At 38.9% G+C, this 57,671-nt stretch carries 47 protein-coding genes (1 of these 47 running past the window's edge); 19 read left to right on the top strand and 28 right to left on the bottom strand.

The window, feature by feature from the left end:
• Nucleotides 1-160: 160 nt before the first annotated feature.
• The 5 genes from EZ444_RS05250 (at nucleotide 161) to EZ444_RS05230 (ending at nucleotide 5,890) form a co-directional block, all read left to right on the top strand.
• Entirely contained in the window at nucleotides 161-2,089 is a 1,929-nt protein-coding gene (locus tag EZ444_RS05250; protein ID WP_131607669.1) for an LTA synthase family protein, read from the top strand.
• A 4-nt stretch (nucleotides 2,090-2,093) separates the two neighbouring features.
• A complete protein-coding gene (locus EZ444_RS05245; protein WP_131607668.1) occupies nucleotides 2,094-2,585 on the top strand; it encodes a GtrA family protein in 492 nt (163 codons plus the stop codon).
• A 90-nt stretch (nucleotides 2,586-2,675) separates the two neighbouring features.
• Complete coding sequence (locus tag EZ444_RS05240) at nucleotides 2,676-4,460, top strand: aromatic amino acid hydroxylase (RefSeq protein WP_131607667.1); 1,785 nt, start codon at nucleotides 2,676-2,678, stop codon at nucleotides 4,458-4,460.
• A gap of 129 nt (nucleotides 4,461-4,589) precedes the next feature.
• Complete coding sequence (locus EZ444_RS05235; protein ID WP_131607666.1) at nucleotides 4,590-5,291, top strand: SDR family NAD(P)-dependent oxidoreductase; 702 nt, start codon at nucleotides 4,590-4,592, stop codon at nucleotides 5,289-5,291.
• Between the two features lie 62 nt (nucleotides 5,292-5,353).
• Nucleotides 5,354-5,890 (top strand): C40 family peptidase, encoded by a 537-nt coding sequence (locus tag EZ444_RS05230; protein WP_131607665.1) that lies wholly within the window; start codon nucleotides 5,354-5,356, stop codon nucleotides 5,888-5,890.
• Here the strand turns inward: EZ444_RS05230 and EZ444_RS05225 are convergent.
• The 4 genes from EZ444_RS05225 to EZ444_RS27130 all read right to left on the bottom strand — a co-directional run bounded on the left by EZ444_RS05225 (nucleotide 5,885) and on the right by EZ444_RS27130 (nucleotide 9,516).
• Complete coding sequence (locus EZ444_RS05225; protein ID WP_131607664.1) at nucleotides 5,885-6,772, bottom strand: flavin reductase family protein; 888 nt, start codon at nucleotides 6,770-6,772, stop codon at nucleotides 5,885-5,887. The genes EZ444_RS05230 and EZ444_RS05225 overlap by 6 nt on opposite strands.
• A 3-nt stretch (nucleotides 6,773-6,775) precedes the next feature.
• Nucleotides 6,776-7,771, bottom strand: coding sequence for a fumarylacetoacetate hydrolase family protein (locus EZ444_RS05220; RefSeq protein WP_131607663.1), 996 nt, complete (start codon nucleotides 7,769-7,771; stop codon nucleotides 6,776-6,778).
• Between the two features lie 77 nt (nucleotides 7,772-7,848).
• Complete coding sequence (locus tag EZ444_RS05215; RefSeq protein WP_131607662.1) at nucleotides 7,849-9,180, bottom strand: anaerobic C4-dicarboxylate transporter family protein; 1,332 nt, start codon at nucleotides 9,178-9,180, stop codon at nucleotides 7,849-7,851.
• Nucleotides 9,181-9,363: 183 nt separating this feature from the next.
• Nucleotides 9,364-9,516 carry a hypothetical protein gene (locus EZ444_RS27130; RefSeq protein WP_165503531.1) on the bottom strand — a complete coding sequence of 51 codons (153 nt, stop codon included), beginning with the start codon at nucleotides 9,514-9,516 and terminating at the stop codon, nucleotides 9,364-9,366.
• A gap of 68 nt (nucleotides 9,517-9,584) precedes the next feature.
• Between EZ444_RS27130 and EZ444_RS05210 the strand changes: the two genes are divergently transcribed.
• The 3 genes from EZ444_RS05210 (at nucleotide 9,585) to EZ444_RS05200 (ending at nucleotide 12,990) form a co-directional block, all read left to right on the top strand.
• The gene (locus tag EZ444_RS05210; RefSeq protein WP_131607661.1) at nucleotides 9,585-10,751 is read left to right on the top strand and encodes a homogentisate 1,2-dioxygenase; all 1,167 of its coding nucleotides are present in this window, start codon (nucleotides 9,585-9,587) and stop codon (nucleotides 10,749-10,751) included.
• Nucleotides 10,752-10,812: 61 nt separating this feature from the next.
• Nucleotides 10,813-11,943 carry a 4-hydroxyphenylpyruvate dioxygenase gene (gene hppD, locus EZ444_RS05205; protein WP_131607660.1) on the top strand — a complete coding sequence of 377 codons (1,131 nt, stop codon included), beginning with the start codon at nucleotides 10,813-10,815 and terminating at the stop codon, nucleotides 11,941-11,943.
• A gap of 126 nt (nucleotides 11,944-12,069) precedes the next feature.
• On the top strand, nucleotides 12,070-12,990 hold the full coding sequence (locus EZ444_RS05200; RefSeq protein ID WP_131607659.1) for a YihY/virulence factor BrkB family protein: 921 nt from the start codon (nucleotides 12,070-12,072) through the stop codon (nucleotides 12,988-12,990).
• Between the two features lie 9 nt (nucleotides 12,991-12,999).
• Here EZ444_RS05200 and EZ444_RS05195 read toward each other — a convergent pair whose 3' ends face one another.
• Nucleotides 13,000-13,272 (bottom strand): hypothetical protein, encoded by a 273-nt coding sequence (locus EZ444_RS05195; protein WP_131607658.1) that lies wholly within the window; start codon nucleotides 13,270-13,272, stop codon nucleotides 13,000-13,002.
• Nucleotides 13,273-13,384: 112 nt separating this feature from the next.
• Entirely contained in the window at nucleotides 13,385-13,972 is a 588-nt protein-coding gene (locus EZ444_RS05190) for a porin family protein (RefSeq protein ID WP_131607657.1), read from the bottom strand.
• Between the two features lie 143 nt (nucleotides 13,973-14,115).
• On the opposite strand from EZ444_RS05190, the gene EZ444_RS05185 reads away from it, so the two are divergent.
• Nucleotides 14,116-15,882, top strand: coding sequence for a sensor histidine kinase (locus EZ444_RS05185; protein WP_131607656.1), 1,767 nt, complete (start codon nucleotides 14,116-14,118; stop codon nucleotides 15,880-15,882).
• A gap of 16 nt (nucleotides 15,883-15,898) precedes the next feature.
• Here the strand turns inward: EZ444_RS05185 and EZ444_RS05180 are convergent, their stop codons facing one another.
• Nucleotides 15,899-16,198 (bottom strand): hypothetical protein, encoded by a 300-nt coding sequence (locus EZ444_RS05180; protein WP_131607655.1) that lies wholly within the window; start codon nucleotides 16,196-16,198, stop codon nucleotides 15,899-15,901.
• A 111-nt stretch (nucleotides 16,199-16,309) separates the two neighbouring features.
• Here EZ444_RS05180 and EZ444_RS05175 point away from each other — a divergent pair, with 111 nt between their 5' ends.
• Nucleotides 16,310-17,254 (top strand): tetratricopeptide repeat protein, encoded by a 945-nt coding sequence (locus EZ444_RS05175; RefSeq protein ID WP_131607654.1) that lies wholly within the window; start codon nucleotides 16,310-16,312, stop codon nucleotides 17,252-17,254.
• Here EZ444_RS05175 and EZ444_RS05170 read toward each other — a convergent pair whose 3' ends face one another.
• The 3 genes from EZ444_RS05170 to EZ444_RS05160 are packed head-to-tail and all read right to left on the bottom strand — an operon-like array spanning nucleotide 17,255 to nucleotide 20,382.
• On the bottom strand, nucleotides 17,255-17,839 hold the full coding sequence (locus EZ444_RS05170) for a riboflavin synthase (protein WP_131607653.1): 585 nt from the start codon (nucleotides 17,837-17,839) through the stop codon (nucleotides 17,255-17,257).
• Nucleotides 17,840-17,849: 10 nt separating this feature from the next.
• The gene (gene accC, locus EZ444_RS05165) at nucleotides 17,850-19,334 is read right to left on the bottom strand and encodes an acetyl-CoA carboxylase biotin carboxylase subunit (protein ID WP_131607652.1); all 1,485 of its coding nucleotides are present in this window, start codon (nucleotides 19,332-19,334) and stop codon (nucleotides 17,850-17,852) included.
• Between the two features lie 13 nt (nucleotides 19,335-19,347).
• The gene (locus EZ444_RS05160) at nucleotides 19,348-20,382 is read right to left on the bottom strand and encodes a threonine aldolase family protein (protein ID WP_131607651.1); all 1,035 of its coding nucleotides are present in this window, start codon (nucleotides 20,380-20,382) and stop codon (nucleotides 19,348-19,350) included.
• Between the two features lie 323 nt (nucleotides 20,383-20,705).
• Between EZ444_RS05160 and EZ444_RS05155 the strand changes: the two genes are divergently transcribed.
• Complete coding sequence (locus EZ444_RS05155) at nucleotides 20,706-21,563, top strand: N-acetylglucosamine kinase (protein WP_131607650.1); 858 nt, start codon at nucleotides 20,706-20,708, stop codon at nucleotides 21,561-21,563.
• Nucleotides 21,564-21,820: 257 nt separating this feature from the next.
• On the opposite strand, the gene EZ444_RS05150 is transcribed toward EZ444_RS05155, so the two are convergent.
• Nucleotides 21,821-22,510 carry an NUDIX hydrolase gene (locus tag EZ444_RS05150; protein ID WP_131607649.1) on the bottom strand — a complete coding sequence of 230 codons (690 nt, stop codon included), beginning with the start codon at nucleotides 22,508-22,510 and terminating at the stop codon, nucleotides 21,821-21,823.
• A gap of 277 nt (nucleotides 22,511-22,787) precedes the next feature.
• On the opposite strand from EZ444_RS05150, the gene pfkA reads away from it, so the two are divergent.
• From pfkA to gap, 3 genes are read left to right on the top strand one after another with little or no spacing between them, the layout of a single operon-like run.
• Nucleotides 22,788-23,774, top strand: coding sequence for a 6-phosphofructokinase (pfkA, locus tag EZ444_RS05145; protein ID WP_131607648.1), 987 nt, complete (start codon nucleotides 22,788-22,790; stop codon nucleotides 23,772-23,774).
• A gap of 1 nt (nucleotide 23,775) precedes the next feature.
• Nucleotides 23,776-24,618 (top strand): hypothetical protein, encoded by an 843-nt coding sequence (locus EZ444_RS05140; protein ID WP_131607647.1) that lies wholly within the window; start codon nucleotides 23,776-23,778, stop codon nucleotides 24,616-24,618.
• A 4-nt stretch (nucleotides 24,619-24,622) separates the two neighbouring features.
• Nucleotides 24,623-25,624 carry a type I glyceraldehyde-3-phosphate dehydrogenase gene (gene gap, locus EZ444_RS05135; protein WP_131607646.1) on the top strand — a complete coding sequence of 334 codons (1,002 nt, stop codon included), beginning with the start codon at nucleotides 24,623-24,625 and terminating at the stop codon, nucleotides 25,622-25,624.
• 81 nt (nucleotides 25,625-25,705) lie between these two features.
• Here the strand turns inward: gap and EZ444_RS05130 are convergent, their stop codons facing one another.
• The 6 genes from EZ444_RS05130 to EZ444_RS05105 all read right to left on the bottom strand — a co-directional run bounded on the left by EZ444_RS05130 (nucleotide 25,706) and on the right by EZ444_RS05105 (nucleotide 34,991).
• Entirely contained in the window at nucleotides 25,706-27,262 is a 1,557-nt protein-coding gene (locus EZ444_RS05130; RefSeq protein WP_131607645.1) for a RagB/SusD family nutrient uptake outer membrane protein, read from the bottom strand.
• 10 nt (nucleotides 27,263-27,272) lie between these two features.
• Complete coding sequence (locus EZ444_RS05125; RefSeq protein ID WP_131607644.1) at nucleotides 27,273-30,860, bottom strand: SusC/RagA family TonB-linked outer membrane protein; 3,588 nt, start codon at nucleotides 30,858-30,860, stop codon at nucleotides 27,273-27,275.
• A 162-nt stretch (nucleotides 30,861-31,022) separates the two neighbouring features.
• A complete protein-coding gene (locus EZ444_RS05120) occupies nucleotides 31,023-32,156 on the bottom strand; it encodes a TlpA disulfide reductase family protein (RefSeq protein ID WP_131607643.1) in 1,134 nt (377 codons plus the stop codon).
• A 51-nt stretch (nucleotides 32,157-32,207) separates the two neighbouring features.
• Complete coding sequence (locus EZ444_RS05115) at nucleotides 32,208-33,422, bottom strand: FecR family protein (protein ID WP_131607642.1); 1,215 nt, start codon at nucleotides 33,420-33,422, stop codon at nucleotides 32,208-32,210.
• 100 nt (nucleotides 33,423-33,522) lie between these two features.
• Nucleotides 33,523-34,083 (bottom strand): RNA polymerase sigma-70 factor, encoded by a 561-nt coding sequence (locus tag EZ444_RS05110; protein ID WP_131607641.1) that lies wholly within the window; start codon nucleotides 34,081-34,083, stop codon nucleotides 33,523-33,525.
• A gap of 176 nt (nucleotides 34,084-34,259) precedes the next feature.
• Complete coding sequence (locus EZ444_RS05105; protein ID WP_165503530.1) at nucleotides 34,260-34,991, bottom strand: DUF4595 domain-containing protein; 732 nt, start codon at nucleotides 34,989-34,991, stop codon at nucleotides 34,260-34,262.
• A 319-nt stretch (nucleotides 34,992-35,310) separates the two neighbouring features.
• Here EZ444_RS05105 and EZ444_RS05100 point away from each other — a divergent pair, with 319 nt between their 5' ends.
• Nucleotides 35,311-36,111 carry a hypothetical protein gene (locus EZ444_RS05100; protein WP_131607639.1) on the top strand — a complete coding sequence of 267 codons (801 nt, stop codon included), beginning with the start codon at nucleotides 35,311-35,313 and terminating at the stop codon, nucleotides 36,109-36,111.
• A gap of 82 nt (nucleotides 36,112-36,193) precedes the next feature.
• Nucleotides 36,194-38,338 (top strand): peptidyl-dipeptidase Dcp, encoded by a 2,145-nt coding sequence (dcp, locus tag EZ444_RS05095; protein ID WP_131607638.1) that lies wholly within the window; start codon nucleotides 36,194-36,196, stop codon nucleotides 38,336-38,338.
• A gap of 157 nt (nucleotides 38,339-38,495) precedes the next feature.
• Here the strand turns inward: dcp and EZ444_RS05090 are convergent, their stop codons facing one another.
• The 8 genes from EZ444_RS05090 to EZ444_RS05055 all read right to left on the bottom strand — a co-directional run bounded on the left by EZ444_RS05090 (nucleotide 38,496) and on the right by EZ444_RS05055 (nucleotide 44,303).
• Nucleotides 38,496-39,155 carry a Pr6Pr family membrane protein gene (locus tag EZ444_RS05090; protein WP_131607637.1) on the bottom strand — a complete coding sequence of 220 codons (660 nt, stop codon included), beginning with the start codon at nucleotides 39,153-39,155 and terminating at the stop codon, nucleotides 38,496-38,498.
• A gap of 48 nt (nucleotides 39,156-39,203) precedes the next feature.
• Complete coding sequence (locus tag EZ444_RS05085; protein WP_131607636.1) at nucleotides 39,204-39,665, bottom strand: QcrA and Rieske domain-containing protein; 462 nt, start codon at nucleotides 39,663-39,665, stop codon at nucleotides 39,204-39,206.
• A 17-nt stretch (nucleotides 39,666-39,682) separates the two neighbouring features.
• Nucleotides 39,683-40,621, bottom strand: coding sequence for a DUF5777 family beta-barrel protein (locus EZ444_RS05080; RefSeq protein ID WP_131607635.1), 939 nt, complete (start codon nucleotides 40,619-40,621; stop codon nucleotides 39,683-39,685).
• Nucleotides 40,622-40,629: 8 nt separating this feature from the next.
• Nucleotides 40,630-41,190, bottom strand: a complete 561-nt coding sequence (locus EZ444_RS05075) for a YceI family protein (RefSeq protein ID WP_131607634.1) — start codon at nucleotides 41,188-41,190, stop codon at nucleotides 40,630-40,632.
• Nucleotides 41,165-42,334, bottom strand: coding sequence for an outer membrane beta-barrel protein (locus EZ444_RS05070; RefSeq protein WP_131607633.1), 1,170 nt, complete (start codon nucleotides 42,332-42,334; stop codon nucleotides 41,165-41,167). Before EZ444_RS05070 ends, EZ444_RS05075 begins: the two co-directional genes overlap by 26 nt.
• Nucleotides 42,335-42,362: 28 nt before the next feature.
• The gene (locus EZ444_RS05065) at nucleotides 42,363-42,896 is read right to left on the bottom strand and encodes an RNA polymerase sigma factor (protein WP_131607632.1); all 534 of its coding nucleotides are present in this window, start codon (nucleotides 42,894-42,896) and stop codon (nucleotides 42,363-42,365) included.
• A gap of 94 nt (nucleotides 42,897-42,990) precedes the next feature.
• On the bottom strand, nucleotides 42,991-43,734 hold the full coding sequence (locus tag EZ444_RS05060; RefSeq protein ID WP_131607631.1) for a hypothetical protein: 744 nt from the start codon (nucleotides 43,732-43,734) through the stop codon (nucleotides 42,991-42,993).
• Nucleotides 43,734-44,303: an RNA polymerase sigma factor gene (locus tag EZ444_RS05055; protein WP_131607630.1), complete on the bottom strand. Its 570-nt coding sequence runs from the start codon at nucleotides 44,301-44,303 to the stop codon at nucleotides 43,734-43,736. The genes EZ444_RS05060 and EZ444_RS05055 overlap by 1 nt, the downstream gene beginning before the upstream one ends.
• A gap of 177 nt (nucleotides 44,304-44,480) precedes the next feature.
• On the opposite strand from EZ444_RS05055, the gene EZ444_RS05050 reads away from it, so the two are divergent.
• The 3 genes from EZ444_RS05050 (at nucleotide 44,481) to EZ444_RS05040 (ending at nucleotide 50,381) form a co-directional block, all read left to right on the top strand.
• Nucleotides 44,481-45,473, top strand: coding sequence for a hypothetical protein (locus EZ444_RS05050; protein WP_131607629.1), 993 nt, complete (start codon nucleotides 44,481-44,483; stop codon nucleotides 45,471-45,473).
• 115 nt (nucleotides 45,474-45,588) lie between these two features.
• The gene (locus EZ444_RS05045; RefSeq protein WP_131607628.1) at nucleotides 45,589-47,676 is read left to right on the top strand and encodes a PKD domain-containing protein; all 2,088 of its coding nucleotides are present in this window, start codon (nucleotides 45,589-45,591) and stop codon (nucleotides 47,674-47,676) included.
• Complete coding sequence (locus EZ444_RS05040; protein ID WP_131607627.1) at nucleotides 47,664-50,381, top strand: CHAT domain-containing protein; 2,718 nt, start codon at nucleotides 47,664-47,666, stop codon at nucleotides 50,379-50,381. The genes EZ444_RS05045 and EZ444_RS05040 overlap by 13 nt, the downstream gene beginning before the upstream one ends.
• Here EZ444_RS05040 and glgB read toward each other — a convergent pair.
• The 3 genes from glgB to EZ444_RS05025 all read right to left on the bottom strand — a co-directional run.
• On the bottom strand, nucleotides 50,356-52,266 hold the full coding sequence (gene glgB / locus EZ444_RS05035; RefSeq protein WP_131607626.1) for a 1,4-alpha-glucan branching protein GlgB: 1,911 nt from the start codon (nucleotides 52,264-52,266) through the stop codon (nucleotides 50,356-50,358). The genes EZ444_RS05040 and glgB overlap by 26 nt on opposite strands.
• A complete protein-coding gene (locus EZ444_RS05030) occupies nucleotides 52,266-54,734 on the bottom strand; it encodes a glycoside hydrolase family 31 protein (RefSeq protein WP_131607625.1) in 2,469 nt (822 codons plus the stop codon). Before EZ444_RS05030 ends, glgB begins: the two co-directional genes overlap by 1 nt.
• A 167-nt stretch (nucleotides 54,735-54,901) precedes the next feature.
• On the bottom strand, nucleotides 54,902-57,671 hold the 3' portion of the coding sequence (locus EZ444_RS05025) for a TonB-dependent receptor (RefSeq protein WP_225874640.1). Its footprint extends 104 nt past the window's final position; the window shows 2,770 of its 2,874 coding nt (coding positions 105-2,874); its start codon lies off the right edge, out of view; the stop codon is at nucleotides 54,902-54,904.

The following is a 57,671-nucleotide window of genomic DNA, read 5'->3' as shown; positions in this document are numbered from 1 at the left end:
GATGAAGCGTCAACTAAGATTTAGCAATGATCAATCCAGAAATTTTGACAAGTATGAATTTAATCTTATCCGCAGTGACGCTGTAGTAAGCTATGTAATGACAGCGATAAAGTAATTTATAAAGCAAAATTCTTAAATTGGCGGCCTCAACTACGATCGTTTGAAAAGAAAGAATCCTATTGCAGTAAATCTGTACCTGGCCCTGGCCTACCGCTTCCTGATCATCATGGAGCTATATACCTTATGCCGAATCGCATTTTACGCTTTTAACCACACACTATTTCAGCACATTACGCTATCCAAATATCTGTACATCTTATGGGGCGGACTAAAGTTCGATGTATCAGCACTGATCTATATCAATGCTATATTTATCTTTTTACACCTCCTTCCTATTCCCTTCAAGTATAATAATGGCTACCAACGCTTTTGCAAATGGCTTTTCATTATTAGCAACAGCATTGGTATTTTGGCCAACTTTGCGGACTTTGCTTATTATAAATATACACTTAAAAGAACCACAGCCACTGTTTTTAGCCAGTTTAGCGATGAACAAAATAAGTTTAAACTGCTGGTAGATTTTTTAAGCGATTACTGGTACCTCATTATACTTTATGCTGCTTTTATCTGGTTTTTCATCAGACTATACGATAAGATTAGCGTTAAAAAAGAAAAGAGTTTTAAATGGCCAAAATATCTGCTGCAAACCGTGATTATGGCTGTTGTTGCAGTACTATGTATAGTAGGCATACGTGGTGGAATAGGTTCTGAAACCAGGCCTATTACCTTAAGTAATGCCGGCGAATTTGTAGATACACCCGATCAAATGAGCTTAGTGCTAAACACGCCCTTTTGTATATTTAGAACACTGAAATCATCAAAGCTGAAGCCGGTAAACTACTACGACGAGCAAACCTTAAATTCCATTTACAACCCAATCCATCAACCTGCAGATACCGCTACATTTAAAAAGCTGAATGTCGTTTTTCTGATCATCGAAAGTTTAGGGAAAGAGCATGTTGGTGGTTTAAACAAAGATTTGATGGATGGAAAATATAAAGGCTATACCCCTTTTATAGATTCTCTGATCCCCCAGAGCTATACTTTTACCCATACTTATGCCAACGGACGAAAATCTATTGATGCATTACCATCCATAATTTCAGGAATACCTTCTATCCGGGAACCCTTTATCCTTTCGGTATACTCAGGGAATAAAACAACTAGTATTGCCAAGATCTTAGGTGATGAAGGATATGAAACTGCATTTTTCCATGGTGCGCCAAATGGCTCAATGGGCTTTTCGTCTTACACGAACTTAGCAGGAATTAAGCATTACTACGGACTAAATGAATACAACAAACCTGAGGACTTTGATGGTACCTGGGGGATTTGGGACGATCCGTTTATGCAATACATGGCCCAAACCATGAACACACTAAAACAACCATTCTTCTCGGCCTTTTTCTCTGTATCCTCCCACCATCCTTTCAAAATACCAGAAAAATATGTTGGCAAGTTCCCTAAAGGTCCACTTCCGGTACAAGAATTATTCGGGTATACAGATATGGCCTTACGCAACTTCTTTAAAACGGCGTCGACCATGCCCTGGTATAAAAACACCTTATTTGTATTGTGTGCCGACCATGCTACCCTATCTTACTTTCCGGAGTACCAAACTACGCCTGGCTATTTTTCTATTCCCATCCTCTTATATTATCCGGGCGGAAATTTAAAAGGAAAAACGGATAAAATAATGCAACAAATAGACATTATGCCTACCGTTTTAAATTATCTGAATTACGATAAACCTTACTTTGCACTAGGCTTTGATGCTTTTAATAAAAATCAAGATAACTTTGCGGTAAACAATAACGATGGTACTTTTAGTTTTTATCAGGGAGATTATCTCCTGATCAATGATGGAAAAGTAAGCCTTTCGTTGTATAATTTAAAAACCGACAGGCTTACGAAGAACAACATACTGGATAAAGAACCGTTAGTAGCCCAGAAGATGGAAAAATACCTAAAAGCTTTTGTTCAGCAATACAACAACAGGATGATTGAAAATAAACTAACAGTAAAATAATTACATGCGTAAATTCCTGTTAAAAATAATAGACTTTTTTTACCCGCCCTTCTCTAACTGGCTACCTCTACATACTTTCAGATATCTTGTATCAGGCGGTACTACAGCAGCCTGCGGAATTGTGAGCTATTATATTGCCTACAACTGGATTTTGCACCAGGAAAATATTCACGTTGATTTCCCTTTTCTACCAAAACTGATCACGGCACACTCTGCAGCCTTAATTATCAGCACTTTCATTAGCTTTTCGATTGGCTTTACCCTAAATAAGTACCTGGTTTTTACCAAATCAAACTTAAAAGGAAGGATACAAATGTTCAGATATGCTGCCGTTTTAGCGATCAACTTCGGACTTAACCTGGCCATGCTGAAATACATGGTAGAGGGATTACATTTTTATCCATCTGTGTCGCAAGCCTTCATCACCCTTACCCTCTCTCTATGTAGTTATTTTCTACAAAAGCATTTCACTTTCAGAGTTAAAAAACACCCCTAACGAAATCTCATTTCAAGGTCAGCACATCGTTTTTTTTGGTGGATAGCTTAAGTATTGAGTATATTTGCCTCTTAAAAAACAAAGGTTAAAATGAGTGATTTTAATGACTTTAATAATCCGCAGGTAGCTAAGCTACCGAAGCATTTAAGGCAATTTATTGTTGATCAACACTATGAAAAATATACGCCTATAGATCAGGCGGTTTGGCGTTATGTAATGCGTCAGAATTATAGTTATTTAAAGCACGTAGCATTTTATCCCTATATCAAAGGTCTTCAACGGGCAGGCTTAAGCATTGAGCATATTCCTGATCTGCAAACCATGAACGATAACCTTGGCAAAATAGGCTGGGGAGCCGTTACTGTAGATGGTTTTATCCCTCCTTCTGCATTTATGGAATACCAGGCTTATCATGTGTTGGTGATTGCTGCTGACATCCGTCAGATCAATCATATTGAATACACGCCAGCACCAGATATTATCCATGAATCAGCTGGTCATGCACCCATCATTGCTGATGCGGATTACAATAGCTATTTAAGCTATTTTGGTTCTATCGGAGCTAAGGCCATGTTCTCTTCAAAAGATTTTGAATTGTACGAGTCCATCCGCAGCCTTTCTATTTTAAAAGAAGCTGTTGACGCGCCTGCCGAAGATATTGCAAGAGCAGAAAAGCAATTGCAGCAGATTAGTGAAAATATGGGCGAACCATCCGAAATGGCTTTACTGAGTAGATTGCATTGGTGGACTGTAGAATATGGTTTAATAGGTACACTGGAAGACCCTAAAATTTACGGCGCAGGCTTACTTTCTTCTATTGGCGAAAGCTCTAGTTGCATGAGCGATAAAGTAGAAAAACTGTGGTACAACATAGATACACTGAATTACAGCTACGACATTACTAAGCCGCAGCCACAACTATTTGTAACGGAGAACTTCCAAAACCTAATTGATGTTTTAGAGACATTTGCCGACACCATGGCCTTTAGAAAAGGTGGAACAGAAAGTATTGTAAAAGCAATTGAATGTAAAAATCCAGCAACAGCGGTATACAGCTCAGGCCTACAGGTAACCGGAATATTTACAGACATGGGTATTGATGGTAACGACGCACTTACTTTTATAAAAACAACAGGCCCATCGGCCATTGCTATAGCGAACAAACAACTTGAAGGACATGGCAAGTTTTACCATAAAGATGGTTTCTCCTCACCGGTAGGAAGATTGAAAAATCAGACTACTGCTTTTGAAGATTTAAGTCTGGAACAACTAAAAGAACTAGGAATTGCTATCGATAAACGTGCAGACCTAACTTTTGAAAGTGGTATTCACGTAACTGGATTGGTTAAAGAAATCCTGCAACATGAAAACAAGACCATTTTGATCTCTTTTGAAGATTGTACCGTTAAGGAAAGTAATGGAAATGTGCTTTTCCAACCAGAATGGGGAATGTATGATATGGCTGTAGGTGAATCTATCGTTTCTGTATTTAACGGAGCGGCAGATAAAGATGCTTACGAAGAGATTACCCACATTAGCGATAAGCAAACACATAAAGTAGTTTACGACGAGAAAACGCAGCAGCTACACGCCATCTATAGAGCCGTGCGTGAAATCAGGGAAAACGGAACGAATCAAGAACAATTACCTATTTTGTTTGAGCGCCTGAAATCGGAATACCGACATGACTGGCTTTCGGCTATGGAAATTTTGGAGATTTTATACCACAAGCAGCTTTACCCTGAACTGGAAAAAGAAGTCCGTAATTACCTGGAACTTAAATCAGCAAATGAAGCCGATCATACCAAGTTAATTAACGATGGCTTACATGTCATCGAAAATCCAGTAACACAATTGATCAACAACGAAGATTAACATCTTACGTCGCTTCGTCATCCTGAATTTATTTCAGGATCTCGGACTTGCAGGGCAGCCTTTCTCTTGCGAGATCCTGAAATAAATTCAGGATGACGAAGCGTTTATTTAAGAATTAAAAGAATACCAATGAATATTGTATTAACAGGTGCCAGCAGTGGAATTGGCTTTGAAGCAGCCCTAGAATTTACCCTTAATAAGGCGAATAAAGTAGTTTGTATCGCCAGATCAGCAGATAAACTGCGGAAATTACTTGAAATCGCTAAAGGTATTACTCCAGATTGTACACTACTTCCGGTAGAATTTGATATTGTAAATGATGATTATGCCGCATTGGTACCTTTTCTTAAACAAAAGCTGGGCAACATAGACATCCTAATCAACAATGCAGGTTCATTGATCAACAAGCCGTTTTCGGAAACCAGTACTGCGGATATGGCGAATATGTTTGAAAGCAATGTTCTCGGACATTTCAACATGATCCAACACTTACTACCATTAATGGGCAATGACAGTCACATTGTAAACATCGGTAGTATGGGTGGCTTTCAGGGTAGTGTAAAATTCCCTGGACTTTCAGCCTATTCTGCCAGTAAAGCTGCTTTGCATGCCTTAACAGAATGCCTTGCTTTTGAACTCCTGGAAACAGGCATTAAGGTCAATTGTCTGGCCCTTGGTTCGGCGCAAACAGAAATGCTAGAACAAGCATTTCCGGGCTATCAATCTCCTGTTCTGGCCTTCGAGATGGGCAAGTATGTTGCCGATTTTGCACGTACTGGACATAAGTTTTTCAACGGAAAAATCATCCCAGTAGCAGTAACAACACCATAACCAACAAGTTATCAACAACATTTGGGCTAAAGTATAATTTTAATATCTTTATGCCTATTGATATGAAGAGACTCCCTATTCTATTCTATTTTCTATTTCTTAGTGTATTTGCGGCCAAATCGCAGACAACAGTTCCTGTTCAATATCAGCAGTTGGTTAGCAAACTTGCAGACCCAAACCCTGTAAATCAGATCAAAAACACGGGATCACCTAACCGATTACTGGACTTTGCAAAGTCCATGCTCGGTATCCGTTATCGATCGGCCTCAAGTAGCCCTAACAGAGGTTTTGATTGCTCTGGTTTTGTAAACTATGTATTTAGTAATTTCGGATTTAAGGTACCCCGCTCGTCAAGAGAATTTGCAACAAGCGGGGAAGCCAAAAAGTTGGAAGACGCAAAAATCGGAGACGTGATCTTGTTCACTGGAACAAACAGCAGATCCCGGACTCCCGGTCATGTTGGTATTATTTATTCTATAAATGGCGACGAGGTTAAATTCATCCACTCCTCTTCAGGAAATGCCAAAGGAGTAACCATCTCCAGTTTAGACGAAGGATTTTACAAAAAGCGTTTTCTGAAGGTGGTTAGTATTTTATAACAGCACCACCTTTAAAGCATCATTTACATTCCCTTTGCTTAACCATTGCTTAGCCAGTTCATGCAGCTCGCGCTCACGGTTATTGGCATCACCTATGGTAGCATCGAATATTTCCTTTACTTCGTCATTGCCTTTAATGGCATCAATATCCTCATCAGCAGGCAAATGCTCTATATTACCAAGCATACCGAGGTCATTCCCTGTCAGTACTTTTGAATTTCGCACCCCTTTAGGCAAAGCATCTACACCTATCCCTAAAGTGGTTAATGGCTTAGCTACTTTAAACAAACTCTCCGGTGTAACCCGACAGTACCAGTCGCCCCCTAAACGAGCCACAAGGTCTATTTTAGCTTGATCAATTTTGCCATCCTCATCTAAAATATCTTCATTGATGTGAATAACCTTAACTTCCGCCAGGATTAGGTTACCTGCACCTGGATTCTCTCCCAAATGAATCACCTCACGTACTACACATTCCATCTGCACAGGCGCTTCAGCTACCCGAGGTGGTTTAACCAACTGCGAAGGCAACATCGTAAAACCAGCCTTTTCAAACTCGTTTACTCCTTTTCCATATTCGGTACTGGCCAAACTTGTTTGCTGTACCATCGCATAATTGACAATGTTAATCACACATTCCTTAACCTCCAATACATTCTCTAAAGTATGTTTGGTGGTATTGTCGCGCACCCTCCTTGCCGGCGAAAAAATACACAGCGGCGGATTGGTACTAAACATGTTAAAAAAGCTGAAAGGGCTAAGATTGATATTCCCAGCCTGATCTATCGTAGTGGCAAAACAAATTGGCCTCGGCGCAATTGCATACTGCATATAGTTTTGCAATTGCGCCGGAGTCAAATCTGACGTATTTATCGTTAACATTCTCTATTTTTTAAAAGCCAGAATAGAAAAGTCAGTATCTACTTTACGAATGGTATTACTTAAATGACCAAGACCAGTGATCTCCATTTCTACCACATCACCATCTTGTAACCATTGTGGTTTAAAAGCTGGATCGTTTAATAGTCCAGTACCATTTAACTCAAGGAAACAACCTGTACCTACTGTACCAGAACCGATTACATCGCCAGGTAAAATATCAACACCATAAGCGCAACGCTCAATGATTTCGGCAAATGTCCAGTCCATATCAGCTGTACTACCTGCAGATACCTGAACTCCATTAACGATACAAGTCATCTTTAAATCGTAAACATCTCCAGTATGCCCTGGTTTAGCAGTAGTCTTATAAGCTTCCAACTCATCTGGAGTAACCAACCATGGTCCAATTACAGTAGAAAAATCTTTTCCTTTGGCAGGGCCTAAATTTAAAAGCATTTCTTCCATTTGAAGTGTTCTGGCACTCATGTCATTCATCACCATATAACCTGCAATGTAACCATCAGCTTCCGCAGCAGTAATGTTGCGGCCTTTTTTACCGATTACTACGGCTACTTCCAGCTCGAAATCAAGCTTTTGAAAATGATCAGGCATACATTGAATTTCACCAGGTCCTTGAATAGCATTGTGGTTGGTAAAATAGAAAATAGGATACTGATCAAACTCAGCAATCATATCTACTTTACGGTTTCTACGTGCAGCCGCTACGTGTTGACGAAATGCATAACCATCTCTGCAAGATGTTGGATGCGGAACAGGTGCTAATAATTCGAAAAAAGCTTCCTCCTTAGGCTCCATTTCCCCGGCTTTGATTTGCGCGTCTACTTTCTTAGCGCGATCCATCAATTCCTCACCACCTTGCAAAAAGGCGTTCATTTCATCAGGAATTAGCTTATCGCATGAATTTAAGTTATAAATGTGTCCCTCTACAAAAACACCAAGGTGTTCTCTGTCTTCTGTTTTATAGGATACCAGCTTCATATGTCAGTATTATTTATTTTTAAGTAGTTGCCCAAAGCTATATAAAATTAAACAAATGCCCGACAATATCAACGAAGTTAAAGCACAATGGCAGCGATCAAAAAGCCGACAGCAATCGTTACCGTTACTGTGGTTAAACCGGAAGGCATAAAAGAGTGATTGACTAAAAACCGACCTATTCTAGTGGTACCGGTTCTGTCAAATCCCATCGCAGCCACCAATGTTGGATAGCTTGGAATCACAAAATCACCGTTAACAGCAGGGAACATCGCGATGAGTGCTGGAGCTGGAATACCCAATGCAATACCTAGTGGCATTAATGCACGTACCGTAGCGGCCTGACTAAACAAAAGAATAGACATCACAAATAAGGCGATCGCAAAAGTCCATGGATGTTCGGTCACAAATGCGCTTAAATGTGTTTCAAAGAAAGGCATATGCGCTTGTAAATAAGTATCGCTCATCCAGGCCACCCCAAATATGCAGACTACAGCTTCACCTCCAGATCTAAAAATACTAGATTGAGAGACCTTTGTAGCTGGAATCTTTGAGACAAAAACAATGGCTGCAGCAGCTGCAAGCATCAACAATTCGATCATTTCGACCATACGCATGGCTTGCATTTTGCCATCCGTAAGAAACGAAGGACGAAGAGCAGGCATTGCAGCAAATACGACTACGCTAAATACAGCAAGAAGAAATACATATACTGATCTTTTAGATTCGGTACTGAAAATTTTTTCTGCTTTTTGATCTGCCGGATCACCATCCAGCAACTTCACAAACTCAGGATCTTTTAATCGCTCCAAAAATTCAGGATCTTTCATCAGGTCTTTTCCTTGTCTGTTCGCCACAAGTGCCCCAGCAAGCACACCGATAATGGTTGCCGGAATAGCAACGATAAGTATATGCGTTAATTCGTATCCTTTTGGAGCCAATAAAGCAGTGAGGGCCACCGTAGCCGCAGAAATAGGACTTGCTGTAATGGCCATGTGAGCCGCAATTACAGAAATACTAAGCGGGCGTTCTGGCCTTACTCTTTTTTTAGTAGCTACCTCTGCAATAATAGGCAGCAATGAGTAAATAATATGTGCTGTTCCTGCTACAAGGGTAAAGGTATAAGTAACCAACGGACCAAGCCAGGTAATGTGATTTGGATTTTTACGTAGTATTTTTTCAGCTATGCTTACCATATAATCCATTCCGCCGGCAGCTTGCAAAGCAGCCGCAGCGGTAACTACAGACAGGATGATCAACATTACATCTATTGGTGGCGTGGTTGGTTTTAAGCCAAAACCTAATGAAAATATCAGTAAACCAACAGCACCCATTACCCCTAGTCCCACTCCTTTCATTCGCGCACCTACCAATATCAGCAGAATTAAAACTGCTAGCTGTATCCAAATCATTGTATAAATTATTTATATTTTAATTATTCTTATTATGAAAGCCTAAATATATAATTAATTTTAATACACAACCTTCTACCAGCAATTAATATTAGCTAAGCAACCCATGTAACATTTGTAGCGAAATAACATTCCTTAAAATAATATCTGTCTTATTATTTTGGTTATTACTGGATTAAATACTTAATTTAGCAGACGCAATAGAAAATGATAAAAAGCTGTTTCACATACCAAAATCAAGTAGCCACGCAAGCCCTGGCCGCATTCAGGTATGCCATGCTTTCTAAAATCATTTTCGCTCAATATTCCATATAGCATTTCCTCTTTTAATGCCATTTGATAAAACGTTTTCGTCGTTTTATCGTTATTACCATATTATTCTAACCAATTAACTGAATGTTGCAATGCCAATTTATCATACATTAGGATCTATTCCTCCTAAACGCCATACGGTTTTTCGGAAACCAGATGGAAAACTCTACGCTGAAGAACTGGTTTCGACAGAGGGTTTTTCAAGTTTGTATTCCCTTGTTTACCACTGTCACCCACCAACCATCGTAAAAGCATTGGGCGAACCTTATTCTGTTGAGCCTAAAATAGCGAGAGAAAAGCATTTAAAACATACCAGTCTGATCGGCTTTAACATTAAGCCCGAAGATGACTATTTAAAAAGTCGTAAGCCAGTACTGGTAAACAGCGACCTCCACATTTCGTTGGCTGCACCAAGAAAATCTATGACTGATTATTTCTATAAAAACAGTCAGGCTGATGAGGTGATCTTTATCCATGAAGGTACTGGAACGCTAAAAACAGGATTTGGAAAAATACCTTTTAAATACGGTGATTACCTGGTGATCCCAAGAGGAACCATTTACCAGATGGAATTTGACGACGAGAAAAACAGGTTATTCATTGTAGAAAGCTTTAGCCCAATACGTACACCTAAACGTTATAGAAATGCTTTTGGACAACTAGAAGAGCATTCTCCTTTTTGCGAAAGAGACATTAGACGTCCGCAGGATTTGGAAACAATTGATGAATACGGTGATTTTAAAGTGCTCATCAAAAAACAAGGTATCATGTATCCTTATACTTATGGCACCCACCCTTTTGATTTTGTAGGATGGGATGGCTTTCACTATCCATGGGCCTTTTCTATCCATGATTTTGAGCCTATTACTGGTAGACTACATCAGCCACCTCCAGTTCATCAAACTTTTGAGGGACACAACTTTGTGATCTGTTCATTTGTTCCACGTAAATATGATTATCATCCACTGTCTATCCCTGCTCCTTACAACCATAGCAATGTAGATAGTGATGAGGTATTGTATTATGTTGATGGTGATTTTATGAGCAGGAAAAGTGTCGTAAAAGGACAGATCACCTTACATCCAGGGGGTATACCTCATGGTCCGCACCCGGGTACTGTTGAGAAATCAATTGGGAAAGAAAGTACAGAGGAACTGGCTGTAATGATTGATCCTTTCCGCCCTTTAATGTTAACGGAAGATGCGGTAAATATTGAAGATGAAAGCTATCATCGGAGCTGGCAAGAAAACATTGAATAGCAGCGCGATTAAGAGCTGAGGCAAAAAAGAACTAACTAACTTATTATTATAAAGAACTAAAATGTCAACACAAACATTTGCAGAAAAGATTGCCAAAGCGCAGGATTTTCTTCCAATAAATGGAACGGATTATATAGAGTTTTATGTGGGTAATGCTAAACAAGCAGCTCATTATTACAAAACGGCCTTTGGTTTCCAATCGCTAGCATATGCTGGTCCGGAAACAGGGGTGCGCGACCGTGCTTCTTATGTATTGAAGCAAGGAAAAATTAGATTGGTATTAACTACCGCTTTAAAATCAGAAAGCCCGATTGCTGAGCATGTAAAATTGCATGGTGATGGTGTTAAGATTTTGGCACTTTGGGTAGACGATGCTTATAGCGCATTTGAGGAAACTACTAAACGTGGTGGAAAACCTTATATGGAACCTGTTACGCTTACTGATGAGCATGGTGAAGTTCGTATGTCGGGGATTTATACCTATGGCGAAACTGTACATATGTTTATTGAACGCAAAAATTATACAGGTACTTTTTTACCGGGTTATAGAGATTGGAACAGTGATTACAATCCCTCTGATGCAGGATTATTGTACATAGATCATTGCGTGGGTAATGTAGGCTGGAACAGGATGAACGAAACTGTGAAATGGTACGAGGATGTAATGGGTTTTGTGAATATCCTTTCATTTGATGACAAGCAAATCAATACCGAATACTCGGCATTGATGAGTAAAGTAATGAGTAATGGAAATGGATTCTCCAAATTCCCGATCAATGAGCCAGCCGAAGGCAAAAAGAAATCACAGATTGAAGAGTATTTAGAATTTTACGAAGGCGAAGGGGTGCAACACATTGCAGTAGCTACAAAAGATATTTTGACTACAGTAAAGGAATTAAAAGCTCGAGGGGTTGAGTTTTTAAGTGCACCCCCTGAAGCCTATTACAATATGATGCCAGAAAGAGTTGGCGAAATCGATGAGGAAATTGCTCAACTTAAGGAGCTAGGGATATTGGTAGATTGTGACGAGGAAGGTTATTTGTTGCAGATTTTCACAAAACCTGTAGAAGATCGTCCAACCTTATTTTTTGAAATTATTCAGCGTAAAGGTGCCCAATCATTTGGTGCCGGCAATTTTAAAGCCTTATTTGAGTCTTTAGAACGCGAACAGGAACTAAGAGGGAACTTATAAAAACCTCTTATTCATTTAAAAACGGGACGGGCAACCTTTTATAAGGTTGTCCGTTTTTTTATTGGCTCCGGTATCCCCGATTTAAAAAAAATAGCTATTTTCGAAGTCTAAGGCAATACGCGGGGAATGGAAATCAACATACTTTACAGATCAAGGCTTTTTTTTACCAGATTTGGTGCTGCGTTTAAGCTGTTCCAAAAAAATGACCCCTTACGCTTAGCGGGTGCTACAGCCTTCTTTACAAATTTCGCGCTTCCTCCAATTCTATTAATCCTCATTCGGTTATTCGGCTTTTTTATAGATAGAAAAGAACTGGCAAGGCGTCTCTTTGAGAGATTAGCCAACATTTTAGATGATAGAAGTACCTTACAAATCAGACAAACACTAAGAAATATAAGGGGTATAGATCAACATTGGTATGCGACCCTTTTTAGTTTTGTTTTTTTTCTTTTTGTGGCCACCACCTTATTTAATGTTATTAAAAACTCCATGGACCAAATCTGGTCTATTGGCATCAAAGAGCATTCGAGTTTTATGTTTAAAATGAAATTACGTGGCCGCTCCATGATTATTATATTACTAGCGGGTATCTTGTTCTTTGTCGGCCTACTTACAGACAGTGTACAAAGCTTTATTGGCGACTATGTAAATACAGCGGCTCCTACTTTTGGAAAGATATTCTTATCCGTACTTAATCAGCTTTTGTTTATAGCGATCGTTACCACTTGGTTTTCGATCCTTTTCAAATTCTTAACCAATGGAAGACCTACCTGGGATGCTGCGATCAGGGGTGGACTACTAACAGGAATATTATTTACGATAGGTAAATACCTATTGCGCATACTACTTCCATTAAGTGGGATAGGCAATATCTACGGCACTTCGGGATCTATTGTGTTGATTATGCTGTTTGTATTTTATTCTTCTTTTATATTTTATTTCGGCGCCTGCTATGTCAAAATACTAAGTGACGACAAAGAAACGCCGATACAACCTATTAAAGGTACGTTTAACTACGAGATAAAAGAAGTAATAAAAGATGCTTAAAGCACATGACTACCTGATGGCAACCTGCTCAAATCCCTGCATTTCAAACACAGCCAATTTATTAAGTAAGTTGTAATGCAAGGTTCCAAAAAAGTTAACTATTCCGTCCTTATTCTTTCCTTCAATACAAATACTTTCTTTTACAATTTCCTTGTGTCTTAAATACTGTTCAGAAAGAATTAACTCTTCATCCTGAATTGTGACGTCTGCAGCATCAATTGAAAACTGTTTCAGAAGCTCCGAAAAGCTCTTTCCATTTAAAAGCAACTCTTTAATTTTCATAGCAGTATATAATTAAGTTAGGGAGAGATACAAGAACAATTATAACGCCAAAAAGAAAGGGTAAATTACTAGAACTTACCCTTTTACACAAAATGTGGAAAACTTTCTGTTTTTAGAACAACCTGTAAGCCAACCCTAAAGTAAACAAACTCAATTTTGTATCGTCATAGCCATTTTTTCCAATTTTAGAAAGTCCGGTTTCGTACCTCAAATCGACACCTAAATTCCCCACATCCAGGCCGGCACCGAATTGCCATGCAAAGTTCTGACCTTTAAAATCACCCTTAAATGCACTTCCTGCAGCATCCTTTAAAGATTGATCATCACTTAATACAAACGATACTACAGGGCCTGTATTTAAACGTAAGCCAATTCCGGCAGCACCAAACTTAGTACCAACAAGAATTGGTACATCCATACTGGTAAATTTCACTTTATTTTCCTGGCCTGATGCATCCTTTAATGTTGAGTTTTTACCACTCAGATACAACTCCGGCTGCAGATGAATACCTGCCGCACCGATACGTGTCCATAGACCAACATAATAACCAGCTCTATTGTCGCTGCTGAAAGTATTTTCTGTACTTAATTTAGAAAGATTTGCTCCACCTTTAAGGCCCAATTGAAAACTAGGCAAAACCTGACTAAATGCAACCAGATTTAAAGAGACAAGCAATGCGGATAAAATTATTTTTTTCATAGGATGGATAAGTTTATGATTAAATTATCTATGTAAAACTAAGAATTTTTTTCAATTGAAAAGTAATTTACGTAGTTTTATATCTACACCTATAACAATGCTTCAAACACTTTCAGCGCGGTTAATCATCTTTATCTATTCGAATGAATTTCACCTTTAATTCGTACGCCATTACGCTAATTTTCTGTGGCATTGTTACTCTTTTTTTTTCGTACCGATTATTTCAGAAAAAAGGGGAAGCTGTCCGATTTTTTGGGTTCATGCTATTGTCTAATGCCATTTGGTCATTAGGTTATGGCTTTGAACTCGCCAGTGATTCACTGAGTCAGATCCGTTTTTTCATCAACATTGAATACTTAGGCATAACAACGCTACCTATAAATTGGTTTTTATTTTGTTTACATCTAGCCGGCAAAGATTCATGGTACAAGAAACCGCTAAACCTCAGCGTTTTACTAAGTGTATCCCTGATCACCATATTATTAGTGTGGACAAATGATTACCATCATTTACAATACAAAAGCCTTAGTCTCGACCATTCGGGCCCGTTCCCAACACTTGTTATAGAACCGGGTATATGGTACAGGTGTTTCACTATTTATTTCTATCTACTTATGGGGATAGGAAGTTATCTCATCCTTTCTACCTTCCGCAAAGCCGACGCCATCTACAGAAGACAAAATTACACCATATTTGTTGCCGCATTAATCCCCTGGATGGTTAACCTTGCTTACTTACTCGGTGTACGTCCATTCGACAATCTCGATCTTACCCCCTTTGCATTTATTGTAGCCATTGCTTTGATTTCAATGGCTATTTATCGATTTAAATTATTTGACATTCTTCCCGTTGCCAGAGAAAAGGTACTGGACCTTATTCAAGATGGTTATCTCGTTTTAGATGGTAAAAACAGGGTAATTGATTGTAATCTTGCTTTCAAAAAATATCTTCAAGAAGATAAAAAAAACAAAATTATTGGGGAACAGATTGAATTCTTATTTCCACAGCAAAACGAACTGCTCGATTTTCTGAAAAATCACAATTCAGGGAAGATTGAAATGAAAGTTCAAATTCACCAATCTACATTTGATCTGGAAGCAGACGTTATGTACCTAAACGACAATCAACTAAACAATGAAGCTACAGTTATAAAACTTCAGGATTTAACTGCTGTAAAGGCTGATGCTTTAAAATCCAAACAACAAACCGAAGAACTTAAAAAGTTAAACCAATTAAAGGATAGGATATTTTCTATTATCGCACATGACCTTAGAGGGCCTTTGGTAAATTTATCAGAAGTCCTAAAAATGGTCAATACAGATATGATTACTGTCGAGGAGTTCAAAACCCTGGCTCCAAAACTCAGCAGAGATATTCTTTATACCACTGATCTTTTAGAAAACATTTTACATTGGTCGAGAAGCCAGCTAAAAGGCTATGGCATCAACAAAACGCATTTCGAATTGAGGAACATGATCATCAACGAAGTGAACTATCACCTTCCCTCGGCAGCGATAAAGCGTATTCACATCATACATGATGTATTTCCGGGCATGATTGTTTATGCCGATATGCTCATGATCCAAATTGTAGTCAGAAATATTTTAAACAATTCCATTAAGTTTTGCAATGAGGAATGCGAGATCAATATTACGGCTGTTTATAACGAACACTATCAAATGATTCTATCTATTGAAGACAATGGCATGGGCATGTCAAAGGAAGCCCTAAAAATGCTGATCAATGGTTCGAGTGTTTCCACAAGAGGCACCATGAATGAAAAAGGTACAGGTCTGGGTTTGGTAATCTGCAAAGATTTTATGGAAAGGAACAGTGGAAAAATGGAAGTCACCAGTGAAGTTGACAAAGGCACCAAATTCCAGCTGTTCTTGCCAATTAGTGAGCTATAAAATCTAATACACCAATTTATTGTCCGGTTGCGCCATTAATGGCTTGCTGCTCTTTTAGTGCATCAACATTATTTTTATCTCCGAAATTATTGGTTTTATCCTCAAAATACGTCAAAATCGCCACAATGGTATCCAGGTTATCTGCTACCCGTTGATGCATATCGGAAAGATCTTTATCTAATCTTTTATCCCCAAGCTCAATATTGTCAACTTCAATTTTCCCTATTTTTTGGATAATTGCCTGCTGTGAGTTCTGCAAATCACCCAACTCTCTTACAATCTTCTCCATTAATTCAAACTTTTTTAAAGTATCCATATCTCAATTTTTAAAAGATTAACGTTCTATTTACTAGTTAATGAACCAATTATCTGGCCAATATGTTTTAATTTTTGGTAGTAACTGTTGTTTTTGCTAATTTTCCGACCTATGAAGAAGCCTTTTCTTTTATTTTTTTTGTGTATCATTTATCAATTGACGCAGGCACAGACTGCCGAGAATTTAGACCGTGAAAAACTACTAAATTACTATCAGGCACAACAATATACCGAAGCGGCACAATATCTTCAAAGCATTTACAGCGACAGTACTGATATAAATAAAATAAAGCAACTGGCTTATGCTAATCTAATGGCCGGTAAATTACCAGAAGCTACAGGGTTTTACCTGAAGGTGCTAAAAATAGACAGCAACAATTTCAATGCTTATAAACAATTGGCAAAATTGGATACTGATCTTCAAAGTCCTTTAAGAAAAGCCTACCTACTAAAGGCAAACCAATTAAATAATCAGGATGCTGAAGTAGCAACAGGGCTAGCGGATTTATATTTCAAAAACATTCAATTTAATAAAGCCGAAGAGATCCTGGATTCGGCTTTAGCGGCAGACAGTACTAACCTCCTATTATTGAATGCAAAAATGCCAGTAAGCATGGCTTTAAAAAAGTACCCTGAAGCTATAAAAGCAGGAAAAATGCTATTCGGATCTACCTACATTTCGGCTGAAAACCTATTTTTCCAAATGGCATTATCTTACCGTGCTATTAGAGATTACAAAACTGCAACCAGCTATTTACAGAAGGCCATAAAAGAAGGGATTTCGCAAAAAACAGCCTCTTATTATGGGCTATTAGGAGATTCGTACGAGAGTTTGAACCAAAATAAGGAAGCGCTTGAAGTTTACAAAAGAGGTCTGCTGTTCGAAAACAATGGCAGTTTATACTACAATATCGCCTTGCTTTACGAAGACAAGCTGAACGATAAAAAGAATGCAATCAGCTATTATTCGCAATACTTAAACAATATAAAAGACCCTCAGAAACAAAAGCGCCACATCGCCTTTATCAAAAATAAGATTGAGGAATTAAAAAGATAGCTAGCGGTTTACCAGTCGGGCAACATACTTACCAATAATATCAAACTCAATGTTCACGGTATCCCCTACATTTACCTCATGTAAATTGGTATGCTCAAAAGTATAAGGAATAATAAAGACAGAAAACTCATCCTTTTCAGAGCCTACAACGGTTAAACTGATTCCATTGATGCATACCGAGCCCTTTTCTACCGTAACATTACCATTGGTAGCATCATACTTAAAACGATATTCCCAACTACCATCTAACTCAGCCCTTTTAACACAAACGGCAGTCTGGTCTACATGACCCTGAACGATATGCCCATCTAACCTGCCATTCATTTGCATACAACGTTCCAGATTAACTTTGTTACCGACTTTCAGATATTGCATGTTACTCTTTTCCAACGTCTCCTGAATCGCAGTCACCGTATGTGTATCTTCAGTTAAAGCAACAACTGTTAAACAAACCCCATTGTGTGCTACACTCTGGTCTATTTTAAGTTCGTTACTAATTGTCGATTGAATCGTAAAATGCAGATTTGTACCCTCTGCAGTTATGTTTTTAACTTCTCCAAGTGTTTCTATTATCCCTGTAAACATATCAATTTCACTATTTATTTAACCTGTTTTTCCTCCAGTTGCTTGTGCTTTCCTGCAAAGTTTGTTCCTGCTTAGCTACCCCCTGTTTTTTAAAAGACATTGCGGCAAACAAGGCTGCCATCAAGGCTTCCTCATCATTTTCAATTTTCAGACTATCGGCGTTAAAGTATTTGCTCACAAAATGCGTATCAAATTTACCGGATCTAAAAGCATCGTGTTGCATTACAAATTTACCGAAGCTCAGGGTGGTTTGTATACCAGTGATCTGGTATTCATCAATCGCTCTCAGCATCCGTTCAATCGCTTCTTCCCTATCCTTACCATAGGTGATCAACTTGGCAATCATCGGATCATAATAGATTGGAATTTCCATCCCTTGTTCAAAACCATCATCAACCCTTACACCATTGCCTTTAGGCGTTTTATAAGTCTGTAAAGTACCAATATCTGGCAGGAAGTTATTTTCAGGATCTTCTGCGTAAACTCTTAACTCCATCGCATGCCCGTTAATTTCCAGATCTTCTTGTTGATAAGAAAGCTTTTCGCCACGTGCAATTTTAATCTGTTCTTTTACCAGGTCCAAACCGGTAATCATCTCCGTTACTGGATGTTCTACCTGCAAACGGGTATTCATCTCTAAAAAGAAAAAATCAAGGTTTTCATCCAGAATAAACTCTACCGTACCAGCACCAACATAATTTACAGACCTTGCCACATCCACTGCGCATTTGCCCATTTTGTTTCGGATTTCATCCGTTAAGATGCTGGATGGAGCCTCTTCAATTACCTTCTGGTGTCTGCGCTGAATGGAACATTCCCTTTCAAAAAGGTGAACAATATTTCCGTGGGTATCTCCAAGCACCTGTATTTCTATATGTCGTGGTGAAGAAACATAGCGTTCGATAAATACGGAGCCATCACCAAAAGCCGATTGCGCTTCACTTACCGCTAGTTGCATTTGCTCTTCAAAATCGGATACCTGCTCTACTACACGCATTCCTTTACCACCCCCACCAGCTGCTGCTTTAATTAAAATTGGAAATCCGACTTCCACAGCTCTTAGCTTTGCTTCTTCAATATCTGTAATGGCTTCTTCTGTACCTGGAACCATGGGTATTTTGTACTTCAATGCTGCAGCTTTGGCCGACAGCTTATTGCCCATTATTTCCATCGCCTCAGGTGTAGGGCCGATCAGGATCAGTCCAGATGCTTTTACCAATCTTGCAAAACCTGCGTTTTCAGATAAAAACCCATAACCAGGATGAATGGCCTCTGCTCCTGTAGTTTTACAAGCTTCAATGATCTTCTCTCCTATAAGATAAGATTGATTAGAAGGCGCGGGCCCTATACAGACAGCCTCATCGGCATACAATACGTGTAATGATTGGCGATCTGCCTCTGAATAAACGGCAACGGTTTTTATCCCCATTTCTCTGGCTGAACGCATGATACGCAATGCGATTTCGCCGCGGTTGGCTATAAGAATTTTCTTCATTAATGGATGAAAGTTATTTATGAGCTGATAAGTGCAAATGTATTATGTTTTCGATTGCCCTATCTATCATTTCTTCAGAAATATTTAAATGTGTCACCATTCTTACCGTTTTTGGTCCGGTAGCATTACAAAGGACTCCGCTTTCGGCCAAATGGTGTACCACAGTTTCAGGTCGTATACCATTAGCAAGTTCAAACACAACAATATTAGTTTCGACAGGGAGCACTGAGCAAACATAACTCACCTTACTCAATGCATCGCCCAATGCCTTAGCATGTTTATGATCCTGGGCTAGTTTCGGAATGTTATGATCTAAAGCATAAATACCAGCAGCGGCTAAAAAGCCTGCCTGACGCATACCGCCACCAAAGGCTTTCCTAATTTTAATGGCTTCCCTAATGGTTTCCTTTGAGCCCAATAAAACCGAACCCACCGGAGCACCCAGCCCTTTAGACAAACAAACTGATATCCCATCGAAATACTGTCCGTAAGCCAATGCATGGTCTCCTGTTGCGGTTAGCGCATTAAATATACGGGCACCATCCAAATGCAATTTTATTTCTTTGATATTACATAGCGTATGAATAGGTTCTATCTGAGCTAGGTTGTAACAGGCACCACCGCCCTTATTCACTGTATTTTCCAATACCACTAAACTGGAGTTTGGATAATGAATATTTTCTTCATTTATTTCAGGTTCAATCAGCTCTGGCGTAAGGATACCTCTTATCCCATTCACTAACCTAACCGACGCCATAGAATGATAAGCAATGCCCCCCCTTTCATAACGATATACATGGGAACCCTGGTCACAAATCACCTCATCCATTGGCTTTGTGAAACATTTAATGGCAATCTGATTGGTCATTGTTCCCGATGGACAAAACAAGCCGGCCTCCATATTAAAGAGTGCAGCAAGTTTATGCTCCAGCGCATGTACGGTTTCATCTTCACCAAATACGTCATCTCCGACTTTGGCAGTCATCATTGCCTCTAGCATACCACTATCTGGCACCGTTACGGTATCGCTTCTCAGATCTATTTTCATGGACATAAATTTTCTATACAATATTACTGAAGCGCTTTCAAATTACCACCAATATAAGCATAAAACTTACAGGATATCCTCGTAGTTTTACCCCCACTTTTTGGGCTGGAATTTTAAATTTGGATTTTAAAATAACAAGTGTAATTTAGCTTAGTGTTTATTTAACAATATCTTAACCTAAAAAAAACAAAAAAACACACTTCATCAGTATTTAAAGGGCGAAAAATAATTAAACAACCAAAACCAAAAAAATAAATTTATGAGCAAAACGTGTACAAAAACAGTAGGATTATTTACTTTTACCCCGAAAAAAACGAACTAAGATGATAGTTATTGCAGATGGTGGTTCAACCAAAACGAATTGGTGTTTAATTAACGAAGCTGGAAGAAAAATTCTTTTCAATACAGAAGGCTATAATCCATATTTTTCCAAAACTGATTACATTGTTGAGTCTTTAAGAAAGTCTCTTCCAGATCATTTAGAAACTGAAAAATTAACCGAGGTAAACTACTACGGAGCGGGTTGTTCAACAGAAACAAACAGAAAAATTGTAGCAGATGCTATGCAACAGGTTTTCCCTAATGCAAAGATTAACATCGGGCACGACCTATTGGCTTCGTGCAGGGCTTTACTGGGAGATGAGCCAGGTTTCGCGGCAATTCTGGGTACAGGTACAAACTCTTGCCTTTACAATGGTAAAGACATTACGTTGAATATAGATTCATTAGGTTACTTTTTAGGTGATGAAGGCAGCGGATGTTTCATCGGAAAAAAGATCCTGAGCGATTACATGAAAGGTTATATGCCTAAAGGTCTTAGAGAAAGTTTCTATGACAACTACGCCTTAACCAATGAGGATATTTTTGATCATATCTATAACAAACCTCTTCCTAATCGTTTTTGCGCAGGATTCAGTAAGTTTGTTTACGATTATAAGGACAGTTACGAAGACTATACTTTCAATACAATAGACTATGCGTTTACCGCATTTTTTGATAACCTGGTTACGCATTACCCGAACTATAAGGATTATAAATTAAACTGCGTTGGTTCTGTAGGCTATAGCTTCAGAGATATATTAAGTGTAGTGGCTGATAGGTATGAAATGGGCATCGGAAAAATCATCCGTTCTCCTATAGATGACCTTGTTGATTACCATGTAAACATCGTAAACAAATAGTAGTCATATTAAATAATATAATAAAGGCCCGTATCACGAAGATGATACGGGCCTTTTGTTTTTAGGCAAGTTGTCTGAGCGCTTTGGTAATTCTTCGGGGAGCCTGGCTCAGGGCTAGGACCGAACAAGGGGTGTCCTAGGACCCTCCTAGGAGTCTGGTAGGACTAATAGTCCTATAAAAGCCCTATGAGATGCCTCTAAAGCTCCTTCCAAGGTGCAACCCTATTCGAAGCGTTACCGAAGGCCTATACAAGCCTCTAAAATGAAATCTCTTTACTAAATAATTTGGCGTATTTCCTTTTGTCAAACTTATACAAGGTTGCTGCTCTAAATGAAACTCCATACTGTTTCTCATTTAGATCTCTTAGCACGCCGAAACTCAACATCTTTTTCCTGAAATTTCTTTTGTCCAGTTTTTTATTCAAAATCACTTCATAAACATTTTGAAGCTGGGTTAAGGTAAATTTCTCTGGCAATAGTTCAAATGCAATAGGTTGATGCTTAATCCTCCGTTTGATCTTCTCCATTCCTTTTTCAAAGATTTCCTGATGATCAAAAGCCAGCTTAGGCAGGTCTTTAACATTTCTCCAATAAGCCTGCTTAGCATAATTACTAATTGGTTTTACAACTTTATCCCCTCCTAATCTTAAAAGGGCGTAATAGGCTATACTGACTACTCTACCTTGTGGGTGCCTGTTTACATCACCAAAGGTATAATACTGCTCCATATAGATATCACTTAAGCCTGTAAGCTCATGTAAAATTCTGGTAGCCGATTGGTCTAAACTCTCATCCTCTTCAACCAGGTTACCTGGTAAGGCCCACCAGTCCTTAAAGGGTTCTTCGTTCCTTTCAATTAGAAGAATTTTCAATTCTCCTTCATCAAATCCGAAAAGCACACAATCAATCGAGAAAGTGGAATTAAATTTTGGCAAAATTTCTTTCAAAACATTAATTGTTAGATATTATATATTCCCTGATCTTTTTGAAATTTTCCGGGTTTTCACACGTTATATTCCAGTAGAATCATTTTGACACCAAAATGCAAATAACTTTTGATACTGCAAAAAACAAAATCAATCCCATCAAAAGATATCAGCATTACGCATTATCTTTTTTTTACAAAAAAAGATAAATAAATACACTTGTTTCGTATTAACTTAGGAAAATTAAAAATAAATTACTTAGTGTAAAAAATACACGCTATATTCGTATCTATAAATTATGAGACCAAATATTAAAAATATCGCTGTATTAACATCTGGAGGAGATGCTCCCGGAATGAACGCTTGCATCAGAGCAGTGATTAGAACCGGAATATACAATGGTATCAATATGTTTGGTGTCATGCAAGGATACCAGGGATTAATCAATAACAACATTATTCCCATGGATGCAAGATCCGTGAGTAACATCATTCATCTTGGGGGTACCATTCTAAAAACAGCACGCTGTTTAGAATTTAAAACTGAGGAAGGACTGGAATTGGCTTACAAAAATCTTCAAGCTCATGATATAGATGGACTTGTGGTTATTGGTGGTGACGGAACTTTTACCGGAGCCAAGCGTTTCGGAGAAAAATTCGGCATCCGGGTGATCGGTGTTCCAGGAACTATTGACAATGACCTTTACGGCTCTGACTTTACCCTAGGATATGACACAGCCATTAATACTGTTATTGAAGCTATAGATAAAATCAGAGATACTGCAGATTCTCACGACCGCTTGTTCTTTATTGAAGTAATGGGCCGTGATTCGGGCTGTATCGCCTTAAGAAGTGCCATTTCTAGTGGTGCCGAAGCAGTGCTACTACCAGAAAGAGAGACTAGTTTAAATGAATTGATCGCTCAACTGGAAACCGGTGCATCTACCAAAAAGACTTCGAGTATTGTAATTGTATCCGAAGGACATAAAGATGGTGGAGCCTACGATGTAGCAAAAAAGGTTAAGGAACGATTTAATCATTATGATACCAAAGTTACGATCTTAGGCCATCTTCAGCGTGGAGGTAGTCCAAGTAGCTTTGATAGAATCCTGGGCAGCAGACTTGGTTTTGCCGCAGTTAACGAATTGCTAAGGGGAAATACCATGCAAATGGTTGGTTTGAGAGGCAATGAAGTTAAAACAACAAGTATAGAAGAAGCACTAACCAGACATACTTTTAAGCTGGAAAGTGATTTATTGGAAATGACTAAAGTTTTATCCATCTAACATGATAGCAATAGTATATAGCGGATCAAAAACAGCGTTCTGGAAAATTGCCAAAGATGGCAAGGCTATTGCCGAATGCAGTATGCCTGGAATTAACCCTTGTTTTAATGACCAAAAAACTATTCTTCAGTATTTAAATAAAAAAGCTACGCTGATCAATCATGCCGAAAGCATAAAAAAGATTTATGTTTTTGCTGCTGGTGCTTCGTCTGACGAAAGAAAAGAAGAGCTTGCCCATACATTAGGCCTATTTTTTAAACACAGTAAAATAACTGTTAAGGATGATCTTTATGGCGCGGCTATATCGGCATGCTTTAACAACAGCGGTATCGTAGGTATTTTAGGTAGCGGAGCCAACTGCGCCTATTTTGACGGTAAAAAACCGGAGAAAAATAATTTTGGACTGGGTTATGTTTTTGGAGATGAGGGCTCGGCCAATTATCTTGGAAAAACAATTTTAAAGCGTTTTCTTCAGAACAAACTTCCTGCTGATTTGCAGAAGCAGTTTGAGTTGAAATACAATCTAGACAGACCGCAGATACTGGAAAGGGTGTATAAAAAACCTATGGCCCAGCTATTTTTAAGTTCTTTCTTTGATTTTTTCCTTGAAAACAGAGACAATAAATATATACTGGAGATTATAGACAATGCTTTTGAACTCTATTTTCAAACGTATTTATTGCCAACAGTTAAACTTCACCCTGGAAAAGAAATACATTTTGTAGGTATTGTTGCTGGAAGCTTTCAGGATCAATTACGTGCAATTGCAAAAAAACATGGGCTCTCCATTACAACTATTACTAAGGAACCTATATATAATTTATTAAACTACTATTCAAATTAATAAGATGAGCAAAATTGGAATTAACGGCTTCGGCCGTATCGGCAGACTGGTTTTTAGAGCTGCTTTAAAAAGAGGATTAGATATCGTTGCGATTAATGACCTTGTTGAGCCGGATTACATGGCTTATATGTTAAAATACGACACTACACATGGTCGTTTTGATGGCACCATTGCTGTAGAAAATGGTAACCTTGTAGTAAACGGAAAAACAATCCGTATTACAGCTGAAAGAGATCCAGCTAATTTGAAATGGGATGAAGTAGGTGTTGAAGTTGTTATCGAATCAACTGGTTTATTCTTAACAAGAGCTGACGCTGAAAAACACATTGCAGCAGGTGCTAAAAAAGTGGTATTCTCTGCTCCGGCAAAAGATAGCGACATCCCTACTTATGTAATGGGTGTTAACCATGATAAATTAACTGCAGATCAAACTATCGTTTCTAACGCATCTTGTACTACAAACTGCCTTGCACCAATCGCAAAGGTATTAAATGATAACTTTGGTATCGTTGAAGGTTTGATGAGTACAATTCACGCAGTTACTGCAACTCAGAAAACTGTTGATAGCCCGTCTGCTAAAGACTGGAGAGGTGGTCGTGGTGGTTTCTCTAACATCATCCCTTCTTCTACTGGTGCTGCTAAAGCAGTAGGTATGGTATTACCAGAATTGAAAGGTAAATTAACTGGTATGTCTTTCCGCGTACCGGTTGCTGACGTTTCTGTTGTTGATTTAACTGTACGTTTAGAAAAAGCTGCAACTTACGAAGACATTAAAAAAGCCATGAAAGCTGCCTCTGAAGGTGAGTTGAAAGGCGTATTAGCATACACAGAAGATGATGTAGTTTCTTCTGACTTTATCGGAGATGACCACGCTTCAATTTTTGATGCAAAAGCTGGTATTTCATTGAATGACAACTTCGTAAAAGTAGTTTCTTGGTATGATAACGAATGGGGCTATTCTTCTGCATTAGCTAAATTCGTAGAGTACTACGCAAACTTAAAGTAAAACCCGTTCATACAGGTTTATATTTGGTTAGAAAAGGGATGTGCGTGGATGCGACATCCCTTTCTTTGTTTAAATCAACTCCTACTTATTAGAAGTAGGATCGTAAGTTCCCGACCAAGGCGTTAAGCCCCACTGTGGATTTAAAAGAATCACATTATTAGAAATCCGCATTGAAAAATTAGCGTTGTTAACTAGGCCAGTATAAGTTTTCGTACCAATGCTGTGCGTAATGCTAGTCTTGCTCCAAGGCTTACCGGCATCAAAAACATAACGTTTAATATCAAATACACGTTGAAAAGTACCAATCGGCATTTCTCTACGACGCTCTTTTAAAATCTCAAAAAGCAAGTTATCCTGACTCAATGCAGCACCATTTACCAAATCTGTATTAGCCCCTGAATAACGATATTTACGCAGCAGATTCAAATCTGTAAGTGCAGCACCCAAATCATTTAAACGGGCACTCGCTTCTGCTTTCATCAACAACAATTCAGGATAGGTAATTCCCTCACTGCCTAACATTTTCGAATCGCGATAATACTTAGTTACTACACCATCATCATACTTCACACCCCCTACAGTTGTAGCATAACCTAAAGCCTTCAATGCGAACAACTTGTATCTTCTATCCGTTATTTTGTCGAACAAATCCAAGAACTCCGGTGAAGGATAGTGACCTGTTCCTGATGGAGATAGTCTAAAAAACAAGTTCTCCCTGTTGTCACTCTGATTCAACAATAAATCCGGTCCTTGTAACTCCAACGCCACCTCCACATCCGTTCCTGGGGAAGGCGAAGCATTTGGATTGGGTTTATAAGAGAATACATTATAGTTATAAATCATGTTGTCCACTCCCCCTTTAATTACTACCGAGCGATTCCAGGCTTCCTTAGCATGCTCCAACATCTTTGGCCAATCCCTTTTATACATATAGAATTGAGTCAACAGCGCATGAACAGCTGAAACATTGGCACGACTGGGGTTAGCCACATTATTCGGAGCAGCCAACGCATCCTTTAAATCCTGTTCAATCAGCGCAAACGCTCCTGCGGTGGTTGACAATTCAGGATTAGGTGTATTAGGATTTGCCGAAATACGATAAGGAAGCACCTTTGTATCATTTGCACCGTTAGGATCATACATAGGGCCATAACCAAGTGTACCGACCATTATCGACCAGGCACGACCAGCCTTAGCTTGCGCGGTGATCGTTTTCCCCAATTCAGATCCCGAAGCATTAGGCAATTCCTTTACCCCTTCAATTACATTGTTAAACAATCCAAGTGCACGATAAATACCCCAATCCCAGGTATACTGAGGATTTCTGGGATTTTCATAAGGTAAATAGAAAGTATAAGCAGCATAACGATCAATATTTGGATGTGTGCTTACGTACAAGTACTTTGCCTGATTTTCACTAAGTTGAAAATTATCCCCTAAAAGCGCATAATAACTCCCTCTGTTGTTATCAATAAAGTGATAATCCAATGTACTGCTGTTATTTAAAAGATTCTCCAATTCTTCCGCTTTGGCGGGAATCAACTTCCCTACCGGTTTAACATCGAGATACTTTTTGCATGATGATACCAGCAATACCAAGACTGCCAAAAGTACCGTATTTAAATATTTTGTTTGCATAATTTAATTTTTAAAACGAGAAAGTCACACCAAAAAAGAGTTCACGAGGTAAAGGCAAAGAGGTAAAACCTTGCTCTGTTGCAGCCCCTGTACCACCCGAAGTATTTACTTCAGCAGTCTCAGGGTCGATATCTACTCCTTTAGCTGTAATTCTAAACAAATTGCGGCCCTGAACAAATACCTTCGCATTGCTCATTTTAAGCTTCTTCGCAAGTTTGTCGAAGTTGTACGACAAAGTCAGGTCTCTGAGTTTTACATAACTGGCATTACCAATCACTACATCCGTATATGGGAAATAGAACATGTCCATGTTCCATGCCTGCAATACCGGATAAATGGTATGGTTCTCATCCCCTGGTTTCTGCCAGCGCTCCGACACGTGTCTGTTTAAATAATTAGATCCGCTGAAGTTATCCTTACGAAACTTATGACCTAATTTCGAAATAAACAACATTGTTAAGTCCCAACTTTTATAAGTAAAAGTATTGATCAGAGAAAGGTCATACTTTGGACGTAATGTTCCTAAATAAGCCACGTCGGAGGTAACTGCATCGCCTGGTTTAATCACTGCATTCGCTGCATTGTAAACCTGAGTCTCACCCAAATTGCTCAATCCTGCAAAACGATATCCCCAAAGGCCATCGGCTGGGTAATTCTTTACTAAAATACCTCCAGCAGTTGCATAACTGCTGGCATAATTCCGAACAACGTTATAAGACTTTACCTTGTTGTAATTATAAGAAATGTTAGTTCCCATGTTCCAGCGGAAGTTGTTACTTCTGATCAGGTCCATGTTCAATGCCAACTCCACACCACTATTCGACATTTCACCTGCATTCTTAGTAACCGTAGCAAAACCCGAAGTCGGGTCTGCTGCCTCAGCAGCCAATAGATCAGTACTATTTTTAGTATAATAATCTAAGCTGGCATTAAACCTGTGATTCCAGGCAGCAAAATCAATCCCAAAATTAACAATGTTGGTTCTTTCCCAACGCAATTGATTGTTAGGAGGAGAAGCCACTCCATAAGAAACCCCACCAGTATAATTGTTAAACGATCCTGTTGATAAGATAAGAAAAGGGCCCTGGTTTAGAGAAATATTTCCACTCACACCATAAGAGGCTCTAAGGTTTAACCTATTTATCCAATCGTTTTTAATAAATTCTTCTTCAGCCAATTTATAAGTACCCCCCACAGACCATAATGGACGGTATCTGTACTTAGGATCTGTTCCAAAGAAATTGGTCAAATCTAAACGAATACTACCACTCAAAATAAAACGGTTGTCGTACTCATAAGATCCATTTCCATACCAGGAAACAAAACGATTATCGCGGTATTCATATTTCCCCGGATCTAACAAAATTTGCCTGCCCATCAACATATCAGAAGTATATACTGTTGAATTATAATCCTTTAAATTCATCGGAACAAAAGAACCGGCAGTCGAATTATAACCCACACGTGTTTCTATACGGTTATTATCGAAAGTAAGCTTACGTATTTCATTTCCAACCAGGGCAGTAACACGATGTTTGTTGTTATCAAAGCCGCGATTATAATTAAGCTGGGATCTTACCGTCCAGTTTTCACTGATATTCCTGCTTTCATCAACAAGACTACCGTCCGGCAAATAATGATTCGCTGTATTTTTCAGTGAAGTTGCATCGTTATAGGCAATTCTTACCGCGTATGAATCCACATCACGGAACTCTTTCATCTGTGTACTGCCACGCTGCCAGCTACCACCAAACTCAGCAGTAAGCCCTTCCACTAATCGCGCTCTTACAAAACCACCAAGACGGGTTTGAAAATCGACATTCCTTCTGGTCATCTTTGAAAGATCATTTAAAGGAATATTCGTCCAGTCTTTCATCCCTGGAGTTTTCTTGTACGTGTCCATTTTATACTGACTCAAGCCCCATACTGCTGCAGAATTTCCATTCCCATCTACAAGATCTGTATAAGGCTGCAAAATAGACGCTGCATTATAATTGATCATCTTGGTATAATCGTCATACGGTGTTAAACGATTGTTGTAAACGATGTTCACAGTTGCACCAGCAGTTAAGAATTTAAAAGGCCTCCACTCATTTTTAACATCAAGAATAAGACGGTTACTATTACTCTGGATAAAATTCTCCCTTGTATTTAATAAGTTAAGCGCTACGTTATAGCTATTTTTTTCAGTTGCGCCGGAAATATTAAAGTTATGCTGATTGCTAATTTCAGGACGAAAGTATTGATCTTCAAACTGCTTCAACCCATCAACATTACGTAACCGGTTAATTTCTGCCATCGCCTCAGCCTCAGAAATCTTATTTTCTCTTACCTGCATCATCAGGTAAGTTACCCGGCTCATGTTCCCCTTAGCAACTGTTGAAGCCGCATTTGGATCTTGCTTAAACAAATCTAACTCAGCATCAATATAATCTGAAGATGATGAACGGTTCAAATCGTTTAAATTAGGTTTTGAAACATAATTCACCAATCCATTATAGGTCAGCCTTGGTCCTCCATTTGCTCCTCCCTTCGTGGTAATAACTATTACCCCATTTGCTGCACGTGATCCATAAATAGAGGCCGCGACACCATCTTTAAGTACCGTTACACTACTGATATTGAGCGGATTTACGTTATCAATTCCACCTTCAATAGGATATCCATCTACAACAACAAGTGGATTCTTCTCAGCACCAAAGGTCGATACCCCTCTGATTTCTATATTACCCTTCTTATCCAGCACGACTCCAGCCAATTGTCCCTCTAAGGCTGACTTCAAATCTATCGCCAATCTCGCTTCCAATCTCCGACCTGTTACTACTCCAAATGATCCCGTTACACGCTCAGGCGATATAACCTGGTAACCTGTATTAATCACCACACCTACCTCCAACAGTTCAGACATGGACATCAATAGCGTAATCGCTCCTAAATCTGCACTCCGCATTCCTGCTTTTATTTCTTTAGAAACATACCCCACATAAGAAATAACCAGGGTTGCATTTTCCGGCACATCAGTTAAGCTGAATTCACCTTTCCTATCAGTTAGGGAGGTAATTTTGTGACCTTTAACATGGACACTTGCACCTACTAAAGGCTCGCCATCCTGTCCCAATATTTTTCCTTTAATATTGATAGGCTGTAAAAAATATTCCCTAATCCTTTCTGTCATGGTCTTCTCCAGCTCTTTAACCACGATGGTCCTGTTCTCCAGTGAATAAGTGAAGGACTGATCTTGAAACAGCTGAATCAGCACATCTCTGAGTTCTTCATTCCTTGCCTGAATAGTGACTAGTTTAGAATTTTTAACTAAGTTTTTTGGATAAATGAAATCATAGCCACTCTGTTTGCGGATATCTGTAAAAACAGTTTCAATAGATACATTTTTATGCGAAAGACTAATCTTTTGAGCTCTTGTAGCTAAGGCTGATTGCATAAAGCCAAAAAATAACAAAATACAGGTAAAATTAATCCGCATAAGCCATTTTTTAAATTCGGTTCGTTGTAGTAAACTTGGCTGTTCTTGTCTTTTTAAAACACAAGTATTGAGCACAGTACGGTTTCCTACCTTATTGTTGTAGTAAAGTTTATACATTTGCAATTCTGGTTTAAGTTGATAAATATGTTTCTAGCATGTTTCAAGGAAACCTGATTATTGATCGGAGGCGGACCAACGCCTTCGATCTTTTTATTATCAAGTTCCCTATTATTTGAATAGGCTTTAAATCAAGCCTTAAAATGACCTCCTTTCAATTATTTAAGCTTCGTTATCCACTAATTTCCCACCTGTTTTATAAATTTTCATGGTTTCCTGTGCCGCATCTTTTACTTGTTGTTTTTGTTCTACCAGGGAAGTATCGTTCAAAATGTCGATTACCCTTTGCTGGGTTTCAATTGCTTTTTTAGTATCTCCGGCTCTGTAATAAGCTTTGCCCAGGTTGGTTACAGCATAAGGATCTTCACTGTCAGATTTAGCTGCTGCCTTTTCCATTAACTTTAGCGCCAGTTTATAATCACTAACATCTGCAGCTAAAGACTGAAGGGTTAATGGATCGTTTTCATAAGTTTTCAACGCTTCCAATCCATAAGCATTTGCTTTCTTCGCATCAATTTCCGCTAAAAACTTATACTTCTTCCCTGCCAAACTGCCTACACCAAAAGGAGACATTGGTATTAACTGATCCACTATTTGCAGCGCCTTTTTATAATCCTTTGCATCTTCGGCCACTTTAAGGTCTGCTTTCAAAGCCTTAGACTGTGCATCGTGTTCCTTTACTTTTTGGGCCAGTTTCGCTTTTCCTTCCTCATTGTAAGTACCAGCGATAACCATCTCCAATGGACCTTCCACTGAAGCAGGATGTCCGATCCAGGCAATTTTGCCAGCCTGATCTATAATGTATGCAACAGGAATTCCAAATTTTCCCGAAGCTACCAACCAGGTATTCCACATCACATCTTCACGTACATCGGCCGCTACAATATAGTCCATTCCATCTCCTAAGCGACTTACAAAGCGTTCAACTTTAGCAATATAATCACCGTTCTTATTTTTACCAGCAATCAATTCCTTTACATTAAAGCTGATTACATCTGCATCCTTTTTGTATTTACGTGCAACTTCAGATAGATGCGGCATGCTCGCTCTGCATGGCCCACACCAGGTGGCCCAAAACTCCATTACATACACCCTCCCCTTTTCAAATTTGGTAATGGGCTTTCCTTTAATCCACTTCTCGGCCACTATTGAGGGCGCTGCATCACCAACTTTTAAGGTAATCGCTGGCCTTTCAACGCTCTTGGCTACAGGAGCATTTTGCGCATAAGCATTTGATAAACTGAGCGCCGCTACTGTTAAGAGCGCCGCAGTTCTTGATTTAAAAAAATGGTTCATTGTTTCGGTTTTAGGTTTTATATAATTGATAATTTTTTATTCCATTTTCAACTAAGGCATCACGATCACCCGTTTTTCTACCCCGGGAGATACGGTATCCTCAAGCTTAAAGTGGACTTTATTAGTTTCCTGCAATACTTTTAAAACTTCTGTTAAATGTTTAGACCTTGATATCCTTCCAACCAGTTCCTCCTCAGTAATGTTCCCTTGATAAACGATTTCAACGTTGTACCAGCGGGAAATCTGACGCATAATCGTTTTAACATCCGTATCAAATATGAAGTCACCATTTTTCCAATCGATGACAGCGGTTGGATCCACCTTGATGATTTTAATGAATTCACTGTCTTTTGCAATGATACTTTGCTGGTTAGGTTTTAAAAGCTGATGCTCCGTAATTGCCGAGGCTGCTGAAACGCGCACCGAACCTTCAAGTAAAGTAGTTTTTGCGAAGCTTTCATCAGGGTAGTTATTGATATTGAAATGCGTTCCCAACACCTCTACCTGCTGCGTTTCCGTTTTTACGATAAACGACATTCTTCTACCTGAAGAGGCATGTACTTTAGCCACTTCAAAATAAGCTTCACCGCTAAGCTGTACAACTCGCTCACTACCTTCAAACTCAGCAGGGTACTTCAATGTTGATGCGGCATTTAACCAAATCTTCGTTCCATCAGAAAGTATAATCTGGTATTGTCCACCTTTTGGCGTAGTTAATACCGCATATTGATTCCTGCTCTTTCCTTCGCTTATAATTTTGGTACCATCGTTATAAGTTAACTCATCAGCTTTTATGATCACACTCTGCTTATCGCCGCTTAATTCGACAGTTCTGCCATCCGCAAGCGTTAATGTTGCCTTGTTACTTCCCGGAGCAACGTCTTTAGCTACCGCTAAACCATCCATCATGATATGTTCGCGATTTATGGAAGTATAAAAATAACCTCCTATAGAAACCAGGATTAAAATTGCCGCGGCTGCAGCCATCCATGAATAGCGCTTTCTCTTTTCAACAAACTGATCTTCTTTTGCGATTCTTGTCTTTAGGTTTTCAAAAGATTCATTTACAGCATACGCATTCATGATATCTAAGGCTTTCTCTTTTTGATCAGCACTGTTTAGCTCATTAAACAAGTCCTGATTTCCCAGGCTTAAATTCAACCAGGCGTCCAATTCCGCACTTTCCGATTCAGAGATCGACCCTTTTCTATACCCCGTTACCAAATAGATGACGCGTTGTGCCTTTTGAATTTCAGATTGATTCATAAATCCTATAATGTGATCTTCTTTATTTTACAGACAGTACGACATCGATCAGAAAAAGTACCGAAATTATTTTTTATTTTTTTTAGGCTAGCATTAAAGCTTACATATACATGCAAAGCAATAAAAATCCACTTTTGGAGAGCTTTTGCTTCAGAAGTTTTAGGCCTATACTTTTTTGATTTTTAACTGTCTGAATAGAGATGTCAAGTTCTTTGGCTATCTGATCATTTTTTAAGCCTTCTACAAAACTCAAACTAATGACTTTTGAACATTGAACTGGCAGGTTATGGATTTCACGATAAATCTCACCCCATACTTCTGATTGGATCATTTCTTCGATGAAGTTCTTATCCTGTGCAACGTCCTTCGTTACGAAAATGTGTCGATCTTCTGCGCGTTTAGCAATTTTTAAAAAATCCAGGCAAGAATTTCGAGTCGCTACATATAAAGTGGATTGCGCATGCTGAAAGTTCTCAAAGAACTCCTTTTGACGCCAAAGTTTAAGAAATAAATTATTTACAACATCCTCTGCATCTTCCCGGTCAATATACTTTTGAGCAAAATAACATAAAGGTGCAAAGTAATTTCGGTACATTTCTTCAAATGTAACCTCATTACCCATACTAATAGCTGATCCGTTTGTTATTGAAGCTGTTTCCATTTTTCACAGCAAGGTTTAATTATAGCTGAGCGAATATACATTTTAAAATTAAAACAACTAAAAACTGTTGTGGGCTGCTCTATTAACAAAAAAAGCTACATTTCTGTAGCTTTAATTTTTTTCATTAAGGATATCAAATCTAAACCGATTCATACGGGTTTAGATTATACTCATTATTATTTACAAGTATATTTAGAAACCATTGTGTAGCTATCACCATCATTTGATAATGCACTAACCTTGGTAATGTTTCCATTGGCATCTTTTTCATAAGTATATGTTTCTTCAAATGGGTTCCCAGAGCCAGAGGTTTCAACAAGCTTTGATACTAAGTTCTTAGAAGTCTTACCAAAAAACTTCCTTAATACATTATCAAATGGAAATTCCTCTTCATTAACGAAATTATCATTAGCAAGCTCTGCACCATAAATGTAATTAATTGTATATGAATTACCACTATCTATTGATGTTAGATTACCATTTGTATAACTGTATTTACTGTTGTATGCAGCAGTAGCATCCGCGTTATAACCTTGAATTTCAACTAGGTACCCTTCAGCATTATAAATATATGTATCAACATATCCTTGCTCATTAGTCTGATGTACAATCCTACCTTGACCATCAAGGGTATAAGTTATTGTAAATGACTGCCCATGCTGTGTTTGAACCTCAATGATTTTCGAATTTGAGTAGGTATAAGTTACTTCTAGATCATCATTAGGGCCACCTTCACCACCCTTTACTTTGATTACTTTCCCTTCTGTATTATAAGTAAAAATAGAGTTTCTAGTGTGCCCATCTTCACCCGTGTAGGTGCTTTCGGTTAATAGACAATCAGCAACCTTATCATCTGTCTTGTCTTTCTTACATGAAGCTACGATCAGCATACATAGTGCTGAGAGCATTAAAATTGATTTTTTCATTTGTGTTTAATTGTAAAAGGAATATGAACGACTACGCCATCCCATCATTTTATATGTTATTAATTTATTTGGCGAAGATATCAATTAACATTAACAATCATTTCTTTTATTTTCTTTTATGGTAAACTAAAATAATTTCAAGCAATCTATCCCGCTTGAATAACGCAACAAAACCTATTCATTTAAGCATCAAGTGTAAAACAATTGTTATACAAGAAACAAACACCCCATACAACCGCCTCAGCTATTGGATATTCCTTTTCAAAGGTTAATTTTGCACGAAAAAAATCTAACCAACATTATGAAAAACATATTCTACGCGCTCGGCTTGTCCCTTCTTTTATTTAGTTGCAAACAACAGGAAACTACCGCAACCTATACTCCAAGGGTATTGACTGCCAATGAAAAATTTAATGAATCCTATGATGGAAAGGATAGCATATTTACCATCCTTTTGAAAAAAGACGAGAATACCAGTGAAATCAAAGAAGAGTTTAATGTAAAATTTAAAGACACACTTGTCAAAATTCAAATCAATAAGGCTGATCCAAATTCAATAACTGATAAATTTGCATCTACCCAATTTATAAACACCCAAAAAACTGCACTTCTTGTTCAGTTGGCCGACAATTCAGGTCTGGCTGCTCCATCCTATGTCATCGCCTTAAAAAATGGCAAACTTAATGTAGTGAGCCTTTACAGGCCCTCAACAGGAAAAGAGGATCCAAAGTATACTACGGGTATAAACAAACTGGGAAGAGCAGGATATTTGGTTAACAATGATTTTTTCATCACCAATGTGAATGCAAATGTTCATTTGATCAAAAGACAAAATCCTGAGGAAAGAATACAAGGTGAGTTTATTTTAAATTCGCCAGATAAGTCGACTTTAGTGTTCCTTACCCCTTCGTCCTTATACCAGGTCCATTACTCAAGCGATGAGATTTTTAATGAGAAACTAGCTAAACCCGCACCTCAGACGGACCTTGAACTAACGGATTGGGTTAAGAATAATTACAGCTGGGCAAAGAATAAAAAAGGCATTACCTTTTTGAAATTCAGCGATAGCAACAGAATAGTTGACATTAAAGAATTTCAATAACACATTGAATTAGGAGCTGTTTTCTTATGAACTAATCGGCACAAATTTTTGTACATTAGTTCATAAGAAAACCAATATCCTAATGAAAACATCTTTAAAGTTACCACTAGTAGCCATGCTGGCTATTTTTGCATCATGTGAAAACAGCAGCAAGAAATCAGCATCGGATAATTCAAATCTTTCTACATCAAACCCTTTCCTCAAAGAAAGCACCTTACCTTATCAGGTGCCTGACTTTAATCACATAAAGGATAGTGATTTTAAACCTGCTATTGAGGAAGGCATGAAGATCCATTTAAATGAGATCAACACAATTGCAGATAACACTGAAAGCCCCACATTTGAGAATACACTGGTAGCAATGGAGAAAAGCGGGCAAATGTTGACCCGTGTAAATAATGTCTTTGGTCTACTGACAGGTGCAAATACCAATGATGATCTCCAAAAAATAAAAGAAGAAATAGCGCCTAAACAAGCCGCACATCAGGATGCCATATATCTGAATGCGAAACTATTTAAACGCATCGAATCTATATACAATACGAGAGCATCGCTTAATCTAGATCCTGAATCCAACAAATTAGTTGAATATACTTATCAGAAATTTGTATTAGCTGGAGCCAAACTTTCTGAAGATTCAAAAACTAACCTTAAAAAGCTGAATGAGCAGGAAGCTTCGCTAAGTGCAAAGTTTTCTAACCAATTACTTGCGGCAGCAAAAGCCGGCGCTTTGGTTACCGATAACGTATCAGATCTGGAAGGTTTATCCTCGGGTGAAATTAATGCCGCAGCCCAAGCTGCAAAAACCGCTAAGATGGACGGAAAATGGTTGCTATCCCTTCAAAATACAACACAGCAACCACCTTTACAATCGCTATCTAACCGCGCTACCCGTCAGAAATTATTTGAGGCTTCATGGAATCGTGCAGAGAAAAGCGATAGCAATGATACCCGAAAAACGATAGTTGAAATTGCCAAAATACGGGCTGAGAAAGCAAAATTAATGGGATTCCCTAATTATGCTACCTGGAAATTACAAGATCAAATGGCTAAAACCCCAGCTGCCGTTGAAGCATTTTTCGCTAAACTGGTCCCCTCAGCAACAGCAAAGGCCCATGCAGAGGCTGCAGAAATTCAATCGCTAATAGATACACAAAAAGGTGATTTTAAACTGGAACCTTACGATTGGGATTATTATGCGGAACAAGTACGGAAGGCTAAATACGATCTAAATGAAACTGAGGTTAAGCCCTACTTTGAATTGAATAATGTACTTAAAAACGGAGTTTTCTACGCTGCCACTCAACTGTACGGCATTACTTTTAAAGAGCGTACTGACCTGCCGGTTTATCACAAAGACGTTAAGGTGTTTGAATTGCTTGATAAAGACAGCAGTACAATTGGTTTGTTCTACTGCGATTACTTTAAACGCGACAACAAATCTGGTGGTGCATGGATGGACAACATGGTTGGCCAGTCGAAATTAATGGGCACTAAACCCGTTATTTTTAACGTATGCAATTTTACTAAACCCGCTGGCGGACAACCTGCGTTAATCAGCTTTGATGATGTAACCACAATGTTCCATGAGTTTGGACATGCTTTGCATGGTTTTTTTGCCAATCAAGAATACCCTACTCTTTCGGGTACCAACGTAGCCAGAGACTTTGTTGAGTTCCCATCTCAGTTTAATGAGCATTGGGCCGTAAATCCGCAAGTCTTTAAAAACTATGCGATTCATTACAGTACCGGACAGCCAATGCCACAAATATTGGTTGATAAAATAAATAAAGCCGCTAAATTTAACCAGGGTTATGCCCTAACAGAGGTATTAGCTGCCGCTGCATTAGATATGCAATGGCATAAACTTTCGGCAACTGAACCTTTGCAGGATGCTGATAAATTTGAAACCGCAGCACTTCAAAAAACAGGATTAAGCTTATCGTATGTTCCACCACGCTATCGTTCCAGCTATTTTTTACACATCTGGGGTAATGGCTATGCGGCAGGTTATTATGCTTACCTGTGGACAGAAATGCTGGATCACGATGCATTCTCTTGGTTTGAAGAGAATGGTGGCTTAACCCTTGCCAATGGTCAGCGCTTCCGCGACATGATCCTTTCTCGTGGCAATACAGAAGATTATGGAAAAATGTTCCGCGATTTCCGTGGTCATGATCCGAATATTAAAGCCATGCAGAAATATAGAGGCTTGCCAGAAAAGTAGGCTTAGAAACAATTAAAAGAGCCTGACAGGCTCTTTTTTTGTGCGTTCGTCATCCTGAATTTATTTCAGGATCCCTCTTGAGCATGTTTTTCGAATAGTTCGTGCGAGGTCCCTGAAATAAATTCAGGATGACGAATGCTTTATGATACGGTCTCTTTTAGTTTAAATGCTTATTCTTTTTCTGATGGTTTGCAATTAATTTCCCAATCCAAACCAATCCCAGCGATAATACCAGAAATACAATTAAGAGGTAAAAGCTATTTAGCAACACCTTATTGTATCCCAATGCAGCCACATCAATAAATGGATAAGGGTAAAATCCAGAAACTTCAGCCCTTACCATTATGAATATTACATAAACAAAAGGATAGATCAACCAGGCAAAAGCATCAGTCCATTTCAATGTGCTTTTCGGCGCAAAAATCAACCAGTATACCATAAAAAGAACTGGCAGACCTGCATGCAACAATTCATCTACAATAAGCTGCAGGCCTTTTGGCTGCCATGTAAACCGCAATATTAAATTGTAAACAATCCCAACTACACTGATATAAACCGTAACTGCTGCCAAAACCTTTGGCTTTGAAAAAAAGCTTTCCTCGTTCTTACTGAAATTAAACAACAATAACGTAAAACACAATACCACCATAATATTGGTGAGAATGGTGAAGTAACTGAAATACCTGGTTACAGACTCCATTACAGGAATATCATTATTTACTATCGTCAGATACAATTGTGCGATTAACGCAAACCAGCCTACAATAAAACCGATCATCAAAAACACTTTATTGGCTTTAGCGTACTTTTTATCCATACTGCATTTTATAATTAGCAATTGAATATAGCTATTTGTATGGAAATATTAAGCTATAGTAGCCGTCAATGTTGTCCCACTTACAGCTGTACTGTAAATTTTTAGTGTCCTGGTATTACCCGTTGAATTTTGTGGCCCCTGAAGGATTGCCCCATTGGTACCATATTCTGAAAAATGCAACTGGCACTGTATCTTACTTAGCGCTTGTTTCCATACAAGGCTACCTCCTTGATGTGGACAAACTGATTCTGTGGCGACAAAGGATGCCGGAACATTTCCTGCTGCAACTCTAAAAAACAGTACACCATTTACTGTTGCCTGATCACCAATCGCCATAATTTGGCTAGCCAGATCAACACTAGCTGTACTCCCACCGCCACCTCCAACTGGGGGTTTTGTCTCTGGATCAGGCGTTCCTGTTCCACCTTTTCCACAACCGGACATACAAGATCCAGTGCATAGCAATGCCAGGCCAAGTCCTAAGGACTTGATAAATTCTTCACGTTCCATAATTTTAAATTTTAGTTTTAGTAAATTTTAGATGTTTTATCGGGGTCTTTATTTTTTGATTTAAAGAGGGTAAAGTTTCTAGAAATAGTAAAGCCAAATCGTACGCCTCCATCCTGCCAGGACTTCTTTGTGCCTGGGATAAAGTTGTTTTCCAGAATATATTCAGAATTCATAAAGTTTAATGAGAAAATATGCCCGCCTGTTTCAATTTCGAGGCCAACACCCAAAGGGTTAAAATAGGCCTGACTCAGATCTGTTGGTCTAGACAATCCATTTACCAATGTATAATCGGCAACAAAGGATAACCGTTTACTGAGTTTCATCCGCCCTGCAAAGCCTATAGAAAAAAGATTTTCAGGATCCCTGCTTTCTGTAGTATTTTTCCTCATCAACAAAGCAGGCAATACCTCCAACGACAATCTTGAAGAGAATTTCCTGGAAAATATGGGTTGAATAAAATAAGAGAACCGATTGGCGTAGCTAGAAAATTCACTTTCGGAAAAAGGAGACCTTGCTATCCAGCCCATCTGGGCAAACAAGGTTAGGTTGACAGGCATACCACCATCGCTTTTTTGTTTTAACAGCTTATATTTTCCAGAAAAATTAAAAAGCTCATCCTGCTTACTTCTTCCAATTCCAACAGTAAAATCATCGGTAATGCCGTAATCAAAACCTATAAACAAATCAGAGGCCACATCAAGTCCATACAGCGTATGTGAACTTCCAAATCGGCCCCCAATATCTCCAAAGTGATGACGAATACGTAAATCCAAATCATGCTTCTTCTGTGTTTCGGTAGACTGAGATAAAACCACCCTTGTGGACTTAAACACAGCTTCCACTTCAGTACTACCATTATTGCTATCCAGCGTTTTCAATAAGGAATCTGCTTTCTGAGCTTGGGCATTCATTAAAAAGCAAGAAAGGACAATTGCCAATAAACCGGTCTTTTTCATATTTAGCATTATTTTGCGAGATTTAGTTTACCATCAACCTTTATACTGATTACCTCAGCAACCTTAGTTATGATTAGGATTGGTATTTTTATCTTATGATCGGCACAAGGCACCTTAAATTCTGTCAGAATCTGTATTGCTCCATCCTTTACAATCACCTTCCCCTGTATGCTTCTCATTTTATCTACACCATGTACATTAAGCTTCCCGCTGGCAGTAATATCATACTCCCCATTTTTGGTAAAATCAATGACCTGGTCTATCATTCCTTTAAATTTTGCCATGGGATACTTGTCACTCTCCATGTAATTTTCATTAAAATGCTCTTGCATCAGTTTCCGATCAAACTCAAACCCTTTAATTGGGGCCTGAACCACAATCTCTCTGGTATTACCAACCAATACAGCCGTACCTTTCACATTAACAGCTCTGATATCTTCGACCGGTGTAGAAGAAAACAAAGAAAGCTTTACACCTTTTCCTACATAACTTTGTGCATTTGCACTTAGTTGTAGCAATGTAAATGATACTCCTAAAAGGATACTAGTAGTTCTTTTTCCCCAGATCATAACGTACTTTTAATGAAACTCCACTTGATTTTAGATTTACCCGCCCCTCGCCAACACCTACTAAAGGTATTTTTACAAAAGGCTCAAGCCCTAATCTGAATTTTTCCTTTTTAAGTTTTACATAGTAAGTTGCAGAAAGATCGACCACCCCAAAATAGTGTTGGTTCTTACCATTGATTTGTTGAAAGCGATCTTGGTAACCCGATGCAGCTGTGTAACTGTAAGTATAATTCTCTTTAAGCATAAAATAGCTTGACATACCGGCATTAAGGTCGATGCTTCTATTCACATCATCTAAAACATTCAACGAAGCCAGTAAAGGGATTTCAAGGACAGCACAAGAAGCATCTACCCCCGAAATGATCGATTTCATCTGCTGGTTTTTAAATTTATATTCATAGTTATCTGCGCCATAATACTTAGCACTGTAATTTAACCCGGTTTGCAGCTTAAGTCGCTTTGCAACACCTATACTAAAGCCAACACCCGCGCTAAAACCTGTTCTGCCCCCAATAACCAAACCAGATGAATTAAACTCTGGCCCGGCACTCAAGGTCAAACTCATTGGCCATGTCCTAGTCCTTGCCTTTTTTTGCTTTTTAATAACTGAAGCTAGCGAAGCAGGGAGCAAATCTGTATCAGATGCCGCAACAGCACTTGAATCCACTTGTATAGGTTCTGATTGAGCCAATACAGGTATTAAAATCGAGCTGTTTAAGGTATCAGTTAAAGGAGTAGAACTAAGAGCAGGAACAGTAGCAGGAACCAGAACCTGAATTGGAGCAGAAACCGGAGTCGCAGTTGTAATTTGTACAACAAAGCTTGGCTTAACCTTTTTAGTAGGATACGAAATAACATCATCCTTACGATCCATTTGCTGAATTGAACCTACTGGTTTAGTGCGCTGTTTTTTTGCCACCATAGCTCCTGTAGATTTCGTCGATTGGTTACCTATAGTTATATACGCACCAAAACCAATTAAAAGCAATAACAACAACGCTGCAGATTTTCTATAAAATATAACCCGATCCCGTTTCTTCAATTTTTGTTCCATCTTATCCCAGGCCGCTTCCTCAAACTGAGGCTCAACATCGAATACCTTTTGTCTAAAGGTGGCATCAAACTCTTTATCGTTTAATTCCATAATGGTTTTATATCTATCAATAATCCAATCACGACGTAGTTTTTAGCATTTTTTTCAGTTGCTCTCTGGCTTTAAATAGGTTAGACTTAGATGTACCCACTGAGATGCAAAGCATTGACGAAATCTCTTCATGCGTATAACCATCAATTGCAAATAGGTTAAACACCGTTCTATAGGCAACAGATAGCTTTTGAACCAGATTAATCAAATCCTCATAATGAATATGAGAAAGAATACTCTCCCTATCCTCTATATCATACCTCGCATTTAGCTCTTCCATTTCAATACGTTTTATTTGTTTTCTGTAATGATCTATCGAAGTGTTGATCATAATGGTACTTAACCATGATTTAAACGGTCTTGTATCTTCATACCGGTTAATATTGATAAATACCCTCATGAATCCATCATTAACCAATTCTATGGCCTCTTCTTTATCATTCGCATAACGAATACACATCCGCATAGCATAGCTGTAAAAGATCTGGTAAAGTCCTTTCTGACATTTCCTGTCTTTTTTCTTACAACCGGCTATTAATTCCTGAATGATTAATTCGTTCACTTGAAAATTTTAATTCATTTATACTTACAGGTACGCAGATTAGCGGGCATAGGTTGCCTGTAATATGAAATTAATAATAAAAAAAGTAAAAAAACTAATGTAGCTTTTTGCTAAGCTCCTGAGCTTTATCATAATTAGCTGTTCCTTGAGGAATTTTGGCAAGCCATTCTAAAGCTTGCTGATTATCCTTCTGTTTCAAGAAACTCAAGCCAATGTAATAAGCAGCATCATATTTAAATACAGATTCCCCTTCATACAGTTTTGTAAGGATGCTCCTCGCATCATTTTCTTTTCCTGTTTCAATAAGGGTAATTCCGTAATAATAAGCCACCAATGTGTTTTCTGGTGAAAGTGTATATTCCTGTGCTAAAACTGCGCTCGCAGCACTAAAATCATGTGCGTTATAAAGATCCGCGGCCTTTTCAAGGTTATTTTTAGTATCCGCACCGCGCTCTACCACAGACATTTCTTTACTGATGCTGTATTTTTCATAAAGATTGACAGACCATGGAGCCCATACAAACAACCCAATAACTAAAATTGCAGCAACGCTGATCCACCTTAGGTATGGTCGCAAAGTAACCACTCGTGCTGAGGAATGTTCCTGATCTTTAAAATACTGTTTACCGAATGCGGCTAATGTTGCTTCAACTTCTTTATCGTCCTCAGAAGGGGCAATCTTCATCTTTAAGGTTTGATGAACATTCTTATATTCGGCCAACAGCGATTTTAACTCTTCATCTACCTGAAGCAAAGTTTCAAACTCCTGTTTTTCCTGAAGCTCCATATCACCTTCAAGGTAACGGGCAACAGTTAATAATTTCTCCTCGTTCATCATTATTCTTCCGTTTTATCAGATTGAACCATTTTTATCAGAGATGCCATGCATTCAGATTTCTTTTTTCTCAGGTAACCATAAGTAACACCAAGCGTTTCGGCCACTTTTTCTTGTGCCTCCCCCTTCATGCTCCATGAAATGATCTCTCTACAGCGTTCGCCTAATTTTTCAAACGCTTTGAAAAACAACTTCGACTGCGCCTCCTGATTTTCCAGATAATCTGCATTAGCAAAAGTATCTTCTCCGATATGTAATAAATCCTCTTCGCTATTTGTTACCGGTAGAATTGATCTTTTTTTGATTTCATTTAACCATTTCCGTTTACATATCAATAATATATAAGGCTCGAAAGGGCAGGTAAGTTCTAGTGACTTATATTTTGCCTGCTTATATATATCCATTAAGGACTCTTGAAATATGTCCGCAGCATCATCATCACTCCCATTATTAAATACGATCCATGATTTGACTTTAGCGGCACAACGCTTATAAATCTCATTAATGATTGCTGTATCATTATTTACCAGTCCCACAATATAACGCTGGTCTGAATGTATGTTTTTAGCCATTGGTGGATTTATAATCAAGCATATCGCTACTAATTTAAAACTTCTTTTGGTAGCGCAATAAAAAAAATTAAAACAGGGGGGTAACATTTTTTGACTGCCGTTGATATCTATACGAATCACCCAATGGCGAACGCTGAAAAGCCTTAATAGAGTAAGCAATTTTTTAAAACTATGAACATGAAAACTTTAAACTTAACATCAGCATTATTCATCGTATTGATCGCCTTAGGCGTAGCGTGTAAAAAAGAAAACTCGAACGACGGTGACACGAACACTGCAAAGACAGCCAAAGAGTTTACCGCTAAATTTGGCGCTCAAAAACAAACTAAAGAGATCAATGCCTCCGCCCTTCCTCAAACTGTATCCTTATTGGATGGCACAAAAATCACATTCCCTATTGGCTCACTAACTAAAGGTGGCGTACCAGTAACAGGCAACGTTACGATTGAAGCTTATGAGGTATTGAAAAGAAGTGCAGTTATATTTACTGGTGGAAACACCAACCACTCATCAGGAGCACCACTGGCATCAGATGGTTTTATCTTTATCGATGTAAAATCTGGTGGTGTTAGCGTAGATCAAAACCTTGCTGTACCGATTAAAATCGCTATTCCCGCTAAAAGAGATGGTGCTACTCAACTTTGGGTAGGTGTAGATCAGGGTGGAGAGAAACCACTTGTGGCCGGACCAGCTAACCAAATGGCATGGGCAGCGCCAAGAAACGCTAATGGTGTGGGCATGAAAGAAGTAGGTGCTTCACAATCCGCCTTTACGTTTGATTTCGGAAGTCTTGGATGGGTTAACTGCGACATATTTTATAATAACGCTAGTCCTAAAACAACAGTAAGAGTAGAGGTACTTAACAACCCAGGTTCAATGGCCAGTTTCCATGCTTATGGTGGTGAAACCTTTGTATACTTCTGCGCAAGAGGAGCTAATGTTGTTGCTCAGTTGTACACTGCTGATGGCCCGAACAAAGTAAAAAGCTACGACAACAGTATGCCAATTGGTTCAGAAGGTAAGATGCTTTCATTCTGTGTTAAAGATGGTAGATTTTACTACGCGGTTCAGGACATCACGATCAGCGCAAACCAAAACTTGACACTTACCCTAACAGAAACTACTGAAGCTACCATACAAGGTGTAATCAGCAGTCTGGATAATTATTAAAATCCCTATTAAACACACAATTGAAGGTTGCATCATATTTATGATGCAGCCTTTTTCCCGTTTTAATGGCAAACAGGCATTGATTTACAATTATATTGCTAAATTCATTTTTAATATGAAAAGACCGCTACAATTACGCTTATTATTTTCTGCCACTATTTTAGCACAATTATTTGTCGTAACCGGAGGTTTTGCACAAACAAAACATCCAGTAGTCAATAAACCGGTCCCGGCTTTAATAGTGCCAATGGATACTGTTCCAGCTATCATTAACCATACGGTAGAAAATGGAGTGGTCAAGTTCAGCTCCGTTTTACGTCCACTTCGTCAGATTGCTGGTGCACCAGAACCCTTCTATAGCTATTTCTGGGAGTTTGGTGACGGACAATTCTCCTTCGAAAAAGAACCGCAACACATTTACCTGGATACCTTAAAACACGACGTACGCTTATTTGCTACCAATAGTTATGATGATGGTAAACGTCCGCCAACAAGACCGAAACCTTTAAAACCAGGCAGCAGTCGCCCCATACTTGCAGCAAATAAATTAACCCCAGAACAACAGTTTTTTAAATCAGGTGGATCTGTTGAAATGAAAACCAACTGTATGCCCAAACCCGGCGATGATATGATGTTGCTATTGGGTTACCGCAACAAGCCTGAAAATGGAGTGGCAAGCCTTAATGGCACCCTCTCCCTTTTATATAATGATAAAGAGTTTAATAAAGACAACTTTGAACTTGCGGAGGCCCGGACTTACCATAATGAGAAGAAGGCTTCGCTAGATAAATACGGGACAATAGCTGCATTGAAACTCAGCAACAATCAGCCCTTTTATGCAGCAATAAATGGCCCAAATACTCCAGAAGCTGACAATGTAGTATTTGACGCTGAGGGCACAGCCCTGATTAAAGAAAAGATGCTGGCTTATCGAAAAAATGAAAGCTGGAAATTTGAGAACTTAAAATCAGGTGAAGAGAAGTTTATTTTCCTAAATCTAAAAACTACTCCGGAGATGATTAAAGATACCAATGCAGTGGTAAAACTGACCGGTATGTTTATTCCAGATAACCCATTGGCGGTAACAGAATTTTTCACGATTGAGCTTCAGATTGTAGCCTCCCATGACCCCAACAAAATGATGTTAAAAAACAGTAGAATGAACTTTCGTTTTACTGGAAAAAACAAAAAACTCACTTATAAGGTAAGGTTTCAAAATACAGGCAAAGGCCCGGCAAAAAAGGTGGATGTTGGCGTTGCTATTGCCGAAATACTGGATAAAGGATCTATAGAAATATTGGATTCAAAACCGAAACTGATTTTAAGTAAAGACGCTTATGCAAACCAAAGCTGTTTGGATACAGTTAGCGTGGCCGACAGCATGCATTTTGTATTTAAAAATATTTACTTACCCGGTATGCAGCAAAAAGGTGTAAAAGATGCCGACTCTACCATGGGTTTTATCGAGTATAAAATTGGCTTTAAAGCAAAGCCTAAAAAGCTACCCTTTAAAAGTGGGGCCGCGATTGTTTTCGATAAAAATGAACCCATATATACCAATAGGGCCACAGGAAGATATAAAATGGGATTATCGCCCGGGATTATTGCCGGTTATGGTTTCCCTTTCAAAAATGGCAACACACCGTTTTCAGGTCAAAAGAACATCACCTTTGGTGTTAGCTTAGCTCCCTACGCACCACACAGATATTACTGGCAAGTTGAACTATATGCGAGTTCTTTTGCAGAAAAAGAATATCTAGTTAATCGAATGCCTGGCAATGACAGAATTGTCCCTATCGTGGTTGATGGTAGGCAGCAAGAGGCCAGACTTAAATATGCGGATAGCCTGGTGCGTGTAAAAGTGATTACCATCAATATCGTCCCAATCCAAATGCGTTATAATTTAAACAAATACGTTGGGGCAGGTATTGGCACCTTGGTCTCCTTTAATATTGATGAGCAGTCTACCCCTTCTAAACAGGGACAATTTGAACTTTTAAAAGCTACTGGCACTGCTGAGCCTGTTACGCTTAAAAAATCATTCGACAAAATCAGCAAGAGTTTTAACGATTTCCAGAATACGCTATTTACAGATGTACAGGTAGGAAAAGTACATGTGGGGCCTTCTATTGGTTTTAGGTATTTATATACCCTACAAGGATCTAACAACAGGTTAATTACATATTTAACATGGAAGTTTTAGCGAGAATCCTTCTTGTTTATCTTTCATTTTTTGGACTTGCTACTGCTACTGCCCAAACCTCAGTAAATGTTCCGCAGTCTATGACTAAAACATTAGACTCCTTAAAGAAACAGGATAACCTTTCTGATTGGCTATACACGAGGATTGATTACAGCTATGTCAATCCAAGGCAAAGCCTTTCTTTTTTGATGAATACGGAACAGGAGAGATGGCGTAAGCCTAAATCGACATCTGAAAAAGAAGCCTGGCTCATGCTACTGAGTAATCAGGGCTACAACCAGATGTATACCGGCAACATCCTAAACTCCATCAATTGCTACGAAGAAGCTTATAATTATGTTGTTGAACATAAACTGAATGTAGAGGGGATTGCTGAATATGTTTTAAAGCCATGGGCAAACAACTATACCCGTTTGGGCGATTATGAAAAGGCACTTTTTATTCAGCAAAAAACGCTGGATCATGCCCTAAAAGAGCGCAATGATCCTTTAGCGATCTCGGTTTACAACAATATGGCCATATCTTACCGCTCTTTAGGTGATTTTAAAAAAGCGGAAGAATGCATCCATCTAGGCACAAAAAAAACTACGCCTACATCTGCTGCACTTGTACTACTTGACAATACTTTGGCCGACATTTATAATGATAAAGATGAGCTTAGCCTCGCTGAAAAGATCATATCAAGGAACATTGTCCGTCAAAAACAACTTAAACCAAACTTCGAATCTGCTTACTGGCTTTTAAGCAGTTACATCACTGCAGGCAATATCCAAAGTAAGAAACTAAACTTTGCTGTTGCACAAAACAACTACCTACAAGCCCTTGCGATTAACGATAAGTACTACAATGGGAATCGGTTACGCGAAAAGGCCTATATCTATATCCAATTGGGCAAAATTAAGCTTGCTCAAAAACAGCCAAATCAGGCTATAACATATTTCAACCAGGTATTGAACACATTTGGTCTAGCGGCCTCAAAAATCAATGTAGAAAGGGTGTTTGGCGACAACCGTCTGGTTGACTTATTTTACCAAAAGTCTTTAGCCTATGGCCAGCTAGGTAAAGACAAAGAGGCGCTTGAAAACATTCAACTTTCGCTGCTCGCTGCAGATAAGATTCGCTTTGAGCTTGCGGATGTAAAGACAAAACAACGTTTCCAGTCAGAAACCAAACAAATGGCAGAAAATGCGATTGGCATTGCTTTTAAATTACTTGCAAAAACTAAAGATCATCTTTTTGCAGAAATTATCGTAGATATCATTGAACAGACCAGAGCACGTACCTTACTGGATGATATCCGTAGAAATCAACAACAATTAACACTTTCCACAAAAGACCCATTATTTCAGGAAAAAGCAAAGCTTGAACAAGCGATAGCCTACAATGAAAAAGAATTGCTGCAAGGTGGAGAAAGCCCGAAAGAGATAGAAAAACGGAATAGCGAGCTTAAATTTAAACTGGAAGCGCTGGAGAAAAACATAACTCAACGCTACCCTTCATTGGCCCTAAGTAAAGACATTAAGACCGCTAATAGTTTGCTCAAACAATTGCCCCGCAGCGTCCACTTTATTGAGTTTTTCGCTGGCAACTCCCATCTATATGCAGCTGAAATATACAACAGACAAGTTAAACACATCAAACGGGTTTCTAATGCACAACAGGTAAAAAAGGACATATCTGATTTTGTAAATACCTATTACCACAATGGCCCTACCGCCATGATAAACCAGCCTAAATCATTTTTCACTACCTCTAACCAAATTTACAAAACCTTGCTTGGTGGTTTTAATTTATCCAAAAATGAAAAGCTAATCATCATTCCCGATGAAGTGATCGGCTATCTTTCTTTTGACGGGATGATTACGAATGACAATTATCAACCCGATATAGCCAGCTGGCCATACCTTATCAAAGAGCTCTCCCTCTCATACGCCTTTTCCATTCAAACCTGGATAAACCAATCGACCAAAAAGCTCAACCCTGGGCGCTTTGCGGGCTTATTTGTTACGCATCAAAATAAAAACAAACAATTTATCCCTGCAGTGACAAAAGAAGCCGAATCGATAGCGAAAATTGTAGACGGCAAGTTTATGATGGATGAGGATGCCCGGGTAAAAGACTTTTTTAATGCCTTTGACAAGGCCAATGTATTGCATATCAGCACCCATTCATATTTATCAGGACTACAAAAAGAACCGACCTTATCGTTTGATGATGAACCAGTATTCTTATTCGAATTATCGGCTAGAAAAACCGCACCGGATTTAGTGGTATTAAGTGCTTGTAGAACAGCTGATGGCATGATGAACACTGGTGAGGGTATCATAAGCTTAAGCAGAGGATTTGCCGCAATAGGAACGGGTGGAACAATTGCAGGCTTATGGAATGTAAATGATCAGGCTGCATCAGAAATTACGGCCAGCTGCTACCACAATATGTTGCAGGGACAAGCAATAAGCCTCGCATTACACCATGCAAAGTTAGACTGGTTACAAAACAAACAAAGACCGGCACAGGAATATTTACCCTATTACTGGGACGCATTGGTTTATATGGGCTACGATAAAAAAGTAGCACTAAAACCTGCCGGTAATTCGCTGGCCGACTATGGTAAACTTAGCGCCCTGGTCCTAACTGCCTTTTTTGGCATTTACTACCTGATAAAAGTAAAAAAGAAGGCTATTTCTCCTGTTTCAAAATCGTAACCGCCAATGGAGGAACATTTAACAGAATGGAATATTCCCGGTTATGGCAACCTACTTTTTCTGGTTGAATTGATTTAGTGTTCAACTTCCCACTTCCAAAAAACTCCTTCGCATCGGTATTAAATATCTCAGTCCATTTAGCTTTAAATGGTAGTCCTACCCTATAATTCTCTCTGTAAACAGGTGTCAGGTTTAAGATTACAATCAATGTATCTTTTGCTTTTTTCCCTTTTCTGATGTAGATATAGATAGAATGTCTGGCATCATCAGCATTGATCCACTCAAAGCCTTCAGCAGAAAAGCTATGTTCGTATAAAGCAGGTTCGGAGGTATACAGTTTATTGATCGCTCTAACGGCCTTCTGCATGCCCAAATGAGGCGCGTGTTCCAGTAAATGCCAGTCTAGCGAGCTTTTAAAATCCCATTCATGAGTTTGTGCAAACTCATTGCCCATAAACAACAGCTTAGTTCCCGGATGCGTATACATATAAGCATACAGCACCCTTAGATTTGCAAACTTCTGCCATTCATCGCCCGGCATTTTGTAAATCATAGATGATTTACCGTGCACGACTTCATCATGTGAAAAGGGAAGCATAAAATTCTCACTAAAAGCATAGCTACTACTAAAAGTAAGCTGATAATGATGATATCTTCTGTTTATAGGATCATTTTTAAAATACTTTAGTGTATCATTCATCCAGCCCATCATCCACTTCATCCCAAAGCCCAGTCCGCCGCTATGTACCGGATGGGTAACCAAGGGATAGGTACTGCTTTCTTCGGCAATGGTATGCACCCCTTCATAATTACCATAAACGGCAATATTCAGGTCTTTCAGAAACTGGATGGCTCCTAAATTTTCGCTTCCACCAAATTCGTTAGTAGCAGCATCTCCTGCCTTACGCGAAAAGTCAAAATAAAGCATAGAAGCCACAGCATCTACCCGTAAGCCATCAATATGAAACTTATCCAACCAATACAGTGCATTGCTGATTAAAAAGGAACGGACTTCGTTTCTATCGTAGTTAAAGATATAAGACTTCCAATCCGGATGAAAGCCCTTTCGCATGTCCGCATGTTCGTATAAATGCGTGCCATCAAAATGATAGAGTCCATGCGCATCACCTGGAAAATGTGAAGGCACCCAGTCTAAAATAACGGCTATATCATTTTTATGTAGTTCATTAATCAAATACATAAGCTCCTGTGGAGTTCCGTGTCTGGAACTTGCAGCAAAATAGCCTGTGATCTGATAACCCCAGGATGGAAAATAAGGGTATTCCATTATAGGCATCAACTCCACATGGGTAAAACCCATATCGAGCAAGTAAGGCACCAAACTATTGGCGATTTCCACATAGGTCAATACGCGATCAGGCTCACCAGGATCCCGTTGCCAGGAACCGAGGTGTACCTCATAAACCGACATTGGTTTATTTAAGGCATTCAATTTAGGTCGCTTGCTTAACCAAGCTTTATCTTTCCATTTGTAATCGTTATCCCAAACAATAGAGGCTGTTTTAGGTGGATGTTCCCATCTTTTTGCATAAGGATCGCCCTTTTCAACTTCTTCTCCTCCAAATCCCTTAACCAGAAACTTATAGATTTCACCTTTCCCAACACCAGGAATAAAACCTTCCCAGATCCCAGAAACATCCAAACGTTTATTTAAGGGATGGCTAGACCTATTCCAGTCATTAAAATTTGCTATGACATGAACGGCCTGAGCATTTGGCGCCCAAACCGAAAAATAGGTCCCTGCTACATCGTCAACACTAATGAGGTGGGCTCCAAACTTTTCGTAGAGCCGAAAGTGCTTGCCGGATATAAATAATGAAATGTCAAAGTCACTGAATAAGCTGTGGGCAAGCATTTCCTGCATTAGTTATATATTTTTATAGTAGTGAAATTCTTATTTGATTTGAAACGTAGGCAATTGTTTTCGTCGGTGCGATAATCTACAACATCCTTCTCATCAACCGTAATCTTATTTACATTAAATGGCAAGCCAACAACTTTATAATCATAGAGCTCGTAATTAGGTGTATATAAACCATCAACACTTTGCTCAATCGTAAGCAGGTATTGGGTTCCATTCACACTAAACTTTTTCTCAGAATAGATATCCTGCTCGTAAGCAAAAGTATCTCCATGATCTTCAAACAAGAAAGAGTTTACTTCATAATCGGTGTAATATACATTTAATAATACCTCATCGATATTTTTTTCGCCTACATATTGCATCACCGGATATTCTGGAATTACTGATCCCGCCCTTACAAACAATGGCATATTCTCTAAAGGAGCTTGTACATTATGTTCACTTTCGCCTGTTAACACCTCGTGTGTCCAGAAATTGTACCACTTCCCTTTAGGTAGATAAACCGTGCGTGAAGTAGCTCCTTGCTCCAATACCGGGCATACCAATATTTTATCACCAAAGGTAAATTCATCCTGACGGAAGCTGGTACTTGCATTTTCTTGCTCCAACATTACCAGTGGTCTAAGGATTGGGAATCCATAACGATGATGCTCCCAAAATACTGAATACAGGTAAGGCATTAACCGGTACCTTAACTCAATATAAGTCCTATTGATGCTGGTATAAGGCTCTCCAAAGCTCCATGGTTCGCGTTCGGCAGTATCTCCAGCCGAGTGGGCACGCATAAATGGAGAGAAGGTACCCAGCTGAATCCAGCGGGTAAACAATTCGCCATCAGGCTCTCCACTAAAACCGCCAATATCTGTTCCGCAAAAAGGTACTCCGGAAATAGACATACGCTGGCATTGGATGTTACCAATTTTTAAATGTTCCCATGTGGCTACGTTATCGCCTGTCCACACACAACCATAACGCTGCATACCTGAGTATCCCGCACGGGTTATGGTAAACGGACGTTTGTTACGCATTAATTTTTTGAGCCCATCATAAGTAGAGCGCACCATTTGCATACCATACACATTATGGGCTTTGCGATGCGAACCTCTATACCCCTCGTAATTGTGCCTTACATCGTTTGGAAAAGTACCTGAGCCAAATACGGCAGGCTCATTCATATCATTCCATACGCCGGCAACGCCCATATCAACCAGTCCTTTATACAATTTACCCCACCATTCTCTAACTGCAGGATTGGTAAAATCAGGAAACTGACATCGGCCAGGCCATACATGCCCCTCCATAAAGTAATCGTCACTACGACGGCAGAAATAGTTATTCTCTTTACCTTCTTTAAAAACCCAGTAATTATCATCCACTTTAATCCCCGGATCGATCATCACCACCGTTTTAAAACCATCATTGGCCAATTCCTTAATCATCCGTTTAGGATCTGGGAAATGGCTTTTATTCCAGGTAAAGCAACGGTAGCCATCCATATAATCTATATCCAGGTAAATGGCGTCACAAGGAATATTTCTCGACCTGAAACCATCGGCTATTTCTTTTACCTTCTTTTCTGGATAATAGCTCCACCTACACTGATGATAACCTAATGCCCATTTTGGTGGCATTGGGTGAGTACCAGTCAGGCTTTGGTATCTTTTTACCACATCCATTAAATGTGGACCGTGAATGTAATAATATTGAAGTTCTCCGCCGTCTGCCCAAAAACTGGTTTTTGATTGGTCTTCTTTACCAAAATCAAAATACGAGCGGAAAGTGTTGTCAAAAAATATCCCGTATGCAGCTTGATGATGCACACCGGTATAAAAAGGAATGGTACGATACAATGGATCCTGATCCCAACCAAAAGAATAGGCATCCGTATTCCAGTTTTGGAAATGTCGCCCTCTTAAATTCATATTTCCTGACTTATCACCAAGCCCAAAGAAATTCTCATCAGGAAGGCATTTTTTTGTCGCATACACGTAATAGCCACCAAATTCCACGTTCTCCTCCCAATGCATCGGCGAATCATCCTCACTCATCACCATTTGGCTTGCATTCTCGGTAAAGGATACATGGAAATCACTTTTCCTGATCTTACAGGTAATGGTATTGGTTGCGACAGTATAGCAGTCCTCCCGATCTTCCATTTTAAAAGTAGTCACCTTTTGGTCTACAACAGGCACTGCGTAAGAAAAATCGTCAAGAAAAACACCATGAGGTGCCAGTCGGACTCTAATGATCTCATCACTAACCACCCTAATTTCGACACGGGCATCACCATCTGAAAAATAAAACCTATTCCCTTCTGCTAGTACTTGCTGTACCGCACTCAGGTATTTTTTTACAATTGGCTTAGGTCCTGAAACTGGATTATTTAAGTGTTGTACAGTTTCATCAACTTCCTGCCCAATATTTATATTTTCGTTTACTTCTTGCTGTTGTTTATTTAGCTCTTCCATGAAAACCCCCTTGATTAAAAAAAAAGAACGAATTTACTTCGTGTACTTTGTACAACTAAGGTGTTAAAATTTCTATTAAAACCAAAGGATTATTATGAGATAAAATTAGGGCAACAAAAAGGCCCTGACGTGAGCATCAGGGCCTTAAACCTTAGAAAAAGAATATTTTACGGATTAAATGTGTAAGATATATAGTAAAGCGCGCCTACCGCGGGGTTACCATATGAGGTGATATAATATTTATTTAAAATATTTGAACCACCTACTTTAACCATTGAGTTTACTGAAGGAATTTTTAAATTAACCTGTGCATCAATAGTAGTGAATGCAGGAACGGTACCCGAAGCAAATGATGAATTCCAGAAAAATTCATCCTGCCAGCGGAAATTTACATTAAATCCAAAGTTCTTAATGATCTCTTTATTTCCAAGTCCTAGATTATAACGGACTTTAGGCGTATTGAAATCATTGAGGTAATCAGCAGGAAGATCGCCAATCTCATTATAAGAAACGTTTCCGCTTAAATTATAATTTTTACCCAGCAAATAATCAATTCCTAAAGCAGCACCGTAAGAGGTTACCTTTCCGGTAGCATTTACCGGAACCCCAAATTTAGGGAAAGGGTAAGTGCTACCCTGTTGCTGGTAAACTTCTACAGCAGTAATAAAATCTTTATACTTATTGTAATAAGCATAGGCGTCGATTAAAAATTTAGGACCTAACAAGCCTTTATAACCAACTTCATAAGATTGGACACTTTCTGGACGAATACCTCTTGGGTCAAACTCATAAGTTTTTAACAATGCTGGATTTGGAGCTCCTACGGCCAATGACGCATCATATGCACGATAACTAACATCTGTATAAGGTTTCATTGTAGTAAGCATCTTGTATTTATCCAACATTTCAGGCAAACCTCCGATCAATCGTTGACGACCACCTGCTACAGATAAATCTATATATTGATTTTGAGTAGTCGGGTTGCGGTAACCTGTTTGATAAGAAAGGCGAATGTTATTGTTTGGCGCTACCGTGTAGACACCTGAAATTCTTGGCGTAAAACGCCCTTCAAAATTGGTACTTTTGTCATACCGTCCTGATAGAGACAATTTAAACTTCTCATTAAAAAGTTTTTTTGCTACTTGTGCAAAAGCGCCATACTCATTGATATCTATCTTATCATTAAGATCGTCAAAAATAGTTCCACCTGAACGCAATTGATAAATCCGATAAGAACCACCAACCTGCACTTCAACAACATTGTTTAATGCGTTTGAAAAATTATACAATCCCTCATAATGGTAAAGATTGGTTTTATCATCGAATTTCGCACCTAACCCTGATGAAATGGTATTGTTAATAATACCACTTTTAGCTGTCTCAAATTGAGGTGTGCCTGGCATAAAACGTCCTTGATCAGCCACCCCTCTTGCAGCTGCATGAGCTGCATCATTGTTAGCTCCACCACCAAGGGCATTTCCATATGCCAATGCATACTGTGCAAACCAACCTGAGGTCGGATCAGAAGCTGGACCACTACTGGGACGATAGGCTTCATTAATAAATGAACCAAGTATAGAAGATATATATGAATCTCCCGAACGTTCCTGGGTTGTGTAACCTCTTACAAAGAAATCCTCTCCTTTTAGCTCTAATTTGAACTGACCAATGCTAAAATTACGTAAAGAATAACGATCAGAACCCGTATAAACAGAGGTACCTGTACCCCAGGCTGCATGTGCAATAGCTTCTATCGTTGGTGTAAGCTTGTAATGAAGAGATCCTGACGCCTTTAACGACTGAGTATCATAGTCTACCAGGTTAGCTTCGTTATAGCCTGTTCTGGAAACACTTTGACTGGCTATTGTACCTTTATTTAAACCGTACAATACGCCCAAAAACGGAAGTGCCGGACTGCCAGCAAGGTTTGTTTTGATGGTATTAAAAGGTACATTCGCATTAATTAAGTTATTGATTAGTGCATATCCTGCCGGAGATTGAGCGGCAAATCCTCCAGCCAGACTCCTGGCAGCTAAAAGTAAATTTGCATTAACCTCGTCACCGTATACGTTTATACCGTCATAGTTTGGATCAGAAGCCCGGTCGCCCGATTTAAATGTACGTGCTGCACGATCAAAATTACTGTCGTTATCAGCCTGCCAGTCTTTAGCCTGCAAGAATGAAAAAGTCGCTTTTACGGCGAACTTATTGTTCCATGCTTTAGCCATACGTACATCCAGTTGATTAAACTGCTGGTTACCCGTATTGTCGTCATTTAAGTGATTGACACCTGTTTTAAAAGAAAAACTAGGGCCCTGATAGTTAAATGGACTTTTTGATGTCATTAACATAGTTCCATTTATACCACCTGCACCATACAATGCTGAAGATGCCCCAGGCAATAGTTCCACATTATCTACATCAAGATCTGAAAGTCCTATGATATTACCCACCGAAAAATTCAATCCCGGAGCCTGGTTATCCATTCCATCCACGAACTGATTGAAACGGTTATTACCATTCGAGTTAAAACCCCTGGTATTAATAGATTTAAAGGTTAAACTCTGCGTACTGATTTCTACTCCTTTCATGTTCGTTAGCGCATCATAAAAAGAAGGGGCAGAAAGCTCTTTAACTGCGCTTTGCCCCATGCGTTCGACTGATACCGGAGATTCAAGAATCCGCTCCGGTGTTCTGGATGCCGAAATAACAACCTCCTGTCCAAGAATAGCCACCTGCTCCAGCTCTGTCATTATCCCGGAAGTATTTCCTGTAATCTCCCTTTCAACTGAAGCATACCCGAGAAAAGAAATAACCAGGCTAAATGGAGCTTTTCGAGTTGTACTAAATGAATACCTGCCATTCGCATCTGTTGCCGTTCCGCTTGTAGTGCCTTTTACTGTGATACCAACACCTAGTATTGGTTCTCTGGTCAGT

Source organism: Pedobacter hiemivivus (assembly GCF_004331685.1).
GTDB classification, from domain to species: Bacteria; Bacteroidota; Bacteroidia; order Sphingobacteriales; family Sphingobacteriaceae; genus Pedobacter; species Pedobacter hiemivivus.
The sequence above is the reverse complement of the archived record's forward strand: the minus strand, read 5'-3'. Positions and strand labels throughout refer to the sequence as shown.

Bases quoted from the DNA above. Each gene is read 5' to 3' on its own strand.
- EZ444_RS05040 (WP_131607627.1), top strand. From the start codon at position 47,664: ATGGAAGTTTTAGCGAGAATCCTTCTTGTTTATCTTTCATTTTTTGGA.
- EZ444_RS05030 (WP_131607625.1), bottom strand. From the start codon at position 54,734: ATGGAAGAGCTAAATAAACAACAGCAAGAAGTAAACGAAAATATAAAT.
- EZ444_RS05170 (WP_131607653.1), bottom strand. From the start codon at position 17,839: ATGTTTACAGGGATAATAGAAACACTTGGAGAAGTTAAAAACATAACT.
- EZ444_RS05110 (WP_131607641.1), bottom strand. From the start codon at position 34,083: ATGGAAACAGCTTCAATAACAAACGGATCAGCTATTAGTATGGGTAAT.
- EZ444_RS05245 (WP_131607668.1), top strand. From the start codon at position 2,094: ATGCGTAAATTCCTGTTAAAAATAATAGACTTTTTTTACCCGCCCTTC.
- EZ444_RS05155 (WP_131607650.1), top strand. From the start codon at position 20,706: ATGATAGTTATTGCAGATGGTGGTTCAACCAAAACGAATTGGTGTTTA.
- EZ444_RS05105 (WP_165503530.1), bottom strand. From the start codon at position 34,991: ATGCTCTCAGCACTATGTATGCTGATCGTAGCTTCATGTAAGAAAGAC.
- EZ444_RS27130 (WP_165503531.1), bottom strand. From the start codon at position 9,516: ATGGCATTAAAAGAGGAAATGCTATATGGAATATTGAGCGAAAATGAT.
- EZ444_RS05060 (WP_131607631.1), bottom strand. From the start codon at position 43,734: ATGATGAACGAGGAGAAATTATTAACTGTTGCCCGTTACCTTGAAGGT.
- pfkA (WP_131607648.1), top strand. From the start codon at position 22,788: ATGAGACCAAATATTAAAAATATCGCTGTATTAACATCTGGAGGAGAT.
- gap (WP_131607646.1), top strand. From the start codon at position 24,623: ATGAGCAAAATTGGAATTAACGGCTTCGGCCGTATCGGCAGACTGGTT.
- accC (WP_131607652.1), bottom strand. From the start codon at position 19,334: ATGAAGAAAATTCTTATAGCCAACCGCGGCGAAATCGCATTGCGTATC.
- EZ444_RS05185 (WP_131607656.1), top strand. From the start codon at position 14,116: ATGAATTTCACCTTTAATTCGTACGCCATTACGCTAATTTTCTGTGGC.
- dcp (WP_131607638.1), top strand. From the start codon at position 36,194: ATGAAAACATCTTTAAAGTTACCACTAGTAGCCATGCTGGCTATTTTT.
- EZ444_RS05125 (WP_131607644.1), bottom strand. From the start codon at position 30,860: ATGTATAAACTTTACTACAACAATAAGGTAGGAAACCGTACTGTGCTC.
- hppD (WP_131607660.1), top strand. From the start codon at position 10,813: ATGTCAACACAAACATTTGCAGAAAAGATTGCCAAAGCGCAGGATTTT.
- EZ444_RS05215 (WP_131607662.1), bottom strand. From the start codon at position 9,180: ATGATTTGGATACAGCTAGCAGTTTTAATTCTGCTGATATTGGTAGGT.
- EZ444_RS05120 (WP_131607643.1), bottom strand. From the start codon at position 32,156: ATGAACCATTTTTTTAAATCAAGAACTGCGGCGCTCTTAACAGTAGCG.
- EZ444_RS05235 (WP_131607666.1), top strand. From the start codon at position 4,590: ATGAATATTGTATTAACAGGTGCCAGCAGTGGAATTGGCTTTGAAGCA.
- EZ444_RS05240 (WP_131607667.1), top strand. From the start codon at position 2,676: ATGAGTGATTTTAATGACTTTAATAATCCGCAGGTAGCTAAGCTACCG.
- EZ444_RS05225 (WP_131607664.1), bottom strand. From the start codon at position 6,772: ATGTTAACGATAAATACGTCAGATTTGACTCCGGCGCAATTGCAAAAC.
- EZ444_RS05130 (WP_131607645.1), bottom strand. From the start codon at position 27,262: ATGCAAACAAAATATTTAAATACGGTACTTTTGGCAGTCTTGGTATTG.
- EZ444_RS05160 (WP_131607651.1), bottom strand. From the start codon at position 20,382: ATGAAAATAGATCTGAGAAGCGATACCGTAACGGTGCCAGATAGTGGT.
- EZ444_RS05175 (WP_131607654.1), top strand. From the start codon at position 16,310: ATGAAGAAGCCTTTTCTTTTATTTTTTTTGTGTATCATTTATCAATTG.
- EZ444_RS05195 (WP_131607658.1), bottom strand. From the start codon at position 13,272: ATGAAAATTAAAGAGTTGCTTTTAAATGGAAAGAGCTTTTCGGAGCTT.
- EZ444_RS05140 (WP_131607647.1), top strand. From the start codon at position 23,776: ATGATAGCAATAGTATATAGCGGATCAAAAACAGCGTTCTGGAAAATT.
- EZ444_RS05220 (WP_131607663.1), bottom strand. From the start codon at position 7,771: ATGAAGCTGGTATCCTATAAAACAGAAGACAGAGAACACCTTGGTGTT.
- EZ444_RS05200 (WP_131607659.1), top strand. From the start codon at position 12,070: ATGGAAATCAACATACTTTACAGATCAAGGCTTTTTTTTACCAGATTT.
- EZ444_RS05115 (WP_131607642.1), bottom strand. From the start codon at position 33,422: ATGAATCAATCTGAAATTCAAAAGGCACAACGCGTCATCTATTTGGTA.
- EZ444_RS05230 (WP_131607665.1), top strand. From the start codon at position 5,354: ATGAAGAGACTCCCTATTCTATTCTATTTTCTATTTCTTAGTGTATTT.
- EZ444_RS05070 (WP_131607633.1), bottom strand. From the start codon at position 42,334: ATGGAATTAAACGATAAAGAGTTTGATGCCACCTTTAGACAAAAGGTA.
- EZ444_RS05075 (WP_131607634.1), bottom strand. From the start codon at position 41,190: ATGATCTGGGGAAAAAGAACTACTAGTATCCTTTTAGGAGTATCATTT.
- EZ444_RS05050 (WP_131607629.1), top strand. From the start codon at position 44,481: ATGAAAACTTTAAACTTAACATCAGCATTATTCATCGTATTGATCGCC.
- EZ444_RS05180 (WP_131607655.1), bottom strand. From the start codon at position 16,198: ATGGATACTTTAAAAAAGTTTGAATTAATGGAGAAGATTGTAAGAGAG.
- EZ444_RS05080 (WP_131607635.1), bottom strand. From the start codon at position 40,621: ATGAAAAAGACCGGTTTATTGGCAATTGTCCTTTCTTGCTTTTTAATG.
- EZ444_RS05190 (WP_131607657.1), bottom strand. From the start codon at position 13,972: ATGAAAAAAATAATTTTATCCGCATTGCTTGTCTCTTTAAATCTGGTT.
- EZ444_RS05085 (WP_131607636.1), bottom strand. From the start codon at position 39,665: ATGGAACGTGAAGAATTTATCAAGTCCTTAGGACTTGGCCTGGCATTG.
- glgB (WP_131607626.1), bottom strand. From the start codon at position 52,266: ATGCAGGAAATGCTTGCCCACAGCTTATTCAGTGACTTTGACATTTCA.
- EZ444_RS05090 (WP_131607637.1), bottom strand. From the start codon at position 39,155: ATGGATAAAAAGTACGCTAAAGCCAATAAAGTGTTTTTGATGATCGGT.
- EZ444_RS05210 (WP_131607661.1), top strand. From the start codon at position 9,585: ATGCCAATTTATCATACATTAGGATCTATTCCTCCTAAACGCCATACG.
- EZ444_RS05045 (WP_131607628.1), top strand. From the start codon at position 45,589: ATGAAAAGACCGCTACAATTACGCTTATTATTTTCTGCCACTATTTTA.
- EZ444_RS05100 (WP_131607639.1), top strand. From the start codon at position 35,311: ATGAAAAACATATTCTACGCGCTCGGCTTGTCCCTTCTTTTATTTAGT.
- EZ444_RS05055 (WP_131607630.1), bottom strand. From the start codon at position 44,303: ATGGCTAAAAACATACATTCAGACCAGCGTTATATTGTGGGACTGGTA.